At 60.3% G+C, this 49934-nt stretch carries 44 protein-coding genes, 1 other RNA gene and 1 pseudogene; 15 read left to right on the plus strand and 31 right to left on the minus strand.

The annotated features are described in order from the left end of the window. Positions 1 to 709: 709 nt before the first annotated feature. The 7 genes and pseudogenes from M0814_RS27830 (at position 710) to M0814_RS27860 (ending at position 10632) form a co-directional block, all read left to right on the plus strand. Positions 710 to 1870, plus strand: a complete 1161-nt coding sequence (locus tag M0814_RS27830) for an efflux RND transporter periplasmic adaptor subunit (RefSeq protein ID WP_103485649.1) — start codon at positions 710 to 712, stop codon at positions 1868 to 1870. Beyond that, on the plus strand, positions 1867 to 4968 hold the full coding sequence (locus M0814_RS27835) for a multidrug efflux RND transporter permease subunit (protein ID WP_103485648.1): 3102 nt from the start codon (positions 1867 to 1869) through the stop codon (positions 4966 to 4968). Before M0814_RS27830 ends, M0814_RS27835 begins: the two co-directional genes overlap by 4 nt. A 9-nt stretch (positions 4969 to 4977) precedes the next feature. Continuing rightward, complete coding sequence (locus M0814_RS27840) at positions 4978 to 5655, plus strand: heavy metal response regulator transcription factor (RefSeq protein WP_003228008.1); 678 nt, start codon at positions 4978 to 4980, stop codon at positions 5653 to 5655. Next, on the plus strand, positions 5645 to 7009 hold the full coding sequence (locus tag M0814_RS27845; protein ID WP_103485647.1) for a heavy metal sensor histidine kinase: 1365 nt from the start codon (positions 5645 to 5647) through the stop codon (positions 7007 to 7009). The genes M0814_RS27840 and M0814_RS27845 overlap by 11 nt, the downstream gene beginning before the upstream one ends. Positions 7010 to 7192: 183 nt before the next feature. Then, positions 7193 to 7414, plus strand: a complete 222-nt coding sequence (locus tag M0814_RS27850) for a hypothetical protein (protein ID WP_003228010.1) — start codon at positions 7193 to 7195, stop codon at positions 7412 to 7414. Positions 7415 to 7610: 196 nt separating this feature from the next. Continuing rightward, the gene (locus M0814_RS27855) at positions 7611 to 8927 is read left to right on the plus strand and encodes an OprD family porin (RefSeq protein ID WP_103485646.1); all 1317 of its coding nucleotides are present in this window, start codon (positions 7611 to 7613) and stop codon (positions 8925 to 8927) included. 195 nt (positions 8928 to 9122) lie between these two features. Beyond that, a pseudogene (locus M0814_RS27860) lies at positions 9123 to 10632 on the plus strand (sensor domain-containing diguanylate cyclase). Between the two features lie 175 nt (positions 10633 to 10807). On the opposite strand, the gene lpxC reads toward M0814_RS27860, so the two are convergent. The 18 genes from lpxC to rsmI all read right to left on the minus strand — a co-directional run bounded on the left by lpxC (position 10808) and on the right by rsmI (position 30360). Continuing rightward, a complete protein-coding gene (gene lpxC, locus M0814_RS27865; RefSeq protein ID WP_007961638.1) occupies positions 10808 to 11719 on the minus strand; it encodes a UDP-3-O-acyl-N-acetylglucosamine deacetylase in 912 nt (303 codons plus the stop codon). 112 nt (positions 11720 to 11831) lie between these two features. Then, positions 11832 to 13028 (minus strand): cell division protein FtsZ, encoded by a 1197-nt coding sequence (gene ftsZ, locus M0814_RS27870; protein ID WP_003228013.1) that lies wholly within the window; start codon positions 13026 to 13028, stop codon positions 11832 to 11834. A gap of 68 nt (positions 13029 to 13096) precedes the next feature. Continuing rightward, complete coding sequence (gene ftsA, locus M0814_RS27875) at positions 13097 to 14356, minus strand: cell division protein FtsA (RefSeq protein WP_003228014.1); 1260 nt, start codon at positions 14354 to 14356, stop codon at positions 13097 to 13099. Positions 14357 to 14371: 15 nt separating this feature from the next. Continuing rightward, on the minus strand, positions 14372 to 15238 hold the full coding sequence (locus M0814_RS27880) for a cell division protein FtsQ/DivIB (protein WP_003228015.1): 867 nt from the start codon (positions 15236 to 15238) through the stop codon (positions 14372 to 14374). A gap of 4 nt (positions 15239 to 15242) precedes the next feature. Further along, positions 15243 to 16217 carry a D-alanine--D-alanine ligase gene (locus M0814_RS27885; protein ID WP_103485645.1) on the minus strand — a complete coding sequence of 325 codons (975 nt, stop codon included), beginning with the start codon at positions 16215 to 16217 and terminating at the stop codon, positions 15243 to 15245. Then, positions 16214 to 17674 (minus strand): UDP-N-acetylmuramate--L-alanine ligase, encoded by a 1461-nt coding sequence (murC, locus tag M0814_RS27890; RefSeq protein WP_103485644.1) that lies wholly within the window; start codon positions 17672 to 17674, stop codon positions 16214 to 16216. Before murC ends, M0814_RS27885 begins: the two co-directional genes overlap by 4 nt. Further along, a complete protein-coding gene (murG, locus tag M0814_RS27895; RefSeq protein WP_003228017.1) occupies positions 17667 to 18737 on the minus strand; it encodes an undecaprenyldiphospho-muramoylpentapeptide beta-N-acetylglucosaminyltransferase in 1071 nt (356 codons plus the stop codon). The genes murC and murG overlap by 8 nt, the downstream gene beginning before the upstream one ends. Next, the gene (gene ftsW, locus M0814_RS27900) at positions 18727 to 19938 is read right to left on the minus strand and encodes a putative lipid II flippase FtsW (RefSeq protein ID WP_171061850.1); all 1212 of its coding nucleotides are present in this window, start codon (positions 19936 to 19938) and stop codon (positions 18727 to 18729) included. The genes murG and ftsW overlap by 11 nt, the downstream gene beginning before the upstream one ends. 2 nt (positions 19939 to 19940) lie before the next feature. After that, on the minus strand, positions 19941 to 21287 hold the full coding sequence (gene murD / locus M0814_RS27905; protein WP_103485643.1) for a UDP-N-acetylmuramoyl-L-alanine--D-glutamate ligase: 1347 nt from the start codon (positions 21285 to 21287) through the stop codon (positions 19941 to 19943). A 5-nt stretch (positions 21288 to 21292) separates the two neighbouring features. After that, positions 21293 to 22375 carry a phospho-N-acetylmuramoyl-pentapeptide-transferase gene (mraY, locus tag M0814_RS27910; RefSeq protein ID WP_003228019.1) on the minus strand — a complete coding sequence of 361 codons (1083 nt, stop codon included), beginning with the start codon at positions 22373 to 22375 and terminating at the stop codon, positions 21293 to 21295. Then, positions 22375 to 23742 carry a UDP-N-acetylmuramoyl-tripeptide--D-alanyl-D-alanine ligase gene (gene murF, locus M0814_RS27915; RefSeq protein ID WP_103485642.1) on the minus strand — a complete coding sequence of 456 codons (1368 nt, stop codon included), beginning with the start codon at positions 23740 to 23742 and terminating at the stop codon, positions 22375 to 22377. Before murF ends, mraY begins: the two co-directional genes overlap by 1 nt. After that, positions 23735 to 25198: a UDP-N-acetylmuramoyl-L-alanyl-D-glutamate--2,6-diaminopimelate ligase gene (locus M0814_RS27920; protein ID WP_103485641.1), complete on the minus strand. Its 1464-nt coding sequence runs from the start codon at positions 25196 to 25198 to the stop codon at positions 23735 to 23737. The genes murF and M0814_RS27920 overlap by 8 nt, the downstream gene beginning before the upstream one ends. Next, entirely contained in the window at positions 25198 to 26937 is a 1740-nt protein-coding gene (locus tag M0814_RS27925) for a penicillin-binding protein 2 (RefSeq protein ID WP_177434774.1), read from the minus strand. Before M0814_RS27925 ends, M0814_RS27920 begins: the two co-directional genes overlap by 1 nt. Next, on the minus strand, positions 26937 to 27230 hold the full coding sequence (ftsL, locus tag M0814_RS27930; protein WP_003228022.1) for a cell division protein FtsL: 294 nt from the start codon (positions 27228 to 27230) through the stop codon (positions 26937 to 26939). The genes M0814_RS27925 and ftsL overlap by 1 nt, the downstream gene beginning before the upstream one ends. Beyond that, the gene (gene rsmH, locus M0814_RS27935; protein WP_086803559.1) at positions 27227 to 28168 is read right to left on the minus strand and encodes a 16S rRNA (cytosine(1402)-N(4))-methyltransferase RsmH; all 942 of its coding nucleotides are present in this window, start codon (positions 28166 to 28168) and stop codon (positions 27227 to 27229) included. Before rsmH ends, ftsL begins: the two co-directional genes overlap by 4 nt. Before the next feature lie 2 nt (positions 28169 to 28170). Continuing rightward, positions 28171 to 28626, minus strand: coding sequence for a division/cell wall cluster transcriptional repressor MraZ (mraZ, locus tag M0814_RS27940; protein WP_003228026.1), 456 nt, complete (start codon positions 28624 to 28626; stop codon positions 28171 to 28173). Positions 28627 to 29027: 401 nt separating this feature from the next. Continuing rightward, an RNA gene (rnpB, locus tag M0814_RS27945) (RNase P RNA component class A) lies at positions 29028 to 29381 on the minus strand. A 73-nt stretch (positions 29382 to 29454) separates the two neighbouring features. Further along, complete coding sequence (rsmI, locus tag M0814_RS27950; RefSeq protein WP_103485639.1) at positions 29455 to 30360, minus strand: 16S rRNA (cytidine(1402)-2'-O)-methyltransferase; 906 nt, start codon at positions 30358 to 30360, stop codon at positions 29455 to 29457. A gap of 177 nt (positions 30361 to 30537) precedes the next feature. Here rsmI and M0814_RS27955 point away from each other — a divergent pair, with 177 nt between their 5' ends. From M0814_RS27955 to M0814_RS27970, 4 genes are all read left to right on the plus strand, one after another. Next, entirely contained in the window at positions 30538 to 32349 is a 1812-nt protein-coding gene (locus tag M0814_RS27955; protein ID WP_003228032.1) for a penicillin-binding protein activator, read from the plus strand. Beyond that, positions 32349 to 32711, plus strand: coding sequence for a YraN family protein (locus M0814_RS27960; RefSeq protein ID WP_003228044.1), 363 nt, complete (start codon positions 32349 to 32351; stop codon positions 32709 to 32711). Before M0814_RS27955 ends, M0814_RS27960 begins: the two co-directional genes overlap by 1 nt. Before the next feature lie 104 nt (positions 32712 to 32815). After that, positions 32816 to 33409, plus strand: a complete 594-nt coding sequence (locus tag M0814_RS27965; protein ID WP_003228045.1) for a phosphoheptose isomerase — start codon at positions 32816 to 32818, stop codon at positions 33407 to 33409. Next, complete coding sequence (locus tag M0814_RS27970; protein ID WP_103485638.1) at positions 33406 to 33984, plus strand: BON domain-containing protein; 579 nt, start codon at positions 33406 to 33408, stop codon at positions 33982 to 33984. Before M0814_RS27965 ends, M0814_RS27970 begins: the two co-directional genes overlap by 4 nt. A gap of 134 nt (positions 33985 to 34118) precedes the next feature. Here the strand turns inward: M0814_RS27970 and M0814_RS27975 are convergent, their stop codons facing one another. The 7 genes from M0814_RS27975 to rplM all read right to left on the minus strand — a co-directional run bounded on the left by M0814_RS27975 (position 34119) and on the right by rplM (position 39002). Then, positions 34119 to 34532, minus strand: a complete 414-nt coding sequence (locus tag M0814_RS27975) for a ClpXP protease specificity-enhancing factor (RefSeq protein ID WP_003228047.1) — start codon at positions 34530 to 34532, stop codon at positions 34119 to 34121. Between the two features lie 16 nt (positions 34533 to 34548). Further along, on the minus strand, positions 34549 to 35166 hold the full coding sequence (locus tag M0814_RS27980; protein WP_003228048.1) for a glutathione S-transferase N-terminal domain-containing protein: 618 nt from the start codon (positions 35164 to 35166) through the stop codon (positions 34549 to 34551). A gap of 146 nt (positions 35167 to 35312) precedes the next feature. Next, entirely contained in the window at positions 35313 to 36092 is a 780-nt protein-coding gene (locus M0814_RS27985; protein WP_003228049.1) for a cytochrome c1, read from the minus strand. Continuing rightward, a complete protein-coding gene (locus M0814_RS27990; protein ID WP_003228050.1) occupies positions 36092 to 37303 on the minus strand; it encodes a cytochrome bc complex cytochrome b subunit in 1212 nt (403 codons plus the stop codon). The genes M0814_RS27985 and M0814_RS27990 overlap by 1 nt, the downstream gene beginning before the upstream one ends. Further along, complete coding sequence (gene petA / locus M0814_RS27995) at positions 37303 to 37896, minus strand: ubiquinol-cytochrome c reductase iron-sulfur subunit (RefSeq protein WP_003228055.1); 594 nt, start codon at positions 37894 to 37896, stop codon at positions 37303 to 37305. Before petA ends, M0814_RS27990 begins: the two co-directional genes overlap by 1 nt. A gap of 270 nt (positions 37897 to 38166) precedes the next feature. Then, a complete protein-coding gene (rpsI, locus tag M0814_RS28000; protein ID WP_003228056.1) occupies positions 38167 to 38559 on the minus strand; it encodes a 30S ribosomal protein S9 in 393 nt (130 codons plus the stop codon). A 14-nt stretch (positions 38560 to 38573) separates the two neighbouring features. Then, positions 38574 to 39002: a 50S ribosomal protein L13 gene (gene rplM / locus M0814_RS28005; RefSeq protein WP_003228062.1), complete on the minus strand. Its 429-nt coding sequence runs from the start codon at positions 39000 to 39002 to the stop codon at positions 38574 to 38576. Positions 39003 to 39246: 244 nt separating this feature from the next. Here rplM and M0814_RS28010 point away from each other — a divergent pair, with 244 nt between their 5' ends. Further along, the gene (locus M0814_RS28010; RefSeq protein WP_103485637.1) at positions 39247 to 40287 is read left to right on the plus strand and encodes an NADP(H)-dependent aldo-keto reductase; all 1041 of its coding nucleotides are present in this window, start codon (positions 39247 to 39249) and stop codon (positions 40285 to 40287) included. Positions 40288 to 40391: 104 nt separating this feature from the next. Here the strand turns inward: M0814_RS28010 and M0814_RS28015 are convergent, their stop codons facing one another. Then, positions 40392 to 41528, minus strand: coding sequence for an acyl-CoA dehydrogenase family protein (locus tag M0814_RS28015; protein ID WP_003228064.1), 1137 nt, complete (start codon positions 41526 to 41528; stop codon positions 40392 to 40394). 250 nt (positions 41529 to 41778) lie between these two features. Between M0814_RS28015 and M0814_RS28020 the strand changes: the two genes are divergently transcribed. Continuing rightward, a complete protein-coding gene (locus tag M0814_RS28020) occupies positions 41779 to 42675 on the plus strand; it encodes a GlxA family transcriptional regulator (protein ID WP_177434775.1) in 897 nt (298 codons plus the stop codon). Between the two features lie 176 nt (positions 42676 to 42851). Here M0814_RS28020 and zapE read toward each other — a convergent pair whose 3' ends face one another. The 3 genes from zapE to M0814_RS28035 form a co-directional block, all read right to left on the minus strand. Continuing rightward, a complete protein-coding gene (gene zapE / locus M0814_RS28025) occupies positions 42852 to 43946 on the minus strand; it encodes a cell division protein ZapE (RefSeq protein ID WP_041074841.1) in 1095 nt (364 codons plus the stop codon). 90 nt (positions 43947 to 44036) lie between these two features. After that, the gene (locus M0814_RS28030; RefSeq protein ID WP_103485635.1) at positions 44037 to 45392 is read right to left on the minus strand and encodes a tryptophan--tRNA ligase; all 1356 of its coding nucleotides are present in this window, start codon (positions 45390 to 45392) and stop codon (positions 44037 to 44039) included. Between the two features lie 24 nt (positions 45393 to 45416). Next, positions 45417 to 46046, minus strand: coding sequence for an alpha/beta fold hydrolase (locus M0814_RS28035; RefSeq protein ID WP_103485650.1), 630 nt, complete (start codon positions 46044 to 46046; stop codon positions 45417 to 45419). A 144-nt stretch (positions 46047 to 46190) separates the two neighbouring features. On the opposite strand from M0814_RS28035, the gene M0814_RS28040 reads away from it, so the two are divergent. Further along, entirely contained in the window at positions 46191 to 46625 is a 435-nt protein-coding gene (locus tag M0814_RS28040; RefSeq protein ID WP_003228072.1) for a DUF1043 family protein, read from the plus strand. A 253-nt stretch (positions 46626 to 46878) separates the two neighbouring features. On the opposite strand, the gene M0814_RS28045 is transcribed toward M0814_RS28040, so the two are convergent. Together M0814_RS28045 and M0814_RS28050 are read right to left on the minus strand one after the other, a co-directional pair. Then, positions 46879 to 47610, minus strand: coding sequence for an OmpA family lipoprotein (locus tag M0814_RS28045; RefSeq protein ID WP_003228074.1), 732 nt, complete (start codon positions 47608 to 47610; stop codon positions 46879 to 46881). 114 nt (positions 47611 to 47724) lie between these two features. Continuing rightward, positions 47725 to 48366, minus strand: a complete 642-nt coding sequence (locus M0814_RS28050; RefSeq protein WP_177434776.1) for an MBL fold metallo-hydrolase — start codon at positions 48364 to 48366, stop codon at positions 47725 to 47727. Between the two features lie 220 nt (positions 48367 to 48586). On the opposite strand from M0814_RS28050, the gene M0814_RS28055 reads away from it, so the two are divergent. Next, positions 48587 to 49934, plus strand: a 1348-nt coding sequence (locus M0814_RS28055; protein ID WP_247868558.1) for a M10 family metallopeptidase, incomplete at its 3' end; no start/stop codon positions are given.

Consider the following 49934-nt stretch of genomic DNA (forward strand, 5'->3'; position numbering starts at 1 on the left):
GTTGGAATGGGTGTGGTCAGGTGGAGAGTGGTCGGCTGTCAGGCCGCCTTCGCGAGCAAGCCCACTCCCACAGTTGGAATGGGTATGGTCAGGTGGAGAGTGGGCGGCTGTCAGGCCGCCTTCGCGAGCAAGCCCGCTCCCACAGTGGAATTGGGTGAGTCAGATAGAGATTGGTCGGCTCGCAGGTCGCCATCGCGAGCAGGCTGGCTCCCACAAAAGCGCCAAAGCCGAGCACACGCTCTTCACCACTCAAATGGCCGAGTGTCAGCTCGCCGAAAGCTCTTGATCTTGCCGTGCCGGCCCCGTCGGCAGGCTGAGTGGAGGGATTGATCCGGGGGTGGGAGCGCAGCGACCGTTTGGCGCAGCCAAACACAGCGAGAGGAGGTGCAGCGAAGCAAACCGGAGGCGCTGCGCCCGGATCAATCCCGGAGCGAAGGAACCCGAGCCTAAGCGAGGGCCGAACGTTGGGGCAAAGCCTTTTGCTTACTTTTCGGCGTCTGGAAAAGTGAGCCGCTGTAAGAGCGGAACCATAAGAAGCCGTTACCGCAGCAACGGATATGTACACCATCACCCACAACATGGTCGGCCCAGAGGCCGCCAAGCCAAACGAAACTGACAGCGCTGACAGCTAGCCGTCACTCTCCTGACCCCCAAACAAGCTTATAAATACCCAACCTGCCCAAACTCAACCCCTTGGCGCCCCAATCGCATGCGAATCCAGAAACGAACCGCCCTGCTCGCCACCCCGCTGATCATCGTCGCCGCTCTGGGCCTGTGGTACGCCACCAAACCGGCCCAGACCAAACTCGCCACCCCCACCGCCATCCCGGTCCGGGTCGTGGCAGTCAGCGAAAAGGACGTCCCCCGCTACGTCAGCGGCATCGGTTCGGTTCTCTCATTGCACAGCGTCGTGGTACGCCCGCAGATCGACGGCATTCTGACAAAGATCCTCGTCAAAGAAGGCCAACTGGTCAAAGCAGGCGACCTGCTCGCCACCATCGACGACCGCTCGATCCGCGCCAGTCTTGATCAGGCCCGCGCACAACTGGGCGAAAGCCAGGCCCAACTGGAAGTCGCCCTGGTCAACCTCAAGCGCTACAAACTGCTCAGCGTCGACGACGGCGTCTCCAAGCAGACCTACGATCAGCAACAGGCGCTGGTCAACCAGTTGAAGGCCACCGCCCAAGGCAACCAGGCCTCGATTGACGCCGCGCAGGTACAACTTTCCTACACCCAGATCCGCTCCCCGGTCACCGGCCGCGTCGGCATTCGCACAGTCGATGAAGGCAACTTCCTGCGCATGACCGACACCCAGGGCCTGTTCACCGTCACCCAGATCGACCCGATCGCCGTCGAGTTCTCGCTGCCGCAACAAATGCTGCCGACCCTGCAAGGTCTGATCAACGACCCGCAGCACGCGCAGGTCAAGGCCTACATCGGCGCCGACACTGACGGCGAAACCGGCAACCTGCTCGGCGAAGGTCATCTGACCCTGATCGACAACCAGATCAACGCCAACACCGGCACCATCCGCGCCAAGGCCGAATTCGACAACGCCAGCCAGAAGCTCTGGCCGGGCCTGCTGGTGACGGTAAAAATTCAGACGGCACTGGATAAGAATGCGCTGGTGGTGCCGCCTACCGTCGTACAACGCGGCCTCGACCAACACTTCGTTTACCGCGTGAACGGCGACAAGGTCGAAGCCGTACAAGTGCAGATGGTTTACCAGGGCAGCGGCCAGGACATCATCAAAGGCGTGAAGGCGGGTGATCAATTAGTCAGTGACGGCCAGTCGCGGCTCAAACCCGGTTCGACCGTACAGGTGATGACCGAGCCGCCGCAGGTGGTCGAAGCGGAGCCCAAGCCATGAAGGAGCACAAAGGCGTCTCCACATGGTGTATCGACCACCCGGTCGCGACCATTCTGCTGACCTTCGCCCTGGTGCTGCTCGGGGTGATTGCCTTCCCGCGCCTGCCGATTGCGCCACTGCCGGAAGCGGAGTTTCCGACGATCCAGGTTTCCGCGCAGTTGCCCGGCGCCAGCCCTGACACCATGGCGTCCTCCGTGGCCACGCCGCTTGAAGTGCAATTCAGCGCCATCCCCGGCATGACCCAGATGACCTCCAGCAGTGCGCTCGGCTCAAGCCTGTTGACCCTGCAATTCACCCTCGACAAAAGCATCGACACCGCCGCCCAGGAAGTACAAGCGGCGATCAACACCGCCGCCGGCAAACTGCCCAAGGACATGCCGACGCTGCCGACCTGGAAGAAGGTCAACCCGGCCGACAGCCCGGTGCTGATCCTCAGTGTCAGCTCCACACAAATGCCCGGCACCGAACTCAGCGACCTGGTGGAAACCCTGCTCTCGCGTCAGATCAGTCAGATCGACGGTGTAGGCCAGATCAACATCACCGGTCAGCAACGTCCGGCGATCCGCGTGCAAGCCTCGGCCGACAAACTGGCTGCCATCGGCCTGACTCTGGCCGACATTCGCCTGGCGATCCAGCAGACCAGCCTGAACCTCGCCAAAGGTGCGTTGTATGGCGAATCGAGTATCTCCACGCTGTCGACCAACGACCAGTTGTTCCATCCCGAGGACTACAGTCAGCTGATCGTTTCCTACAAGGACGGCGCCCCGGTTCACCTGAGAGATGTCGCCAAAGTCGTCAACGGTTCGGAAGATGCCTACGTGCAAGCCTGGGCCGGTGATCAACCCGGGGTGAACCTGGTGATCTCGCGCCAACCGGGTGCGAACATCGTCGAAACCGTCGACCGTATTCAAGCGGCGCTGCCGGGCCTGGAAGCCATGCTGCCGGCCTCGGTGCAGGTCAAAGTGCTGATCGACCGCACCCAGACCATTCGCGCGTCGCTGCATGAAGTGGAAATCACCCTGTTGATCGCCATTCTGCTGGTGGTGGCGGTGATGGCGCTGTTCCTGCGCCAACTGTCGGCGACGCTGATTGTCTCGGCGGTGCTCGGCGTGTCACTGGTGGCCAGTTTCGCCCTGATGTACATCCTCGGTTTCAGCCTGAACAACCTGACGCTGGTGGCGATTGTGGTGGCCGTGGGGTTTGTGGTCGACGATGCGATTGTGGTGGTGGAGAACATCCACCGGCACCTGGAAGCCGGCGACGGCATGCGTGAGGCGGCGGTCAAGGGCGCCGGCGAGATCGGCTTCACCGTGGTCTCGATCAGCTTCTCGCTGGTGGCGGCGTTCATTCCGCTGCTGTTCATGGGCGGTGTGGTCGGGCGGCTGTTCAAGGAATTCGCCCTGACCGCGACTTCGACCATTCTTATTTCGGTGGTGGTATCGCTGACGCTGGCGCCAACCCTGGCCGCGCTGTTCATGCGCAAACCGGTGCATCACGCCCATGACAAACCGGGCTTCAGTGAACGTCTGCTGGCGTGGTACGAGAAAGGCCTGCGCCGCGCCCTCGCCCATCAGAAACTGATGATTGGCGTGTTCTGCCTGTCCCTCGGGTTGGCAATTGCCGGTTACATCTTTATTCCCAAGGGCTTCTTCCCGATCCAGGACACCGGGTTCGTGCTCGGCACCACCGAAGCCGCTGCGGATATTTCCTACGGCGACATGGTGAAAAAACACCTGGCGATGGCCGAAATCGTCGCCGCCGACCCGGCAGTCGAAGCGTTTTCCCACTCGGTGGGCGTGTCCGGCAGCAACCAGACCATCGCCAACGGCCGCTTCTGGATCGCCCTGAAAAAACGCGGCGACCGCGACGTCTCGGCCAGCCAGTTCATCGACCGTATCCGTCCGAAACTGATGAAAGTCCCGGGCATCGTCCTGTACCTGCGCGCCGGCCAGGACATCAACCTCAGCTCCGGCCCAAGCCGCGCCCAGTACCAGTACGTGCTCAAGAGCAATGACGGCGCGACCCTGGCCACCTGGACCCAGCGCCTGACCGAGAAGCTGCGCAGCATCCCGGCGTTCCGCGACATTTCCAACGACCTGCAACTGGGCGGCAGCATCACCCACATCAGCATCGACCGCAGCGCCGCCGCGCGTTTCGGCCTGACCGCGAGTGATGTCGACGAGGCGCTGTACGATGCGTTCGGCCAGCGCCAGATCAATGAATTCCAGACCCAGGTCAACCAGTACAACGTCATTCTGGAGCTCGATACCCAACAGCGCGGCAAGGCCGAAAGCCTCAACTATTTCTACCTGCGCTCGCCGCTGAGCGGGGAAATGGTGCCGCTGTCGGCGCTGGCGAAATTCGACGCACCGACCATCGGCCCGCTGTCGATTGCCCATGACGGCATGTTCCCCGCCGCCAACCTGTCGTTCAACCTGGCCCCCGGCGTGGCCTTGGGCGACGCGGTGATCCTGCTCAACCAGGCCAAGGCCGAGATCGGCATGCCGACCGCCATCAGCGGCAACTTCCAGGGCGCAGCGCAGGCATTCCAGAGTTCGCTCGCCAGTCAGCCGTGGCTGATTCTTGCGGCGCTGGTGGCGGTGTACATCATTCTCGGCGTGCTTTATGAGAGCTTCGTGCATCCGCTGACGATCATCTCGACCCTGCCGGCGGCCGGTCTCGGTGCAGTGATCATGCTGTGGATCTGCGGTCAGGACTTTTCGATCATGGCGTTGATCGGGCTGGTGCTGCTGATCGGTATCGTCAAAAAGAACGGCATTCTGATGATCGACTTCGCCCTGGAAGCCCAGCGCAATCGCGGACTGGCGCCGCAGGAGGCGATTTTCGAAGCGTGCCTGACGCGGTTCCGGCCGATCATCATGACCACCCTCGCCGCCCTGCTCGGCGCCCTGCCGCTGATGCTCGGTTACGGCACCGGCGCCGAACTGCGCCAGCCGCTGGGGATCGCGGTGGTGGGCGGCTTGCTGGTCAGCCAGATGCTGACGCTGTTTACCACGCCGGTCATATACTTGTGGCTTGAGCGGCTGTTCCACAGGCCCAAACCAATGCCCACGACGGCACTGGCGACTACAGACTGAGGCAGGGTCATGCGCGTTCTGATTATCGAAGACGAGGAAAAAACCGCGGATTATCTGCACCGCGGTCTGACGGAACAGGGTTACACCGTGGATCTGGCCCGCGACGGCGTCGAGGGCCTGCACCTGGCGCTGGAAAGCGACTACGCGGTGATCGTCCTCGACGTGATGTTGCCGGGCCTGGACGGCTTCGGCGTGCTGCGCGCCTTACGTGCGCGCAAGCAGACCCCGGTGATCATGCTCACCGCCCGCGAACGCGTCGAAGACCGGATCAGGGGCCTGCGTGACGGCGCCGACGATTACCTTGGCAAGCCGTTTTCCTTTCTGGAGCTGGTAGCGCGTTTGCAGGCGCTGACCCGGCGCAGCGGTGGCCATGAACCGGTGCAAGTGAGCATCGCCGACCTGTGGATTGATCTGATCAGCCGCAAGGCCACCCGCGCCGGCACCCGACTGGATCTGACGGCAAAAGAGTTCTCGCTGCTCAGCGTTCTGGCGCGCCGACAAGGTGAAATCCTCTCGAAAACCGCGATTGCCGAGATGGTCTGGGACATCAATTTCGACAGCGACGCGAACGTCGTCGAAGTCGCGATCAAGCGTCTGCGGGCCAAGCTCGACGGGCCGTTCGACGAGAAACTGCTGCACACCATTCGTGGCATGGGTTACGTGCTGGAGAGCCGTGGTGTCCAGTAACTCGATCGCCCTGCGCCTCAGTGGGATGTTCACGCTGGTGGCGCTACTGGTGTTTCTGTTGATCGGCGGCGCGCTGTATCAGCAGGTCGACAAGGGCCTGGGCCTGCTGCCGGAAGCCGAGCTGGATGCGCGTTACAGCGTGCTCGAATCCACCGTCGGTCGTTACGGCACGCCCGATCATTGGGTGAAGATCAACAACAAACTCAAGCTGCTGGGCGAGGAAGACAAGCGCATCAGTTTCTGGATCAGCAGCGGTGATCCGCAGTATGAGTTTGGCAACCTGACCCCGCAGATTCGCGAGTTCGCCAACGGCCCATTGGGCATGCGCGACCTGCAATTGCCCGACCAGCCCTATCCGCTGAAAGTGCTGGTCAGCCAGTTTCCGGCCAAGGACCAACGCCCGCCGCTGCGCTTCATGATCGGCATCGACACCGATACGTTTCACCAGACGCAACATCAGTTGCTGATTGCCCTGATCGGTCTGGCGATTATCGGCGTGGCGCTGGCCTCGGCGCTCGGGTACTGGGTGGCACGGATTGGCCTGCAACCGCTGATCAAACTGTCCCACGAGGCGCAGCGTCTGGCGCCGCCATTGCGTTCGGGCCGCTTGCGTCTGTCGCCGCTGCCGCCGGAGCTTGAGCAGTTTGTCGAGTCGTTCAACTCGACCCTTGAGCGGGTCGAACAGGCGTACTCACGGCTGGAATCGTTCAACGCCGACGTGGCCCATGAGCTGCGTTCGCCGCTGACCAACCTGATCGGTCAGACCCAGGTCGCGCTGACGCGCGGACGCTCCGCCGAACACTATTTCGAGGTGCTGCAATCCAACCTCGAAGAGCTGGAACGCCTGCGTTCGATCATCAACGACATGCTGTTCCTTGCCAGCGCCGACCAGGGCAGCAAGGCGACCAAACTGACCGAGACCTCGCTGGCGGATGAAGTTGCAACCACGCTGGATTACCTGGATTTCATCCTCGAAGACGCGCAAGTGCAGGTGCATGTGAGTGGTGACGCACAGGTGCGAATCGAGATCGCGCATCTGCGTCGGGCGCTGATCAATCTGCTGAGTAATGCGGTGCAGCATACCGAACCGGGCAAGGTGATCGAGGTGCGGATCGAAGTCGAGGAACATCAGGTCAGCATCGGCGTGGCCAACCCCGGATCGCCGATTGCCAGCGAGCACTTGCCGCGTCTGTTCGAGCGCTTCTATCGGGTCGATGCCTCGCGCAGCAACAGCGGCAACAACCATGGATTGGGGCTGGCGATCGTCAAGGCGATTGCGCTGATGCACGGTGGCGATGTGTTTGTACGTAGTGATCGGGGGATGAATACGTTCGGCATCCACCTCCCGGTTTAACTGAAAAGCAAACCCCTGTGGCGAGGGAGCTTGCTCCCTCGCCACAAGGAATGGCGTTCACCCGTGATTGATCTTTGCTTGTACTGCAACAGTCATTTATGAAAATCAGGCTGTTTCCCAACGTCCGGCAACCTTATCTTTGCCCGCACCAAACAGCACTTGCCAAGCAAGAAGGTTTTCCAGATGTCCAACAGTATGGGTATTGCCAGCGCTTTCGTTTTGTCCTCATTGATCCTGTCGCCCATGGCGATGGCTGAAGAATCGCAGGCGTTCATCGCGCAGAATGCCGCGCGCGCTCACGCCTTCGAGCAGTCTCAGGCAGAAGTGATGGTCAAGTCGCAGGACGCCTCGCAAGCCCCTCAGGCCGCCACTTCCCAGGCTCAAGCAGCCGAGAAAGACAGCTGAGTCGCGCACCGCGAAAAATTTCCCTCGACGCGGTTGTTTGGCTCTTCCCGTTCAACCGTCGTCCTTCCAGGCCGCTGCCTTTCAGCGGCCTTTTTTCGTTGTGGTCTGAAAGCCGTTTGGTTCGTCTGTAAAAACAAGAAACATCCCGCACCTCAAGACATTGAAGTGTCAGTTGACCCAAGGAGCTCCATCGCAAGTGCGTTACCCAGTCCGCGTCACCCCGCTGTTCATTGCAATTGCCGCAACGATTGCCCCCGCCGCCCATGCCGACGAAGCCGCCAAGGAAGGTTTCGTCGAAGGCTCGAGCCTCAACCTCAACGCTCGCAACTACTACATGAATCGCAACCGTCTGCAGCAGACGGACGACAACATCGAGTGGGGCCAGGGTTTTCTCGGGATCTTCCAGTCGGGTTACACCGAAGGCACGGTCGGCTTCGGCATCGACGCCCACGCCATGCTCGGGTTGAAGCTCGACGGCGGTGGCGGCACCGATGGCTCGAGCATCCTGCCGGTCAGCGATGGCAACGGCAAAGCGCCGGGCTCGTTCTCGACCGCGGGCGGCACGTTGAAAATGCGTGCGTTCGATACCGAGTTGAAGGCCGGCGACCTGTTCCTCACCAACCCGGTGATTGCCGGCGGCGAGTCGCGCATGCTGCCGCAGACCTTCCGCGGTGTCAGCTTGACCAACCACAGTTTCGACGGCTGGATGTTCGAAGGTGGCCAAGCCAGTTTCACCAAGCCGTACAACCAGAGTGGCCACCAGCGCATCGGTACCTCCTACGGCAAACTCGCCGAAGGTGACGCAAGCCAGCACCTGAACTGGGCCGGCGTGTCCTGGAGCGGCGTCGAAGGCTTGACCAGCAATCTGTACGCTGCCGAGTTGAAGGACATCTGGAACCAGTACTACTACGAGCTGGATTACACCTGGCAGTTGAACGATCTGGTCAGCCTCAACCCGGGCCTGCACTTCTATCACACGCAGGACACCGGCGACGCGCTGCTGGGCAACATCGACAACAACACCTACAGCCTGCATTTCACCGTCGGCATCGGCAGCCACAGCATTACTGCCGCGTATCAGCGCGTGAACGGCAACACGCCGTTCGACTACATCAGCCAGGGCGACAGCGTTTACCTCGACAACTCGCAGCAATACTCGGACTTCAACGGCCCGAACGAACGTTCGTGGAAGCTCAAGTACGCCTATGACTTCGCCGGGCTGGGGATGCCGGGTCTGACTTCAGCGGTCTCCTATTCGCGCGGCACCGTGGACTTGACCAAGGTCGATCCGCACAGCAAAGGCTATGCTTCGTGGTACAGCGCCGACGGTCGCAACGCCCAGCATTGGGAGCGCGACATCGATCTGAAATACGTGGTGCAGAGCGGTCAGGCGAAAAATCTCGCGGTACGCCTGCAATGGGCGACCAACCGGGGTGGTAATGGTTACGGCGCGATTGATACCGACACCGATGAATACCGTGTGATTGTCGACTACCCGATCAACGTCTTCTAAGATCACCCCTGCGCCACGGTCTTGAATTGAGAGATATACCCTGTGGGAGCGGGCTTGCTCGCGAATGCGCTGCATCAGTCGACAACAATGTTGAATGACACGGCGCATTCGCGAGCAAGCCCGCTCCCACAATGGAATACCGTCACTGACTTGATGCAACTACGCTAATAAGATCCTCTCAACCGACAGCCCATCATGATCGCGAGCCGTACCCCACCTGTGGCGGGCAAGACCGGACGCCCCGAATTGCTGCTGATCTGCGGCAGTTCGCTGACTGTGATCGCGATTCTGTGCATCGTCACTTTTCTGCTGATTCGTGAGCACGCCAACGCTCAGGAGTCGGCCACCCGCAGCGCCACCACCATCGCCCAGTTGATCGACGCCGATGTCCTGCGCACGGTCGAGTTGTATGACCTGACCCTGCAAGGCCTGATCGCCGCCGCCCAGCGCGATGACTTGCGCGACGTCACCCCGCAGATCCGCCATCTGGCGCTGTTCGACCGCTCGACCACCGCGCGCTTCAAGGGCGACATCCTGCTGCTCGACAAGCATGGCGATGTGGTCGCCGACTCATCGCGGGTCGAACCCAAGCCGGGCAACTTCGCCGACCGCGATTACTTCCTCGCCCATGCCTTCAACCGCGACATGGGCATGTTCATCAGCCGCCCGTTCAAGACCCGTTGCGATTGCGACGAAGCCAATCAATGGCGCATCAGTTTCAGTCGGCGGATCTCCTCGGACACCGGTGAGTTCGCTGGTGTGGCGGTGGCGTCGATGAAGCTCGACTACTTCGATCAGTTGTTCAACAGCCTCGACATCGGCAAAGGCAGCACGCTGAACATCATCAACAGCGACGGCGTGCTGCTGGCGCAGAAGCCGTATCTGCAAAGCGACTCCATCGGCAAAAGCTTTGGCAACCGGCCCAACGTGGTGCGGATTCTCGGCGACAAGGATGGCAGTGGCAGTTTCACCAGCACCTCGAGCATGGACCATCAGCAACGGCTCTACACCTATTCGCGGGTCGGCAATCTGCCGTTGACGGTGATGGTTGCGCTCTCCAGTGATGAAGTGTTCGGCACCTGGCGCCGCACGGCGCTGTTGATCAGTGGCGCCACCGGCGTGCTGTGTGTCGGGCTGCTATGGCTGACCTGGCTACTGGCCCGTGAGCTGCGCTTGCGCCAGCGCGCCGAACGCGAACTGGCGCAACTGGCCGCCACCGATGCGCTGACCGGCGTGGCCAACCGGCGGATGCTCGATCAGGCGCTACGCCACGAATGGTTCCGCGCCCAGCGTTCGGGCAAACCGTTGTCGGTGATGATGATTGATGCCGACCACTTCAAGGCGTTCAACGACCGCCATGGGCATCAGGCCGGTGATCAGGCGCTGCGTGAATTGGCCAAGGTGATCACGGCGAACGTGCGACGACCGGGCGATCTGGTCGCCCGTTACGGCGGCGAAGAGTTCTCGGTGATCCTCGCCGAAACCGACAGCAGCGGTGCGCGACAGATTGCCGAACATATCCGCCAGGCGGTCGAGCAGATGCCGAGGGGTCGAGGGTGCAGGCGTGGCGATGACCGTCAGTATCGGCATCAGCACCTGGACAACTGCGGTCGAGATGTCGCTGGAGCAACTGCTGTTTGCGGCGGACAAGGCGTTGTATCAGGCCAAGGAAGGTGGGCGGAACCGGGTGGTGGTGGCTGGCTGATTTTTGCGGCGATTGAACTGGCGTCTTCGCGAGCAAGCTCACTCCTACAGGGGAATGCATTTCAAATGTGGGAGCGAGCCTGCTCGCGAATAGGCCAGAACAGACAACATCAAATTCAGGGCATAAAAAAAGGCCATCCGAGGATGGCCTTCAAAAAACTAGAGAGGTTTTTTACTTACACCGCCGCAACCGGGCGCATGTAAGAGATCGGTGCAGTGCTGGCGTCTTCGAACGTCACGACTTCCCACGCATCTGTCTGCTCAATCAACTTGCGCAGCAGCTGGTTGTTCAGTGCATGACCGGACTTGAAGCCTTTGAACTCACCAATCAGGCTGTTACCCAGCAGGTACAGGTCGCCAATCGCATCGAGGATCTTGTGCTTCACGAATTCGTCTTCGTAGCGAAGGCCGTCTTCGTTCAGTACACCATCGGAATCAACCACGATCGCGTTTTCAACGCTGCCGCCGAGTGCGAGGTTGTGCTTGCGCAGGTACTCGATGTCACTCATGAAACCGAAAGTACGGGCGCGGCTGACTTCTTTTACGAACGAAGTGCTGGAAAAATCCACGCTTGCACTTTGGGTGCGGTCCCGGAAAACCGGGTGATCGAAATCGATCTCGAAGCTCACCTTGAACCCTTCGAAAGGGACGAAAGTGGCGCGCTTGTCGCCGTCTTCCACTGTCACTTCACGCAGGATGCGGATGAATTTCTTGGCGGCGTCCTGCTCTTCCAGGCCAGCCGATTGAATCAGGAATACGAACGGTCCAGCGCTGCCATCCATGATCGGGACTTCGGACGCGGAGAGCTCGACGTAGGCGTTATCGATGCCCAGGCCAGCCATGGCCGAGAGCAAGTGCTCTACCGTGTCCACTTTGACGTCGCCGTTGATCAGCGTCGTCGACATAGTGGTTTCACCAACGTTTTCCGCGCGGGCAGGGATCTGCACCACAGGGTCGAGGTCAGCGCGACAAAACACAATGCCAGTGTCGACAGGCGCAGGCTTGAGGGTCAGGTAGACCTTCTCCCCGGAGTGCAGGCCTACACCTGTGGCACGGATAATATTTTTCAGTGTGCGTTGTTTAATCATGGCTTGGGCCGCTTCAGCGCAAATTGCGAACTGGTATCAACAAAGGCTGGCGATAATAGCAGACCGAGCCTTTGCTGAACACCAATCACCGTCATAGCCCTGATACATTCCATCAATCGGCCTGACGACGCAGGAATGCCGGGATGTCCAGGTAATCCAGATCGTCCTGCGGGTTCATCTTCGCGGCAGTCGCAGCACCGGCCTGAGCCTGGTTGCGCATGACGGTCGGACGGTCCAGGTCACGGTAGTTCACCGCCGGAGCTTCCTGACGCGCAGGAGCCGGTTGTTGAACCTGAGCGGAAGCCATGGAAGTGTGAACGGTGTTGTCGATGACCTTCACAGGCTTCTCGATTTTCGCGCCCAGACCGGTGGCAACCACGGTGACGTGCAGTTCGTCGCGCATGTCCGGATCGATAACGGTACCGACCTTGACCATCGCGTGCTCGGAAGCGAAGGCTTCGATGATGCTACCCACGTCGGAGTACTCACCCAGGGACAGGTCAGGACCGGCGGTGATGTTCACCAGAATGCCGCGTGCGCCTTGCAGGTTCACGTCTTCCAGCAGCGGGTTGCGGATGGCCGCTTCGGTCGCTTCACGTGCACGGTTCGGACCGCTGGCGCAGCCAGTGCCCATCATCGCCATGCCCATTTCGCTCATCACGGTACGCACGTCGGCGAAGTCGACGTTGATCATGCCCGGACGTTTGATGATGTCGGAGATACCGCGAACGGCACCGGCCAGTACGTCGTCAGCCTTGGCGAAAGCCGACAGCAGGCTGGCGTCTTTACCGAGGATGGTCAGCAGCTTCTCGTTAGGGATGGTGATCAACGAGTCGACGCTTTCGGAGAGCATGCGGATGCCTTCGTCGGCGATCTGCATACGCTTGCGGCCTTCGAACGGGAACGGACGGGTCACGACCGCAACGGTCAGGATGCCCATTTCCTTGGCCACTTCGGCGATGATCGGCGCAGCACCGGTACCGGTACCACCGCCCATGCCGGTGGTGATGAACACCATGTTGGTACCAGCCAGCACTTCAGCGATGCGCTCGCGATCTTCCAGCGCAGCCTGACGGCCGACTTCCGGGTTGGCGCCGGCGCCCAGGCCTTTGGTCACACCGGTGCCCAGTTGCAGGATGGTACGCGCGCCGATGTTTTTCAGCGCTTGAGCATCGGTGTTGGCGCAGATGAATTCAACGCCTTCGATGTTGCTCTTGACCATGTGGTTGACAGCGTTGCCGCCGCCACCGCCGACACCGATAACTTTGATTACCGGGCTTGCGGGGATGTTGTCTACGAGTTCGAACATTTTCCCTCTCCTTACATTCTCTAGTTTTTTCGCCTACTGCATTTTTGTTGCGGTGTTGCGGTAAAGCTTTAGAAGTTGCCTTGAACCCACTTCTTCAATCGGTCCAGCAGCGGCGCCTGTGGCTCATCGTTGCTGTAGCTGTCGCGGCTGCCGATGCCCGAGAACGAGATCCCGTCGGACTGCTTCTGCAGGCCGTACATCAACAAGCCAACGCCAGTGGAATAAATCGGGTTGCGCACCACGTCATCCAGGCCTTTCACGCCGTGCGGCACGCCCAGACGAACCGGCATGTGGAAGATTTCTTCGGCCAGCTCGGTGGCGCCTTCCATCTTCGAAGTACCGCCGGTCAGCACGATGCCCGCCGGGATCAGGTCTTCGTAGCCGCTGCGACGCAGCTCGGCCTGGATCAGGGTGAACAGTTCGTCGTAACGCGGCTCGACCACTTCGGCCAGGGCCTGACGCGACAGCTCGCGCGGTGGACGGTCGCCAACGCTCGGCACCTTGATGGTTTCACCGGCACCGGCCAGTTTGGCCAGGGCGCAGGCGTAGCGAATCTTGATCTCTTCGGCGTACTGGGTCGGGGTGCGCAACGCCATGGCGATGTCGTTGGTCACCTGATCACCGGCAATCGGGATCACCGCGGTGTGGCGGATCGCGCCTTCGGTGAAGATCGCGATGTCGGTGGTGCCGCCGCCGATGTCGACCAGGCACACGCCCAGCTCTTTTTCGTCGTCGGTCAGCACCGAGTAGGCCGAGGCCAGTTGCTCGAGAATGATGTCGTCGATTTCCAGACCGCAGCGACGCACACATTTTTCAATGTTCTGTGCAGCATTGACGGCGCAGGTGACCACGTGAACCTTGGCTTCCAGACGGACGCCGGACATGCCCAGAGGCTCGCGGACGCCTTCCTGGTTATCGATCACGTAATCCTGCGGCAGGGTGTGCAGCACGCGCTGGTCAGCCGGGATCGCCACGGCCTGTGCGGCGTCGAGTACGCGCTCCAGGTCAGCCGAGCTCACTTCGCGATCACGAATCGCCACGATGCCGTGGGAATTCAGGCTGCGGATGTGATTGCCGGCCACGCCGACGAACGCCGAGTGAATGCGGCAGCCCGCCATCAGTTGGGCCTCTTCGATCGCGCGCTGGATCGATTGCACGGTCGACTCGATGTTCACCACCACGCCCTTCTTCAGGCCGCGGGACGGGTGAGTACCGATACCGACGATTTCCAGCGTGCCGTCGTCCGCGACCTCGCCTACCAGCGCCACCACCTTGGAGGTGCCGATATCCAGACCGACGATCATTTTGCCGCTTTGCACGTTTGCCATGGGTCCTGCCTCTTCTTAATTCTTTGCGACAGCGGGTTTGTCTGTCGTCGGCGCTGCAGGTTCCCGCCAGCCAACAGCGAGGCCGTTGGCGTAGCGCAGATCGATGCGCGCAATGTTCGTAATCTGGTCTTTAAGCGTCTTGTCATAGATGGCAATAAAGCGGCGCATCTTTTCCACCAGGTTGCCGCGTCCCAGCAGCAACTCGATGCCGGGGCCGGAACTGCCGGCACCGGTGGTCAGGAACCAGCTGCCACGTTCACGCAATTCCAGGCGCGCGATCGAGAAGCCCAGCGGCCGGAGCATCTGGCTCAGCACCTGATACTGCTGCATCACTTGCTGCTGGGCCCGTTGTGGACCGAACAGCTGTGGCAGGTGTTCGTAGTTCGCCAGTTCCTTTGGCGTAAATGCCTGGCCCTGGTTGTTGAGCAGCGACTCGTCGCCCCAACGGGCCACCGGCAGTTGCTCTTCGAGGCGGATCACCACTTGATCCGGCCACACCCGGCGTACTTCGGCGTGGGCGATCCATGGCATCTGTTCAAGCTCGGTGCGCATCCCGGCCAAGTCGATGGTGAAAAAGCTCGACGCCACGTACGGGGCGATTCGCTGCTGCACCGCCTGCTGGCTGATGTAGCTCAGGTCACCCTGCACGGCGATCTTGGTGATCGGCCGGTCGGCGTAAGGCAGCAAGCGCTGCGCACCTTCATAGGTACCAAACCCGAGCACCACCAGCAGCACCGGCCAGAACAGGCTTTTCAGAAAGCCGAAATTGGCTTTCGGCAGGCGCGCGGACATCGGCTCTTTGGCCACCATTCGGCTGGCACCCCGCGGCACCGGCTTGCGGCCGGGTGCGGGTGGCTGATGTCTGAGCTGAGCGCCTTGCATGGTCTTAACCTCGCGCCTCTGTATGACCGGAGCCTTCAACACTGGCGGCCAGAATGGCCAGAACCAGTTGCTGGAAGTCCAGACCGGCAGCACGGGCCGCCATCGGCACCAGGCTGTGATCGGTCATGCCCGGTGCGGTATTCACTTCCAGGAACCAGAACTGCCCGTCGGCGTCCTGCATCACGTCCGCCCTGGCCCAACCGGCAATACCCAGCGCCTCACAGGCCTTGGCCGTGAGATCCATGAGTTCCTGTTCCTTGGCGGCATCCAGCCCGCACGGAATGCGGTACTGGGTATCGTTGGCGATGTATTTGGCGTCGTAGTCGTAGAACGTGTGCGGTGTGCCCAGGGCGATAGGAGGCAACACCTGGTCACGCAGGGTGGCGATGGTGAACTCCGGACCTTGAATCCATTGCTCAACCAAGACTTGCGAATCGTAGGTACTGGCCGCTTTCCATGCGTCGATCAACTCGGACGCAGAACTCACTTTGGCCATCCCGATACTTGAACCTTCATGCGCCGGTTTGACGATCAAAGGGAAGCCCAGTTCCGTCGCCGCGGAAATACAATCGGCTTCGCTGCACAGCACGGCGTGACGCGGCGTCGGAATCCCGAGGCTGTGCCAGACCTGCTTGGTGCGCAGCTTGTCCATCGCCAGTGCCGAGGCAAGGATGCCGCTGCCAGTGTACGGAATGCCGGCGCATTCGAGCAGGCCCTGCATCGAGCCGTCTTCACCGCCACGACCGTGAAGGATGATGAACGCGCGGTCGATCTTTTCGTTCAGCAGACGCTGCAGAAAATCCTCGCCGACGTCGATCCCGAACGCGTCCACGCCAGCGCTTTGCAGCGCGTCGAGCACGGCGTTACCGGATTTCAGCGAAACCTCACGCTCGGCACTCATGCCACCGAACAGCACGGCGACACGGCCGAAGTCTTTCGGCGCGATGGTGGAGAATAGGTTGGCGTAGGCAGCAGTCATTTCAACTTCCCCTCGACCGACGCAGCCACGGCGCCGGCGAACAACTCACTTTTCAACAGTTTTGGTGCGAGACCGCCGATATCACCGGCGCCCTGGCACAGCAGAATGTCGCCGGCACGCAGCAGCGGCTTGACCAGCGGCGCGAGGTCGACACCGCGTTCGATGTAGATCGGGTCGAGCTGACCGCGCTGACGGATGCTGTTGCACAGTTTGCGGCTGTCCGCGCCCGGAATCGGCTCTTCGCCGGCCGGATAGACTTCCATCAGCAGCAGCACGTTGGCGTCGGCCAGTACATTGACGAAATCGTCGTACAGGTCACGGGTGCGGCTGTAGCGATGCGGCTGGTAGACCATCACCAGACGGCGGTCCGGCCAGCCACCGCGCACGGCTTTGATCACCGCAGCGACTTCGGTCGGGTGGTGACCGTAGTCGTCGACCAGCATCACATTGCCGCCGTCCACCGGCAGTTCGCCGTAGACCTGGAAGCGTCGGCCGACCCCCTGGAACCCGGACAGGCCCTGAACGATGGCTTCGTCGCTGACGCCTTCGTCGCTGGCGATGCAGATGGTCGCCAACGAGTTGAGCACGTTGTGGTTGCCCGGCATGTTCACGGACACGTCCAGCGGCTCGCGATCCGGGCGCAGCACGGTGAAGAAAGTCTGCATGCCTTGCTGGCGCACATTGATCGCGCGCACGTCGGCGTCTTCGCTGAAGCCGTAGGTCACGGTCGGACGTTTGACCAGCGGCAGAATTTCACGCACCACCGGATCGTCCAGGCACATTACCGCCAAACCATAGAACGGCAGGTTGTGCAGGAACTCGACGAAGGTTTTCTTCAGCTTGTTGAAGTCACCGTCGTAGGTCGCCATGTGGTCGGCGTCGATGTTGGTGACCACGGCCACCAGCGGTTGCAGGTGCAGGAAACTGGCGTCGCTTTCGTCGGCTTCGGCGATCAGGTAGCGGCTGGTGCCGAGCTGGGCATTGGTGCCCGCGGCATTCAGACGGCCACCGATAACGAAAGTCGGGTCCAGGCCACCGGCGGCGAACACCGAAGCGATCAGGCTGGTGGTGGTGGTTTTGCCGTGGGTCCCGGCGACGGCGATGCCGTGGCGATAGCGCATCAGCTCGGCGAGCATTTCGGCACGTGGCACCACTGGGATACGGCGCTCAAGAGCGGTCGCCACTTCCGGGTTGGAGGTGTTGACAGCACTCGACACCACCAGCACGTCAGCGATAGCGGCGTTCTCGGCACGGTGGCCGATATAGATGTGCGCACCGAACGATTCCAGACGCTCGGTCACTGGCGAAGCTTTCAGGTCGGAACCGGACACTTCATAGCCCAGGTTCAACAACACTTCGGCAATCCCGCACATGCCCACGCCGCCGATACCGACGAAGTGGATGCGACGGATGCGGCGCATTTCCGGTTGTGGCATGGCTTTCTGATTCTCAACCATGGGCCACCTCCAGGCAGGTATCGACCACGCTACGGGTGGCATCGGGTTTGGCCAGACGGCGGGCCGCTTGGGCCATTTCTTCGAGTCGTTGCGGTTGCATCAAGACCTCTGTCAGGCGCGCGGCAAGGTCCGCGGCACCAGTCGTTCTTTGCGGCATCACGAAGGCTGCGCCTTCACGGGCCAAATAATCGGCGTTGCGGGTCTGGTGATCGTCGATCGCGTGGGGCAAAGGCACCAGCATCGAGGGCAGACCAACGGCAGCCAGCTCACTGATGGTCAGCGCGCCAGCGCGACACACCACCAGGTCAGCCCAGCCATAGGCCTGGGCCATGTCTTTGATAAAGGGCTGCACCTGCGCATCCACGCCGGCGGCGCGGTAGCGCTCTGCAGTCACTTCATCGTGGTTTTTGCCGGCCTGATGAAACACTTCCGGACGCAAATCGGCAGGGACTTGCGCCAGGGCTTCAGGCAGCAACTTGTTCAACGGTTCTGCACCCAGGCTTCCGCCGAGGATCAGCAAACGCGCTTTGCGCCCGGCCAGAGCCGGTCGCGATGTTTCGAGGAACAGCTCGCTGCGCACCGGGTTTCCGGTGGTACGGCGGGTGTCCGACAGAGTAAAGGTGTCGGGGAACGCTTCACACACCCGGGCGGCGAACGGCACCAGCAACCGATTGGCGGTGCCGGCCACGGCGTTCTGCTCGTGAACGATCACCGGCACACCGGCCAGTTTCGCGGCAATCCCGCCCGGGCCGGTCACATAACCACCGAAGCCGACCACGCAGACTGGACGCAGCTGGCGAATCACCGCCCGCGCCTGCCACACCGACTTGAGCAGCATGAACGGTGCCTTGAGCAGCGACAGCTTGCCCTTGCCACGCAATCCGGTGGCGTTGATGCGATGCAGTTCAAGACCTGCAGCCGGCACCAGTTCGTTTTCGATTCCGCGGGGCGTGCCGAGCCAGTGCACGGTGTAGCCGCGCGCCTGGAATTCACGGGCACAGGACAGCGCCGGGAACACGTGGCCGCCGGTGCCGCCGGCCATGATCAATACGTTAGCGCCCATGGTTCGGCTCCTCGGCGAAGTCGCTCTCATGGAACTCCATCTCTTCACTGCCCAGGTGGGTCCGACTCTCCCACTCGATCCTCAGCAACAAGCCGAGGCAGGCACAGCAGATCACCAGGGAACTGCCGCCATAGCTGAGGAACGGCAGGGTCAGCCCCTTGGTCGGCAGCAGACCGACGTTCACCCCGATGTTGATCAGGAACTGACCGATCCACAGGAACGACAGACCGTAGGCCACATAAGCGGCGAAGAACTGCTTGGCTTTCTCGGCCCACAGACCGATGTACATGCCGCGAATACACACGAACACGAACAGCGCCACGGTGCACAGCGAACCCACCGCACCCAGCTCTTCGGCAAGTACGGAGAACACGAAGTCGGTATGCGCTTCAGGCAGGTAGAACTGTTTCTGCACGCTGTTGCCCAGGCCAACGCCCAGCCACTCACCGCGACCGAAGGCAATCAACGCCTGCGACAACTGATACCCGGCGCCGAACTGGTCGGCCCACGGGTCGGCGAAGTTGGTCAGACGCGCCATCCGGTAAGGCTGCATCTGAATCAGCAAGACCACGGCCCCGACTGCGAGTACCACCATCAGCGAGAAGCGGAACAGCCCGACCCCGCCGAGGAACAGCATCGCTGCCGCAGCGCCCATCATTACCACGGTGGCACCGAAGTCCGGCTCCATCAGCAACAGCCCCGCCATCGGCAGCAGCACGATGAACGGCTTGAAGAAGCCCATCCAGCTCTCGCGCACTTCTTTCTGACGACGTACCAGATAACCGGCGAGGTAGATCACCACAAACACCTTGGCGATCTCGGACGGCTGAACGTTAAAGAAGCTGAAACCGATCCAGCGCATCGACCCGTTCACTTCACGGCCGATCCCGGGGACGATCACCATCACCAGCAGACCGAAGGCGCCGATCAGCATCATCCAGCCCAGACGCTGCCAGGTGGCGATCGGAATCATCATGGTAATGATGCAGGCACCCAGGCCCAGCGCCACATAGATCAGGTGGCGAATCATGTAGTACAGCGCGCTGCCCGACTGCGCCGCCGCCACTTCGGTGGAGGCCGAGGCAATCATGATCAAGCCCAGGCCCAGCAGCGCCAGGCAACCGGCGAGCATCGGGAAGTCGAGGTCGATGCCACGACCGGTGATGATCGGCGACGGGTACGGCTTGATGATATTGCGCAGGCTCATGCCAGATCCTCCACGGCGCGGACGAACTGGTGACCACGGTCTTCGTAATTCTTGAACATGTCGAAACTGGCGCAGGCGGGCGACAGCAGCACCACGTCACCCGGCTGGGCGACCGCGCGGGATTGCGCAACGGCGTCGACCAGCGAGGTCGCGCGAATCAGCGGCACGGCGTCACCGATAGCTGCGCCGATCTTGTCGGAGTCGCGGCCCATCAGGATCACGGCGCGGCAGTTGGCCGCCACTGGATCGCGCAGATCCTTGAACTCGGCACCCTTGCCGTCGCCACCGGCGATCAGCACGACTTTGCCGTCGATGTCCGCGCCCAGGCCTTCGATGGCGGCCAGTGCGGCGCCGACGTTGGTCGCCTTGGAATCGTTGTAGTAACCCACACCGTCGAGATCACGCACCCACTGGCAGCGGTGTTCGAGACCGGCGAAATTGCGCAGGGCATCGAGCATGGCGTCGAACGGCAGGCCGACCGCATGCCCCAGCGCCAGCGCCGCGAGGGCGTTGGCCTGGTTATGCGCGCCGCGCACTTTCAGTTCGCGCACCGGCATCAGGTTCTGGAATTCGAAGGCGAGGTATTTCTCGCCGTCTTCTTCGCGCAGGCCAAAGGCCTTGAAATCCGGTTTGTTCAGGCCGAAGGTCCAGCACGGCTGGCCCTCGCCGATCAGCGGACGGCTGAGTGCGTCCTGACGGTTGACCACAAACTGCTTCGCGCCACGGAAGATCCGGTGCTTGGCCAGGTGATACGCCGGCAGGCCGCTGTAGCGGTCCATGTGGTCTTCGCTGATGTTCAGCACGGTGGCCACTTCAGCGTTGAGCTGGTCGGTGGTTTCCAGTTGGAAGCTCGACAGCTCCATCACGTACAGCTCGACGTCGTCGCTGAGCAACTCCAGCGCTGGCGTACCGAGGTTGCCGCCCACCGCCACGCGTTTGCCGGCCGCAGCCGCCATCTCGCCGACCAGGGTGGTGACGGTGCTTTTCGCGTTGGAACCGGTGATGGCCACGATCGGCGCCCGCGCGTTACGCGCGAACAGCTCGATGTCGCCGGCCATTTTCACACCGCGGGCGGCAGCGGCTTGCAGGGCCGGGGTCGCCAGCGCCAGGCCGGGGCTCACGTAGAGCTCGTCGGCACGGCACAGGAATTCGACGTCCAGCTCGCCACAACGCACTTCCACGTGCGGATAGTCACGCTTGAGCGTGGCCAGTTCCGGTGGATTGTCCCGCGTATCGGCGACGGCAAACGACACACCCCGGTTCGCCAGGAAGCGAACCAGGGACATGCCGCTCTTGCCGAGGCCGACAACGATGCGGAAGTGGTCAGAAGCGATCAGAGACACTCGTTCTACCTCAGCTTCAGGGTGGCAAGGCCGATCAGCACGAGAATCACGGTGATGATCCAGAAACGGACGATCACGCGTGGCTCGGGCCAGCCCTTGAGTTCAAAGTGGTGATGAATCGGTGCCATGCGGAACACTCGGCGACCGGTCATCTTGAAAGAAGCAACCTGGATCACCACCGACAGGGTTTCCATCACGAACACGCCGCCCATGATGAACAGGACGATTTCCTGACGGACGATGACCGCGATGGTGCCCAGTGCCGCGCCGAGCGCCAGCGCACCGACGTCGCCCATGAACACTTGCGCCGGGTAGGTGTTGAACCAGAGGAATCCGAGGCCGGCACCGATCAGCGCGCCGCAGAACACGATCAGTTCGCCCGCGCCCGGCACGTAAGGAATCAGCAGGTATTCGGCGAATTTCACGTTACCCGACAGGTAGCAGAAGATCCCCAGACCGCCGCCGACCATCACGGTTGGCATGATCGCCAGACCGTCGAGGCCGTCAGTCAGGTTGACCGCGTTGCTTGAGCCGACGATCACGAAGTAGGTCAGCACGATGAACCCGGCGCCCAGCGGAATGCTGTAGTCCTTGAGCATCGGCAGGATCAGCGTGGTTTCCACCGGCGTCGCAGCAGTCATATAAAGGAAGATCGCCGCGCCCAGACCGAACACCGACTGCCAGAAATACTTCCAGCGGCTTGGCAAGCCACGGGAGTTCTTCTCGATCACTTTGCGGTAATCGTCGACCCAGCCGATGGCGCCGAACAGCAGGGTCACCAGCAGCACGACCCACACGTAACGGTTGCTCAGGTCAGCCCACAGCAGGGTGCTGACACCGATGGAGGACAGAATCAGTGCGCCGCCCATGGTCGGCGTACCCGATTTGGACAGGTGCGATTGCGGGCCGTCATTGCGCACGGACTGGCCGATCTGACGGTTCTGCAGGGTGCGGATCATCCACGGGCCATAGCACAGCGACAAAACCAGCGCGGTCAGCACACCGAGGATCCCGCGCAGGGTCAGGTACTGGAAGACCGCGAAGCCTTTGTAGAACTGTTGCAGATACTCCGCTAGCAGCAGCAGCATTAATGTTTCTCCAGACTGGACCCGCACAGAGCCGCAACGATGTTTTCCATCGCTGCACTGCGCGAACCCTTGATCAAAATGGTGGTGTTTGTGTCCTGCTCGGCATCGAGGGCCTGGATCAGTTCGGCTTGCGTGCCGAAGTGATGCGCCTCTTTGCCGAATGCGTTCACGGCGTGGACCATGTTCGGTCCGACCGCGTAAAGCGCGGAAACCTTGCCCCGGGCATATTCGCCCACGTCGCGGTGCCCCTGCTCCGCCCAATCGCCCAACTCGCCGATATCTCCGAGCACCAGGACGGTGCGGCCGGAAAAGCCGGCGAGTATATCAACGGCAGCGCACATGGAGGTGGGGTTTGCGTTGTAAGTGTCATCGATCACGCGCATGCCGTTCTTCGCCAGTTGCGCGACGGTGCGACCCTTGACCGGTTGTACCGCGCCAAGCCCGGTGGCGATGCCGAACAGCGACACGCCCAGAGCGTGCGCGGCAGCAGCGGCGGCCATGGCGTTGGCGACGTTATGGGTGCCGAGCAGGTTCAGTTGAACGTGCTCCACACCTTCAGGTGTATGCAGGTTGAAGGCCGGGCAACCCCGGGCATCGGTGCTCAGGTCGCTGGCGTAGAAATCTGCCTGAGGATTGCTCAGGGAGAAGGTCAGCACCTTGCGTGCGCCGGCGCGGAGCTTCCAGATGCCAAAGGCCTTGTCATCGAGATTGAGCACGGCGACGCCATCCGCCGCCAGACCGTCGATGATCTCGCCTTTGGCTTCGACGATTTTTTCCGGCCCGCCGAACTCGCCAACGTGGGCGGTGCCGGCGTTGTTGAGGATCGCCACGTGCGGCTTGGTCAGCCCGACGGTGTAGGCGATTTCGCCCAGACGCGAAGCGCCCAGTTCGATCACGGCGGCGGTGTGTTCCGGCGCCAGTTCGAGCAGGGTCAGCGGTGCACCGAGATCGTTGTTCAGATTGCCGCGAGTCGCCAGCACCGGACCGCGAGTACGCAGGATGCTCGCGAGCATTTCCTTGACCGTGGTCTTGCCGCTGGAGCCGGTGATGGCCGCCACTGGCTGAGTGAACGCGGCACGGTTCAACGCACCCAACTGGCCGAGGGCCTGGCGGGTGTCCTTGACCAGCAGTTGCGGCAGGGTGCTGTCGGGCACTTCACGCTCGACCAGCGCCGCGACCGCGCCTTTGCCGGCGACGTCGTTCAGATAGTCGTGACCATCGAAGCGCGGGCCAGTCAGGGCAATAAACAGTTGGCCAGCGGTGATCGCCCGGCTATCGATGCTGACGCCATCAAAACTGGCGTCGGTGCTGATCAGACGTGCGTCGAGGACGTTGGTCAGTTCGCTCAACTTCAGGGCCTTAAGCATGAGCCACCTCCCATGCGGTGAGGGCATGATCGGCTTCGACCAGATCGGAGAAAGCGTGACGCTCGCCGTTGATTTCCTGATAGTCCTCATGGCCTTTGCCCGCCAGGACGATCACGTCATCCGCCGAGGCAGCGGCGATCAGTTGGGCGATCGCCTGACCACGACCGGCAACAAAAGTGACTTTATCCACCGCGGTGAAGCCGGCGCGGATGTCGTCGAAAATCTGCGCCGGATCTTCCGTGCGCGGGTTGTCATCGGTGACCAGCACGCGGTCGGCCAGACGTTCGACCACTTCGGCCATCAGCGGACGCTTGCCACGATCACGATCACCACCGCAGCCGAACAGGCATAGCAACTGGCCTTTGACGTGTGGGCGCAACGCGGTCAGAACTTTTTCCAGCGCATCCGGGGTGTGGGCGTAATCGACCACCACCAGCGGCTGAGTGCCGCCACCCAGACGCTGCATGCGTCCGGCCGGGCCTTCGAGCTTCGGCAGCACCTTGAGAATTTCGTCGAGGGCGTAATCCAGACCGAGCAAGGCGCCGACCGCCGCCAGTACGTTGCTCAGGTTGAAACGACCGAGCAGCGTGCTACGCAGGTGATGCTCGCCCTGCGGCGTGACCAGCGTGGCGCGCACGCCGTGGTCATCGAACTGCGCTTCACGGCAGAACAGGTAGGCGCTGTTGTCGAGCAGGCTGTAAGTGATCAGGCGCGAATCGCGCTTATCGGCGGCCAGTTGCCGGCCGAAATCGTCGTCGAGGTTGACCACGCGGCACTTCAGGTCATTCCAGGCGAACAGCTTGGCCTTGGCCTCGGCGTACGCCTCCATGGTGCCGTGATAATCCAGGTGATCGCGGGACAAGTTGGTCATCACCGCAACGTCGAACGCCAATGCGGTAACGCGGCCCTGGTCCAGACCGTGTGACGAGACTTCCATGGCCACGGCTTTGGCCCCGGCCTTTTTCAGGTCGCCCAAGGTCGCTTGCACGGCAATCGGATTCGGCGTGGTGTGCAGGCCGCTTTCCAGCGCGCCATAAAAGCCGGAACCCAGCGTACCGACGATGCCGCAGTGCTGGCCGAGCAGATCCAGAGCCTGCGCAACCAGTTGGGTCACGCTGGTTTTGCCGTTGGTGCCAGTGACCCCGACCAGGTTCAGGTGATGGCTTGGGTCACCATAAAAGCGCCCGGCGATATCGGACAGCTGCGAAGCCAGGCCTTTGACCGGGATCAGCGGCACTTCGGTGATCGGCAGCACGGTGGCGCCTTCCACTTCATAGGCAACCGCCGCCGCGCCGCGCTGCAAGGCATCGGCGATGTGCGCACGGCCATCGAATTTACCGCCCGGCACGGCGAGGAACAGGTCACCGGCGCGTACGTTGCGACTGTCCAGCGCCAACTCACGGATCAGTAGATCGTGGCCGGCGTGGGGGAATATCTTGTTCAGACTAAGAGACATCAGCCGCGCCCTCCATTGGCTTTCAGCGGAACGACCGGGGTGGCGTTGGCCTGTTGGGTGGTCGGCAGGTTGTCCGGGGTCACGTTCATCAGACGCAGAGTGCCGGACATCACACGGCTGAACACCGGCGCCGAAACCAGACCACCGAAGTAACCGGCCTTGGACGGTTCATCGATCACTACCACGATGGCGTAACGCGGATCGCTCATCGGCCCGAAACCGGCGAACAGCGAGCGGTAGGAGTTTTCGGCGTAGCCCTTGGTGCCCACCGAAGTCTTACGCGCAGTACCCGATTTGCCGGCCACGTGATACGCCGGCACCTGCGCACGGAACACGCCGCGCGGTGCTTCGATCACTTGCTGCAACATGCCCTGCATGGTTTTTGCGACCGCTTCCGGCAGGACCTGAGTGGTCTGCGGCGGCTTGTCGGTTTTGATCAGAGTCAATGGTGCGAGACGACCGTTGTTGGCCAGCGCCGAGAACGCGTGCACCAGCTGGATCGCGGTCACGGAAATACCGTAGCCATACGACAGCGTCGCGGTTTCAGCCTTGCGCCAGTCACGGTAGTTCGGCAGGTTGCCGACGCGCTCGCCCGGGAAGCCGAGACCGGTGTCCTGGCCGAGGCCGACTTTCTGCGCGAGACGGTAAATGGTCTCACCGCCGATATCGAACGCGACCTTACTCATGCCGACGTTACTGGAATTGATCAGGATGCCGGTCATGTCGAGTACCGGACCTTCGGTCTTCGAAACGTCCTTGATGGTGTACTTGCCGATCTGCAGCGAGCCCGGGTACACCTCGACGGTGTCGGTCGGTTTCCAGCGGCCGGATTCGATCGCCGCGCTCATCGAGATCGCTTTCATGGTCGAACCCGGTTCGAACACGTCGATCATCGCGCGGTTACGCATCATCGCCGGCTGCAGGTTGCGACGGTTGTTCGGGTTGTAGGTCGGCTGGTTGACCATGGCGAGAATCTCGCCGGTCTTCACGTCCATGATCACCAGACTGCCGGCCTTGGCGCCGTTCTCGATGATCGCGTTGCGCAGCTCGCGGTTGGCCAGGTATTGCAGACGCAGGTCAATCGACAACGCCAAGGGCTTGCCGGCCTTGGCGTTCTTGGTGACCTGGACATCCTTGATCAGCCGACCACGCCGATCCTTGATGACCTGCCGTTTGCCCGGCACCCCGGCCAGCCACTCGTCGTAGGCCAGCTCGACGCCTTCGCGCCCGTGATCGTCAATGTCGGTGAAGCCGACCATGTGTGCGGTGACTTCACCGGCCGGATAGAAGCGGCGGAACTCTTCGATGCCGTAGACGCCCGGCACTTTCAGGTCAAGCACGGCCTGGCCCTGCTCGGGGGTCAACCCGCGCACCAGGTAAATGAATTCTTTGTTGGCCTGGGCTTCAAGACGCTCGGCCAAGGCTTTCGGATCCTGCCCCAGCGCAGCGGCGAGTGCTGGCCACTTTTCTTTGGCCAGTTGCATTTCCTTGGCGTTGGCCCACAGCGTGGTCACCGGCGTACTGACGGCCAGGGGCTCGCCGTTACGGTCAGTAATCAGACCACGGTGTGCAGGAATCGGGATATGACGAACACTGCGCGCGTCGCCCTGCCCCTTGAGGAAGTCTCGGTCGATCACTTGCAGGTCGATGATGCGCCAGCAGATCGCGGCCACCATGACACCGAGCAGACCAACGACCAGACGGAAGCGCCACGGGAAGAGTGCCCCTTCGAGTTTCATCATGGCGCCACCATCTTCACGTCAGCCGCGCCAGGGATGTGCATTTTCAGTTGTTCGGTGGCCAGCACTTCGATGCGGCTGTGCGCGGTCCAGGTGCTCTGTTCGAGAATCAGGCGCCCCCACTCGGCCTGCGCCTTGTCGCGCACGCTGAGTTCGTTATAAAGGGTGTTGAGCAACTGGCGGTTCCAGTGCGCGCTGTAAGACACGCCGATGGCCGACACGAGCACGCCGATAAACAGCAGCAACATGATAAAGCTGCCGCCAGGCAGGGGCTTGGCGAAAAGCTTGCTCACCGCAACTTCTCCGCGACACGCATCACAGCGCTACGGGAACGTGGGTTGGCTTTGAGTTCGGCGTCGGAGGCCGTCTGCGCTTTGCCATGTATTTTGATTTTCGGTTCGAACGCCACGTGGCGCACGGGCAGGTTGCGCGGCAGGTTGTCGGCTTCGCCTTTCACCAATTTGCGCATGAACAGCTTGACGATGCGATCTTCCAGCGAGTGGAAGCTGATGACCACCAGACGGCCGCCAACCTCCAGAGCCTCCAGAGCGGCTTCGAGGCCGGCCTCCAGATCGCCCAGTTCGTTGTTGACGTGAATACGCAGGCCCTGAAATGCACGGGTCGCCGGGTTCTTGCCCTTCTCCCACGCCGGGTTGGCGACTTTGAGGACCTCGGCCAGATCAGCGGTGCGCTCGAACGGCTTGATGTCGCGGCGCTCGGCCACGGCACGGGCCATGCGGCCGGAGAAACGCTCTTCGCCGTATTCCTTGAACACCCGGGCGATTTCTTCCACCGGCGCGGTGTTGACGAATTCGGCGGCACTGATGCCACGGGACGGGTCCATGCGCATGTCCAGTGGGCCGTCATTGAGGAAACTGAAGCCGCGCTCGGCGTCATCCAGCTGCGGCGAAGACACGCCGAGATCGAGCAGGATACCGCTGACCTTGCCGCTCAGACCTTGCTCGGCAACCACTGAACCCAGCTCGGCAAAGCTGCGCTGCACAACGACAAAGCGGCCGTCTTCGGCCGCTAGCGTTTGCCCGGTGGCAATCGCTTGAGGATCCTTGTCGAATCCGATGAGCCGACCGTCCGTCCCAAGCTGGCTGAGGATCAACCGACTGTGCCCGCCGCGACCGAACGTACCGTCCAGATAGCAGCCATCAGGACGTACGGCGAGAGCCTCGACGGCTTCGTCAAGCAGTACGGTGATGTGGTTAAAGCCGCTATCAATAGTCACAGGATCAAATCACGCAGTTCGTCAGGCATGGCGCCCGGTTGTTGAATAGCAGCAAGGTCAGCGGCAGACACCGCGTTCCATGCATCCTCGTCCCACAATTGGAACTTGTTCAGTTGGCCCACCAGCATCGCTTTCTTATCAAGCTTTGCGTATTCGCGCAGACGCGGTGGAACCAGAAAACGACCACTGCCGTCGAGTTCGAGGTCGACGGCATTACCAATCAATAAACGCTGCAGGCGACGGTTCTCTTCGCGAAGCGAAGGGAGTGCGCGCAACTTGGTTTCAATAATTTCCCACTCGTCGAGCGGGTAGACACACAGGCACGGATCAACGGCATCAATGGTCACGATCAATTGACCGGAACTACGCGAAACGAGCTCGTCACGGTACCGGCTCGGCATGGCGAGACGGCCCTTTGCATCGAGACTGATAGCGTTAGCTCCGCGAAACACGTCAGCGTTTCTCCAATTTTTATCGTTTTGAGCTCAAAAAACCCACTTCATGCCACTTTCCGCCACTTGCGCACACTATAGGAATGCGCCCACCACACCGTCAAGGCGCGGATTAAAGGAAAACCCTTACAGAACGGAGATTTAGGAGCTTAAAAGGAGGGGTAACGACAATTTGGCAGATACTTTCGACCAATAACTTGATGCAGCACTGAAAGCTGCGCTCGGAAGTTAAAGTAATTTGTTAAGAGTAAGATTTTTTCGGTATTACAAAAGCGCTTCTGCTGTTGATTGAAGCAAGGTGGGAAATGGCTATTACCGCATTTGCCGCTGCCGGACTTTAGCGCAGGCCTGCCGATAATAACCAGCCCTGATGCCATTGATTCAAGCAGGGAAAGAAAAAGGTGGAGAGTCGATCTGTAAGCCGGGTTCTGTCTTGAACAGTCATTCGTCTACGATGGCCATCACTGGACATCTTTAGCAACCTACCCGGTCCCAGCGCGGGCCACGCCTTGGGACCCTATTTGGTCTTGCTCCAAGTGGGGTTTACCTAGCCACGAACTGTTGCCAGACGTGCGGTGCGCTCTTACCGCACCTTTTCACCCTTACCGGCGCCGAAGCGCTTAGGCGGTTATTTTCTGTGGCACTTTCCGTAGGCTCACGCCTCCCAGGCATTACCTGGCACTTCGCCCTATGGAGCCCGGACTTTCCTCCCCCCCCTAATTTTCATAGAGGGCAGCGACTGTCCGATCGACTCTCCGCCGCGAAGGTTAACGGCAGAGCGCCTGAAGAACAAGCGCTAATAGCCGTGAAACCTGTCTGCGCGACGGCTTACTCGCCCTTCTGCTGATCCAGTGCGACCTGATAGAGCACGTTTTTGCGCTCACCGGTGATTCGTGCGGCCAGGGCGGCGGCACGCTTGAGCGGCATCTCTTCGAGCAGCAGATTGAGGACGCGCATCGCTTCGCTGCTGACGGCGTCTTCGGACTCCGGTGCAGACCAGCCTGCGACCAGCACCACACACTCGCCCCGCTGCTGATTGCTGTCGGCCTCGACAAACGCACGCAGCTCAGCCAGCGGCAACCCCTTAAGCGTTTCGAACGTCTTGGTGATTTCCCGGGCCAGCAATGCCTGACGCTCGCCACCGAACACGGCTTCCATGTCCTGCAGGCATTCGAGAATACGGTGCGGGGCCTCGTAGAAAATCAGCGTGCGCGGCTCTTCCTTGACCGCTTCCAGACGCGCCTTGCGCCCCACCGACTTGGCCGGCAGGAAACCTTCGAAGATGAACCGGTCGGAGGGCAGACCCGCCGCTGACAACGCCGCGATCAACGCACAAGCACCCGGCACCGGCACCACATTGATCCCCGCTGCCCGCGCCTGACGCACCAGGTGATAACCCGGATCGGAGATCAGCGGCGTCCCGGCATCGGAAATCAGCGCGACGTTATCGCCCGCCAGCAAACGGGTAATAAAGCGGCTACCTTCATCACGTTCGTTGTGTTCGTGGCACGCGGCCAACGGCGTCGAAATGCCGAAGTGCTGCATCAACCGCGCCGAGTGCCGCGTATCCTCGGCGGCAATCAGCGCCACTTCGCGGAGGATTTTCAGGGCCCGGGCGCTGATGTCGTCCAGGTTGCCGATGGGCGTCGCCACCACATAAAGCGAGCCAGCAGCGGAATTCAAAGGACCTGGAGCAGTCAAAGCGCACACCTCATGATCGGTAAAAGCCGGCATTGTAGCGCGTCACGAGGCTTGCGATGCGTTCCGGCCGAAGCCGGTTTTGCGCGTCTTTGTGCCGCACAGCAACATTTGCTCCAGCTAAATTGACGGTTTCACACCAGTAACATCGCGCCCCGGCCAGCGCTTGGGTACAATTCCACGCTAATTTGATCGAGTATCAGGAACACTTACATGATCGCTTGCCTGCGGCTGTTCACTGCCCTCTGCCTCGCTGCCTTGCTGGCGGCCTGCGCCAGCTCCCCTTCCTCCAGCCTTGGCGAACTTCCACGGACCCCGGATGCCAGCATCGAGCAACTGCTCGAACAGGCTACCCAGGCCAAGACACCGGAAAAAGCCGCCCTGTTGCGCTTGAGCGCGGCAGACCTGGCTTACCGCCAGGGTAATGCCGGCCAGTCCGCGCAGATCCTGCAACAAGTGCCGATGGAGCAACTCAAGCCAGGCCAGCAGATCTTCGCCAGCACCCTGTCCGCTGAACTGGCGATGACTCGCAATCAGCCGAAAGCCGCGCTGACTGCCCTGAGCCATCCGAGCCTGCAGCATCTGAGCGAAATGCCGGAAGACCAGCAAGTGCGCACCGGCACCGTGCATGCCCGCGCGCTGGAAGCCGATGGCCAGACCCTGGCGGCCGCGCGCGAGCGCATCTTCATCGCACCAATGCTCAAAGGCGAAGCCGCGAGCAAGAACCACGAAGCGATCTGGACCCTGATCGCTTCGCTGCCAACCGATCAACTGCAACCCAATACCTCCGACGACCTCGGTGGCTGGATGGGCCTGGCCCTGGCAGTGAAAACTGCCGGCACCCTGGAGCAGCAGCAAGCCGCGATCGATACCTGGCGCGCACAAAACCCGAAACACCCGGCTGCTATCAACCTGCCGCTGCCCCTGACCAAACTCAAGGAGCTGGCCAGCCAGCCCCTGAGCAAAATCGCCCTGCTGCTGCCGCAAGACGGCCCACTGGCCTCGGTCGGCAAGGCCCTGCGTGAAGGTTTCATGGCGGCGCACTATCAAGCGCAACAGGCCGGCCAGAAGCCGCCCGCCATCGAGTTCTACGACAGCTCCAAGCTGACCTCGATGGACGAGTTCTACCGCAAGGCCCAGGCTGATGGCGTGCAACTGGTGGTCGGTCCGCTGGAGAAACCACTGGTCAAACAACTGAGCACTCGTCCGCAACTGCCGATCACCACCCTCGCATTGAACTACAGCGAAGGTGATCAAGGTCCGGCGCAACTGTTCCAGTTCGGTCTGGCGGCTGAAGACGAAGCCCGCGAAGTTTCGCGTCGTGCCCGCGCCGACGGCCTGCACCGTGCGGCAATCATGGTGCCGAAAGGCGAATGGGGCGACCGCGTACTGCGTGCGTTCAGCCAGGACTGGCAAGCCAACGGCGGCAGCATCGTCGCCACCGAGCGTGTCGATCAGCCAGTGCAACTGGCCCAGCAGATCGCCGACATGTTCCAGCTGCGTCAAAGTGAGGCCCGCGCCAAGAGCCTGCAGAATGCTGCCGGCACCAACGTAGCCGCACAGCCTTCGCGTCGTCAGGACATCGAGTTCATTTTCCTCGCCGCCACCCCGCAACAGGCGCAGCAGATCAAGCCGACCCTGAATTTCCAGTACGCGGGTGACGTTCCGGTATACGCGACTTCCCACGTCTACAGCGCCAGCGGCGATGTGAACCAGTACAACGACATGAACGGCGTGCGCTTCTGCGAAACCCCATGGCTGCTCGAAGCCAACGACCCGCTGCGCCAGCAAGTCACCGCGCAATGGCCACAAGCGGCCGGCAGCCTCGGCCGCCTGTACGCCATGGGCGTCGATGCCTACCGTCTGGCACCGCGCCTGGGTCAGTTGAAGGCGCTGCCGGACAGCCGCATCGAAGGTCAGTCGGGCAGCTTGGGCATGACCCAGACCCAACGTGTAGTGCGGCAGTTGCCATGGGCGCAGTTCGTCAACGGTCAGGTTCAACGCCTGCCGGACACCCCGCGCTGATGCCCGACAGCTCGCACCTGCAAAGCGGTAAAGATGCCGAGCGCCAAGCGCTCGAGCATCTGCAACACCACGGTCTGCGCCTGCTGGCGCAGAACTGGTCATGCAAACGGGGCGAGCTTGATCTGGTCATGCTTGATGGCGATACAGTAGTATTCGTCGAAGTCCGCTACAGAAAAAACACTCAATGGGGTGGCGCGCTCGCTAGCATCGATGAGCGCAAACGGCAAAAACTGATTTTCGCCGCACAGTATTTTCTTCAGCGTGAGTCACGCTGGGCCGATTCCCCTTGCCGCTTCGACGTGGTGGCCATCGACAGGCACCCGGATCAATTGAACTGGCTGCAGAATGCGTTCGATGGTTGATTCTCTGCACACCACCCCGGACACTTTCACCGACAATTTTTGCTCTTTGCTTTGCGGGCTGCACATTCACGTGCCGAACAGCCGCGCCACTTAAGGTCACACAGATGGACATGCAATCCCGAATTCGCCAGCTTTTCCAGGCCAGTATCGACACCAAGCAACAGGCGATGGACGTACTTGCACCGCACATCGAGCAAGCCAGCCAGATCATGGTCAACGCCCTGCTCAACGAAGGCAAAATGCTTTCGTGCGGCAACGGTGGCTCTGCCGGCGACGCCCAGCACTTCTCCTCGGAGCTGCTCAACCGCTTCGAGCGCGAACGCCCGAGCTTGCCGGCCATCGCCCTGACCACCGACAGCTCGACGATCACCTCGATCGCCAACGACTACAGCTACAACGAAGTGTTCTCCAAGCAGATCCGCGCACTGGGTCAACCAGGCGACGTATTGCTGGCGATTTCGACCAGCGGTAACTCGGCGAACATTATTCAGGCGATCCAGGCCGCACATGATCGCGAAATGATTGTCGTAGCATTGACCGGACGCGATGGCGGCGGCATGGCGTCATTGCTATTGCCCGAGGACGTCGAGATTCGCGTACCGGCCAACGTCACTGCACGTATTCAGGAAGTCCACTTGCTGGCGATCCATTGCCTTTGCGATCTGATCGACAGCCAACTGTTCGGGAGTGAAGAATGACCCCTAATCGCCTTGGCCTTCTGGCCTTGACCCTGTGCCTCGGCATCAGCGGCTGCACCTCGGTGGTGAATGCCAGCCGTGAAGCGCCGATTGAAGACGACCGCGGCACCCGAACCTTCGGCAGCAAAATCGACGACTCGCTGATCGAGACCAAAGTCGGCGTCAACGTGGCCAAGGCCGACCCAGGCCTGGACAAGGACTCGCATATCGTCGTCACCAGCTTCAACGGCGTGGTGCTGCTCGCCGGCCAGACGCCGCGCGAAGACCTCAAGGCCAAGGCCGAACAGGCCGCCGCCAACGTCCAGCGCGTGAAGACGGTGCACAACGAGCTGCAAGTGATTGCGCCGTCGAGCTTCCTCGCCCGCCAGAACGATGCCTGGCTGACCACCAAGATCAAGACCCAGATGCTGACCGATGCCAGCATTCCCGGCTCGCGCATCAAGGTCGTGACCGAGAATGGCATCGTCTATCTGCTGGGCCTGCTGACCAAGCAGGAAGCGCAACAGGCGACCAACCTGGTGCAGAGCGTTTCCGGTGTGCAGAAAATCGTGAAGCTGTTCGAATACATCGACTGAGGTGCACTTCTGTAGGAGCTGTCGAGAGAAACGAGGCTGCGATCTTTTGATCGTCAAAAACAAGATCAAAAGTTCGCAGCCTTCGGCAGCTCCTACGTAATAAAAAAGGCGACCCTTTCGGATCGCCTTTTTTATTACTTCACCACTTTCAAACTTGGCCGACCGCTTGGGCGCGGCGGCTCGCTGTCCGGTGGCGGCAAGTCGTCATCGGGTTCGATATCGTCTTCGTCATCCATCGGCGACTCGAGATCGAAGACCATGCCCTGCCCGTTCTCCCGGGCATAGATGCCCAGAATCGCGCTGATCGGCACATACAGACTGTGCGGAACGCCACCGAAGCGACCCTCGAAGGTCACCACGTCGTTGTCCATGTGCAAGTGACGCACGGCGCTGGGCGAAATGTTCAGGACGATCTGCCCGTCACTGGCAAAACCCTGCGGCACCTGCACCGCCGGGTATTCGGAATTGACCAGCATGTGCGGGGTGCAATCGTTATCCACAATCCACTCGTAGAGCGCGCGGACCAGATAAGGTCGACTGGAGTTCATAGCGGCTCCTTAAGCCTTAGCGCATATCGCGTTCGACGCCAGACAGACTCGCCTGGAAAGCCTCACGCGCAAACTGGCGCTCCATATAATCAAGCAGCGGCTTGGCCGGCCGCGGCAGTTCAATACCCAGAATCGGCAAACGCCAGAGTATTGGCAATAGGCAGCAATCCACCAGACTTTGTTCCTCACTGAGGAAAAACGGCTTGTCGGCAAACAGCGGCGACACGCCCGTCAGGCTTTCACGCAATTCCTTGCGCGCCACGACACGCGCGGCCTCCTTGGTTTTCGGATCAAGAATCAGATCCACAAGACCACACCAGTCACGCTGAATACGGTGAATCAGCAGACGGCTGTTGGCACGCGCCACCGGATAAACCGGCATCAGTGGCGGATGCGGGTAACGCTCATCCAGATATTCCATCACCACGGTCGACTCCCACAACGCCAGGTCGCGATCGACCAGCGTCGGGAGACTGCCGTAAGGGTTCACCTCAATCAGTTTAGGCGGCTGGCGACCAGCTTCCACGTAAATGATTTCGGCGCTGACACCCTTCTCTGCAAGCACGATGCGCACTCGGTGGGAATAGTGGTCGGCGGGGTCGGAGTAACAGGCCAACCGATTGGTCACGCCCATGGCGATCCTCCTCGCTTGTTGAAATTATCGGAACCGGAAAAACGCGCGCGCCCAGAGGGCGCCTCACGCACTGCCTGGCGAACCAGGCGTTGCGTTTTCAGAGGCACCCTTGGGCGCGCGCGATTAACAGCAATGCTTGAAGCGTATCAGTGCACGTCTTTCCAGTATTCACGCTTGAGCAGATAGGCGAACACAAAGAAGAACGCCAGGTACAGCAAGACGTAAGTACCGATGCGCTGATGTTGCAGCTTAACCGGGTTAGCCGAGTAAGCCAGGAAGGTTACCAGATTCTTGACCTTCTCATCGAACTGCTCTTCATTCAGAGCACCGGTTTTCGGCACGATGGTCAACTGATCGCACGCTTCATGCGTCAGCGGCGTACCGGTCAGCGGATCGTATTGCTTCTTGCCATCCTCGACGATCTGCACTTGCTTGCAGCCCACGACCTGGCGACCTTGCAGGCCGACCAGCACGTTAGGCATGCCGACGTTCGGGAAGACCTTGTTGTTCACGCCCCATGGGCGCGCAGGATCTTCGTAGAACGAGCGCAGATAACCGTAGAGCCAGTCGGTGCCACGCACGCGCGCCACCAGGGTCAGGTCCGGCGGTGCTGCACCGAACCAGGTCTTGGCGTCAGCCGGTTGCATACCGATGTTCATGTGGTCACCGATCTTGGCACCGGTGAAGACGAGTTTTTCCAGCATCATGTCATGCGGGATCCCCAGGTCATCGGCAACGCGCTCGTAACGCTGGAACTTGGCACTGTGGCAACCCATGCAGTAGTTGGCAAAGGTACGCGCACCATCCTGCAGGGCAGCCTTGTCGGAAACGTCGATGTCGACTTTTTCCAGATCCGGACCATGTTCGGCAGCAAAAGACAGCACAGGCAGAGCAGCAAAAATCAGAGCAAAAAATAACTTTTTCATCAGCCAGTCACCCTTTCCGGAACCGGTTTGGTCTTCTCGAGCCTGGTGTAGAAAGGCATCAGAATGAAGTAAGCGAAGTACAGAAAGGTGCAGACCTGCGAGATCAGCGTGCGCTCAGGCGTCGGAGCCAGAACACCGAGAATGCCGAGGATCACGAACGCGACGCAGAACACCAACAGCCAGACTTTGCTCATCCAGCCCTTGTAGCGCATCGATTTCACCGGACTGCGATCAAGCCACGGCAGCACGAACAGCAAGGCAATCGACGCCCCCATGGCGATAACGCCCATGAGCTTGTCCGGGATTGCCCGCAAGATTGCGTAGAACGGTGTGAAGTACCAGACCGGTGCAATGTGCTCTGGAGTCTTGAACGGGTTGGCTTGCTCGAAGTTTGGCTTTTCGAGGAAGTAGCCGCCCATTTCCGGGAAGAAGAACACAATGAAGCAGAAGATGAACAGGAACACCACTACGCCGACGATGTCTTTCACGGTGTAGTAAGGGTGGAAGGCGATGCCGTCCAGCGGGATGCCGTTTTCGTCTTTGTGCTTCTTGATGTCGACGCCATCAGGGTTGTTCGAGCCGACTTCGTGCAGCGCCAGAATGTGCAGCACCACCAGACCGAGGATCACGATCGGCAGGGCCACGACGTGCAGGGCGAAGAAGCGGTTCAGGGTGATCCCGGAAATCAGGTAGTCACCACGAATCCACTGGGTCAGGTCGTTGCCGATGACGGGAATCGCACCGAACAGCGAGATGATCACCTGGGCACCCCAGTAGGACATCTGACCCCACGGCAGCAGATAACCCATGAAGGCTTCAGCCATCAGCGCCAGATAGATCAGCATGCCGAACACCCACACCAGTTCACGGGGTTTCTGGTACGAACCGTAGAGCAGGCCACGGAACATGTGCAGATAGACCACGATGAAAAACGCCGAAGCGCCGGTGGAGTGCAGCAGGCGCAAGATCGAGCCGTACTCGACGTCGCGCATGATGTATTCGACGGAAGCGAACGCCTCTTCTGCCGACGGCGTATAGCTCATCGTCAGCCAGACACCGGTGACGATCTGGTTGACCAGCACCAGCAGCGCCAGCGAGCCGAAGAAATAGAAGAAGTTGAAGTTTTTTGGCGCGTAATACTTGCTGAGATGGTCTTCCCACATTTTGGTCGCAGGGAAGCGCGCATCAACCCAATCCATGAACTTGCTCATCACGCTTTCTCCGTATCGACGCCAATGACAATCAGGTCATCGGTCTCATAGGAATGCGGGGGAACTGGCAGGTTCAAAGGCGCGGGTTGCGACTTGTAGACGCGGCCAGCCAGATCGTAGTGGGAACCGTGGCAAGGGCAGAAATAGCCACCGACCCAGTCTTTACCCAGATCCGCAGGTGCCACTTCGGGACGGAAAGTTGGTGAGCAACCCAGGTGAGTGCAGATACCGATCAGCAGCAGAATTTCCGGCTTGATCGAACGCACTTCGGGGTCGACATAGGTAGGTTGCGTGGAGTTTTTGGAAGTCGGATCGGAGAGCTGGCCCTCGATCTTCTTGAGATTCCCCAGGATTTCCGCAGTACGGCGGACAATGAACACCGGCTGGCCGCGCCACTCGGCAATCATCTGCTGTCCTGGCTCAATCTTGCTGACATTCACTTTCACCGGTGCACCGGCGGCTTTCGCCTTGGCACTGGGAAACCATGACCCCACGAACGGGACCGCAGCCCCCACCGCTCCTGCAGCACCCACCACGGACGTGGCTGCTACCAAGAAGCGACGCCGGCCTGCATTCACGCCGTCATTGCTCATTCAGTCCTCTCCCATCAGCTTTTGTGGCCTGTTAAATCAGGCATCTACTAAATAAATCAATGTTACTTATAAAAATTTTGCCGAGATGGTAATGAAAAGCCCCAATTCTGACAAGGGAATTACCCGGAGCTCCCACCCTCAAGCCTTGTAGTATAGGGGGTCTACGAATGTGGCAAGTTGTCACAGCGCAATTCTTTAATAAATCGCAGGCATAAAAAAACGCCCGGTTCCGTGAGGAATCGGGCGTTCTTTTTTGAACGTGGAAACGAATTAACGCTTCGAGTACTGCGGACGCTTACGCGCTTTACGCAGACCAACTTTCTTACGTTCAACTTCACGGGCGTCGCGAGTAACGAAGCCAGCTTTGCGCAGAGCGCTACGCAGGGTTTCGTCGTAGTCCATCAGAGCGCGAGTGATGCCGTGGCGGATTGCGCCAGCCTGACCACTTACACCACCGCCGATCACGGTGACGTAGATGTCGAATTTCTCGACAGTCTCGGTCAGCTCCAGCGGCTGACGAACTACCATGCGGGCAGTTTCGCGGCCGAAGAAGTTATCCAGCGAACGGTTGTTGATGGAGATGTTACCAGTACCCGGACGCAGGAAAACGCGTGCGGTTGCGGTCTTGCGACGGCCAGTGCCGTAATTTTGAGTCGCCGACATAATGAACTATTCCGTTAAATCTTCAGTTCTTGGGGCTGCTGAGCAGTATGAGGGTGTGCAGCGCCCGCATAGACTTTCAGCTTACGGTACATGTCGCGACCCAGTGGGTTTTTAGGCAGCATGCCTTTAACCGCGGTCTCGATCACGCGCTCAGGGGCTTTGGCGATCAGCTTTTCAAAGTTGATCGACTTGATGCCGCCCGGGAAACCGGAGTGGGAGTAGTACATTTTGTCAGTGGTTTTAGCGCCGGTAACACGGATCTGCTCGGCGTTGATTACGACGATGTAGTCGCCAGTGTCAACGTGAGGAGTGTATTCAGGCTTGTGCTTGCCACGCAGACGGCTCGCGATTTCGGTGGCCAGACGACCCAGGGTCTGACCAGCAGCGTCGACGACAAACCAGTCGCGCTTTACTGTTTCCGGTTTAGCAGTAAAAGTTTTCATTCTTTATAGCCTCAGGGGCCGCCTGTAAATAAGACGGCGGATCTTACTGAATAGTGCGTACTTTGACAAGTCAAAGGCAGCCGGATACAGACGCTTTCGGGGGCTCGGGTCGGCGCGTCCGTTCAACGGCAAGATTCTTCGGCGGCGGCGCATCACTTCCACTGCAGAAAGAGGTCGGCAATTATGCAGATTGCGAAAAATTTTTCAACCTGCTTTTATGATTGTTTTGCCCAAGGAGCACCCGATGGACTATCGCCAGCTAGGCCGGACCGACCTGAACGTGAGTGCAATCTGCCTCGGCACCATGACCTGGGGCGAGCAAAACACTGAAGCTGAAGCCTTCGCCCAGATCGAACGGGCCAAGGAAGCCGGGATCAATTTCATCGACACCGCCGAGATGTACCCGGTGCCGCCGAAAGCCGACACCTACGCCACCACCGAACGCTACATCGGCAATTACTTCAAAAGTCGCGGCGACCGCGCCGACTGGATTCTCGCCAGCAAGATCGCCGGCCCTGGCAACACCATCGACTACATCCGCGACAAGAACCTGCGCCACAATCGCCAGCACATCACTGCCGCAGTGGATGCCAGCCTCGAGCGCCTGCAGACCGATTACATCGACCTCTACCAACTGCACTGGCCGGAGCGCAGCACCAATTTCTTCGGCCAGTTGGGTTACAAGCACAAGATCGAAGCCAACCTGACGCCGCTCGAAGACACCCTCGAAGCCCTCGACGAACAAGTGAAGGCCGGCAAGATCCGTCACATCGGCCTGTCCAACGAGACGCCGTGGGGCACCATGCGTTTCCTCGCCCTGGCCGAAGCCCGTGGCTGGCCGCGCGCGGTGTCGATCCAGAACCCGTACAACCTGCTCAACCGCAGCTTCGAAATCGGCCTGGCGGAAATCGCCATTCGCGAACAGTGCGGCCTGCTCGCGTACTCGCCGCTGGCGTTCGGCTTCCTGTCCGGCAAGTACGAAGGTGGCGCTCGTCCGCCGAAAGGCCGCCTGAGCCTCTACAGCCGCTTCAGCCGCTACTTCAACCCGCAGTCGGAAGCTGCTTGCAGCCGTTACGTGGCACTGGCCCGGGACCATGGTCTGGACCCGGCGCAAATGGCCTTGGCGTTCGTCACCCAGCAACCGTTCGTCACCAGCAACATCATTGGTGCGACCACGCTGGAGCAACTGGACAGCAACATTGCCAGTTTTGATCTGAAACTTTCCGATGAAGTGCTGGCCGGGATTGAGGCGATTCACAAGGATCATCCGAATCCGGCGCCTTGATCGACCGCTAAAAGCTTCGCGAGCAAGCTCGCTCCCACAAAGATCACTCCGTACCTGTGGGAGCGGGCTTGCTCGCGAAAGGGCCTGTCAATTCACTGCAAAGCTCACAATGACCGCGCAATGATCTCCTTCATGATTTCATTGGTGCCGGCATAGATCCGCTGCACGCGCGCATCCGCCCATGCCCGCGCCACCGGGTATTCCCACATGAAGCCGTAGCCGCCATGCAACTGCACGCACTCGTCGAGCACCTTGCATTGCAGGTCGGTGCCCCAGTATTTGGCCATCGCTGCTGTCGGCACGTCGAGCTTGCCCTGCAGATGCAATTCCAGGCACTTGTCGACAAATACTCGACCGATCTGAATTTCAGTGGCCATTTCCGCCAGTTTGAAGCGGGTGTTCTGGAAGTCGGCAATTGCCTTGCCGAACGCCTTGCGATCACGGGTGTAATCCAGCGTCCATTTCAGCGCGGCTTCGGCTGAGGCCAGGCCACCAATCGCCACCGTAAGACGTTCCTGCGGCAATTCCTGCATCAGGTAGGCAAACCCTGCCCCGGCCTGACCCAGCAGGTTTTCTTTCGGTACGCGCACGTCCTGGAAGAACAATTCCGACGTGTCCTGAGCCTTCATTCCGACCTTCTCCAGGCGCTTGCCCTTCTCGAAGCCCGGCGTATTCGCTTCCACCACAAACAGGCTGGTGCCCTTGGCGCCGGCCTTCGGATCGGTCTTGGCGACGACGATCACCAGGTCAGCGAGGAAGCCGTTGGTGATAAAAGTTTTCGAGCCATTGATCACGTATTCGTCGCCATCCAGAACCGCCGTGGTCTTGACTCCTTGCAAGTCGGAACCAGCGCCGGGCTCGGTCATCGCAATTGCGCTGACCATCTCGCCCGAGACCAGTTTCGGCAGGTACTTGTGCTTCAGCGCTTCACTGCCGTAATGCAGGATGTACGGCGCAACGATGTCCGAATGCAGCGAGAAACCGATACCGGTCAGGCCGAGACGACCGACCTCTTCGATCACCACCGCGCTGTACAGAAAGTCCGCGCCCAGGCCGCCATACTCCTCCGGCAGATGCGAGCAGAGCATCCCCGCCTCCCCTGCCTTGTTCCACAGTTTGCGGTCGATGTGGCCTTGTTTCTCCCACTGCGCATGGAACGGCACGGCCTCTTTTTCGAGGAAGGTTCGTACGCTGTCGCGGAACAATTCGTGCTCGGAGCTGAACAAGGTTCTGGGGATCATGCGGCACCTTTCATTCTTGTTGGAGGGATATGACCTTCAGAGACTAAGCCTCACCTCCGATACAGGACACTGGACACATCCGACAAAAAATAAGACGATCCAGCCGTCTGGTGACCACTTTCCCTTATAAAAACAAAACAAAAGTTGAATTATGTCCAAGCAAGTCTCCACGCCCTTGCGGCGCGTCAGCATCCTGGCAATCGACCGGGTTTTCGCCTCCACCCTCATGCAGGCCAAGGATTTCTTCCATCTGGCCAGCCTGCGTTACGGCAAACAACTGGGCCACGGCCTGACTCCGGCGTTCGAAACCCGCCTGGTCAGCCCCGACGGTAAACCGGTGAACAGTTTCAGTGACGTGATGATGCCGGTGGACGGCGCCCTGGAAAACGCCGACGTGATTATCCTCCCGGCGTTCTGGGACGATTTCGATACGCTTTGCGGCCGTTATCCACAGATCCTGCCATGGCTGCGCGAGCAGCACGCCCGCGGCGCCGTATTGTGCGGCGAAGCCACCGGGGTGTTCTGGCTGGCCGAGGCCGGTCTGCTCAATGGCAAGGAAGCGACCACTTACTGGCGCTTCTTCAATGCCTTTGCCGAGCGCTTCCCCAAGGTGTACCTCAATCAGGACAAGCACCTGACCGACGCCGACAACCTGTATTGCGCCGGCGGCACCACCTCGGCCTGCGACCTCTATATTTACCTGATCGAACGCTTCTGTGGCGCCAACGTCGCCCAAGCCGTGGCCCGCGACATTCTGTATGAAGTGCAGCGCAGTTACTCGCCGGGACGTATCGGTTTCGGCGGCCAGAAGCTGCACCAGGACGTGATCATCCTGCAGATCCAGCACTGGCTCGAAGAGCATTTCGCCGACAAGTTCCGCTTCGAAGACGTGGCCCGCGAGCACGGCATGAGCATCCGCAACTTCATGCGCCGCTTCCAGACCGCCACCGGCGACAAACCGCTGCACTACCTGCAACGCCTGCGCATCGAGACCGCCAAGGGCTTGCTGTCCGGCAGCCGCAAGAGCATCAAGACCATCAGTTATGAGGTCGGCTACGACGATGCGAGCTTCTTTGCGCGGCTGTTCCGCCAGCACACCGAGCTGTCGCCGAACCAGTATCGGCAGCAGTTTCAGCAGGCTGCATAACTCCCTGCCCACGCACAAAACCACTGTGGGAGCGGGCTTGCTCGCGAAAGCGTACTTTCAGTTGGCATCTATTTAGCTGACACACCGCATTCGCGAGCAAGCCCGCTCCCACAGGGGTACTGCGTCGCATAAAAAAAGGCCTGCAATTGCAGGCCCTTTTTCTTTGCCGAAGCTGTTTAAGGCTTGTGCGCCCGCGACAGGAATTCGTGCGATTGCATCTCCAGCAGACGGCTGAGCGTACGCTGGAATTCGAACGTCAGGCGCCCGCCGGTGTACAGGTCTTTCAACTCGACTTCGGCAGAAATGATCAGCTTGACGTTACGGTCGTAGAACTCGTCGACCATGTTGATGAAGCGACGGGCGATGTCGTCGGTGGTGACGCTCATCTGCTCGACGCCGCTGAGCAGCACGGCATGGAAGATCTTGCCCAGCTCGATGTAATCGTTCTGGCTGCGCGGGCCGTCGCACAGTTCGCGGAAGTCGAACCAGGCCACGTCGTCGCAAGTGCGCAGGGCACGGATTTCGCGGTTCTCGATGATCAGCACATCGTTTTCCACCGCAGCCGTGCATTCCGGCGTGAGGGCCTTGAAGCTCTTGCGCAGGCTTTCATGCGCGGCTTCGTCCAGCGGATAGTGGAACAGCTCCGCTTGTTCGAGGTGGCGCAGACGATAGTCGACACCGCTGTCGACGTTGACGATTTCGGTGTTCTGCTTGATCAGTGCAATGGCCGGGAGGAACCGCGCGCGCTGCAGACCGTCCTTGTACAAGCCGTCCGGGACGATGTTCGAGGTCGCGACCAGGGTCACGCCGTTCTTGAACAGCTCTTCCATCAGCGTGCCGAGGATCATCGCGTCGGTGATGTCGGAGACGAAGAATTCATCGAAGCAGATCACTCGCGACTCGGTGGCGAAGCGCTTGGCGATGATGGTCAGCGGGTTTTTCTCGCCGCCGAGGGTTTTCATCTCTTCGTGCACACGCTTCATGAAGCGGTGGAAGTGAGTGCGGGTCTTTTCCTTGAACGGCAGCGCTTCAAAGAAGGTGTCGACCAGGTAAGTCTTGCCGCGGCCCACGCCACCCCAGAAGTACAGACCCTTGACCGGTGTCTGATCCTTTTTGCCAAACAGCTTGCCCAGCAAACCCGGCTTGTTCTGCTCGGCCGCGATCAGATCGTCGTACAGGCGCTGCAGATGACGCACGGCAGTTTCCTGCGCGGCGTCATGGAAGAAGTCCGGGCGTTTCAGATCAGCTTGGTATCGTTCTAGGGGCGTCATAATTCGTTAGCAAGGCAACAAAAACGGGCCGTCACTGTAGCGACGGCCCGTGGGAATGGCAATCGGCCCTTGGTCGGGCCGCGCCGCGGATTAGTCCTGAACCGGGGTCAGCGCAACGCGCAGAGCCTCGACGGCCGCGTCCCGCGCAGCAACATCAGCGAACGTCGGGCTGTCGCCAACGCACTCGCCTTCCAGCCACACGCTGAAGCTCAGATCTTGATTACGAATGTCCAGCGCCTGACCGGCTTGCAGTTGCTTGGTCACCTGGCCGGCGGTTTTGCCGTCGGCGAAGTTGCGCGACAGCAGCAGTTGCTCGCCATCGGCCGCCAGCAGACGGAAACGGAAGCTGCCGTCATCTTCACGGAAGCTGACGAAACGTGCGGCTTTCGCGGCTTTCTTCTTGGTGGTCGCAGCAACTTGCACCTGATTGACGAACGAACGCAGACCGACCGCTTCACGCAGCTCGTTGAGGAACGGCGTCGCCACCGCACGGGCCTTTTTCGCACCGTGTTGCAGAATGTCTTCCAGATCCGCCGGGCGCTCGATCAACTGGTGGTAACGCTCGCGAGACTCGCCCAGCTCGTTATCCAGCAACTGGAACAGACGGTTCTTCGCCTCGCCCCAGCCCAGACCACCGAGCAGTTCGCTACGGAATTCTTCAGCCTGCGCAGGCGTGGCGAAGGCTTGGAACAGGGTGAACAGGTGCGAGTTGTCCGGATCTTTCGCCTCGCCCGGCGCCTTGGAGTCGGTGACGATCCGCGAGATCGCGTCCTTCATCTCTTTGGCGCTGGAGAACAGCGGAATGGTGTTGTCGTAGCTCTTCGACATCTTGCGCCCATCGAGGCCTGGCAGGGTTGCCACGCTTTCCTCGATCAGTGCTTCGGGCATGGTGAAGAACTCCTTGCCCTGGCCAAACAGATGGTTGAAGCGCTGACCGATATCACGGGCCATTTCCACGTGCTGGATCTGGTCGCGACCGACCGGCACCTTGTGCGCGTTGAACATCAGGATGTCCGCCGCCATCAGCACCGGGTAGCTGTAGAGGCCCATGGTGATCCCGGCATCCGGGTCTTCACCGGTTTCGACGTTCTTGTCCACCGAGGCCTTGTAGGCGTGCGCACGGTTGAGCAGGCCCTTGGCCGCGACGCAGGTCAGCAGCCAGGTCAGCTCAGGGATTTCCGGGATGTCGGACTGGCGATAGAAGGTCACACGATCGACATCCAGGCCACCGGCCAGCCAGGTCGCGGCGATTTCCAGACGCGAGCGCTGGATGCGCAGCGGGTCATCGCATTTGATCAGGGCGTGGTAGTCGGCCAGGAAGTAGAACGAATCGGCATTGCTGTCGCGGCTGGCGAGGATCGCCGGGCGAATGGCGCCGGCGTAGTTGCCCAGGTGCGGCGTGCCGGTGGTGGTGATGCCGGTGAGGATACGGGTTCGGTTCGTCATGGGTAATCGCTTGTCAGACTGCAATCAATTCGAGAGACGCGGCAGGATCAGATCCTTGAGATCGGTCAGCTTGCCATGAAAAAAGTGTCCGCATTCTGCCACTTTCAGCAGCTCATGGGGGCGCTGGAGTTTTGCCGACCAGTCGTAGACCAGTTGCGGGTCGATCACTTCGTCGGTTTCCGGCTGGATCACGGTCAGCTCGCCGCGCTGTGGCAGTTGATCCTGATCGCCCAGACGCATCACCGCTGGCGCGACCATGAACAGCTGCTTGAGCTGCACGCCTTGAGCTTCGAGACGACCGCCGAGACTTGCTGCAACAAATCCGCCGAAGGAGAAACCGAACAGGGTCAGCGGCAGATCCGGGTGTTTTTCCCGCAGCCAGGCGGCGGCGGCCTGAGCATCGTCGACTTCACCGCTGCCCATATCGTGCGTACCTTCGCTGGCGCCAACGCCGCGATAGTTGAAGCGCAAGGTAATCAGACCGGCGTCGCGCGCGGTGCGCTGCAGGGTCGAGACGACCTTGTTGAGCATGGTGCCGCCCTGCACCGGGTTGGGATGGCAGATCAGCGCGATGCCGTTTGGCTGCTCGTTATCCAGGTACAGCGCTTCGATTTGGCCGACTGGGCCAGCAATCACTACAGGGGTTTCACGCATCAGCAAGGAAGGAACTCCGTGACCTCGAATCGGGTCGACTCGTCTAGCAAATTGTCTGTGCCAATCTATTGCGAGTGAATCGCGGTATACAGCGCAGGTTCGAGCCGTTAACGTAAAGCAAAGCCGTTTATAGAGGAAGGACTCGTGGAACACTCGCTCTTAGTTTGGTTGTTACCGACTCTTGCCCTGGTTGTGGGTGTCGCCATTGGATTCCTGATCGCTCGCGTCGCACCGAATGCCGCGCCGAGCCGCACGCAGCGTCAACTGGATGATATCCAGGAGCGTTTCGACAGCTATCAAAACGAGGTGGTCACCCACTTCAACAGCACCGCGACGCTGGTCAAGAAGCTGACCCAGAGCTATCAGGAAGTGCAGGATCATCTCGCCGAGGGCGCCAACCGCCTGGCCCTGGACGAGCAGACCCGTCAACGCCTGATCGCCGCTTTGCACGCCGATGCCGCCCAGGCACCGCGCGAACGCCTGACGCCGCCGCGCGATCAGGAGCCGCCACGCGACTACGCGCCGAAAACCCCGAACTCGCCGGGCATGCTCGATGAGCACTATGGTTTGAAGAAATAATCGGGTTTCGCGCCCAACAAATAGCCCCCGGACAATTCGGTTTTCCGGGGGCTTTTTTGTATCTGATGATTTGATGGTGACTGGCCCGGCCCCTTCGCGAGCAAGCCCGCTCCCACAGGGTTATGTGTTGCACACAACATTGGTTATCAACGCCGATCACTGTGGGAGCGGGCTTGCTCGCGAAGGGGCCGGCACAGGCCACACAAAAAAATGCCCGATCACAGGACCGGGCATTTCTTCACTCAAGCCTCACTTACGGATACTGCTGCACTGTGCCCGGCTGCGGTTGCTGCTGACCACCATACTGCTGACCAGGAATCGCTTTCAGGTTGACCTCGACGCGGCGGTTCTGCGCACGGCCATTGACGTCGCCGTTGCTGGCAATCGGGTTATCCGGGCCGGCACCACGGGCGCTCAGGTTGGCACCGCTGACACCTTGCGAGGTCAGGTAGGTCGCCACGCTCTGCGCACGACGCTGGGACAGGTCCATGTTGTGCTGGCGGCTGCCGGTGCTGTCGGTGTAGCCGACGATTTCGATCTGGTTCTGGTTGAACTCTTTCAGCGAGTTCGCCAGGTTGTTCAGCGGCTGGTAGAAGCTTGGGGCGATGTTCGCCGAATCGGTGGCGAAGGTGATGTTGCCCGGCATGATCAGCTTGATCTGATCGCCCTGACGCTGCACTTCAACCCCGGTGTTGGCCATGCTGGCGCGCAATTTTTTCTCTTGCTGGTCGGCGTAATAGCCGTAGCCGGCAGCCGAAGCACCGACGACAGCTGCACCGATCAACGCACCCTTGCCACGGTTGTTGTGGTCGATGGCAGCACCGGCCAACGCACCGGCCAAAGCGCCGAGGCCGCCGTATTTGGCGGTCTTGCTCACACCGCCGCCATCGGCCTGGCCCTGATTGTCATACGGGTTGGGCGAGGCGCAGCCGGCCAACATGGCCACAGCGGTAGCAACAATAATCAAACGAGGCGTGGTGAACATGAAGAGCTCCTGGTTTTCGCATTCTGTGTGGCAGCGGCCCTAGGCAATAGACCTGTGCGGGCGTTGGATCATGACAATGCACAAAAATTCCGCGGCACACTCGTGACAAAATGTTTAGGCGCGCACGAACGGGTTTTCCCGCATTTCATCCCCAAGACGCGTGTCCGGACCATGCCCGGCAACCACTGTCGCGTCTTCGTCGAGCGTGTACAGCCGCTGCTTGATTGATCGCACGATGGTCGCCTGATCGCCGCCCCACAAATCCGTGCGTCCTACGCCACGACGAAACAACGTGTCGCCGGCAATCAACAGCTTAGCCTCGGAAAACCAAAAGCTCATGGAACCGGGTGTATGTCCCGGCGTATGCAACGCGACACCGCAGCCACAGGCCAGTTCTTCATCGTCGCTCAACCAGCGATCCGGCGATGGCACCGGCGTGTACGGCACACCGAACATCTGGCATTGCATTTCGAGGTTGTCCCACAGGAACTGGTCTTCCTTGTGCAGATGCAAAGTCGCGCCGGTTTTTTCTTTCATCTGTCCGGAGGCGAGGAAATGATCGAGATGCGCGTGGGTGTGGATGATGCTGACCACTTTCAGACCATGGGCATCGAGGCGCGCCATGATCAGGTCAGGATTGCCACCCGGGTCGACGACGATGGCTTTTTTAGTGATCGGGTCGCCGATGATCGTGCAGTTGCACTGGAGCGGGCCGACGGGGAAGGTTTCGCGTATCAAGGCAGATGTCACAGCAATCATTGATAAAGTCCCGAATCGATGAACTGACGCTGAAACTTACGCAGCGCGAGTCTTAAGAATTCTACTTCAACTGCCGATACAGATCGCCGGGTCAGTTATCTGACGCCACTAATCAGAAATAGTGGCCACATGATGTCAATCTGAAAGTTCTCGTGCAAAATCGCATTTTTTGTAGCGGTCGCAATACGGAAAGGCCGCAGAGCATTCAGGAACCAAAATGCCTACTCCAAACGGATATTCCTATACTACGTTCACCACGCTGACTGGAAACAAAGCACTCGACAGCCTTTTGGCTGGCGACTACTGGACAGGGACGCTGTTTCACAAAAGCGGCACCCCGACCCTGCTGACCTATAGTTTCGTTACCACCAACTCCTACTTCGCTCGCGACTACAGCCCTAACAATGAGTACCTGAACGGGTTTACCCTGTCCACGGCTCAAGAAAATGCGGTTACCAGCGCTCTGAGCATGTGGAGTTCCGTTGCCAATCTCCAGTTCACCCGTGTGCAGGAATCCATCTCCAGCGTAGGTGACCTTCGTTTTGGTGGCTACCTGGGCATGGATTCAAAATACGCGGCGTGGGCGTACTTCCCGGATGAAACCCCGGTTGCAGGCGATGTCTGGATAGGACCGCAGACCAATAGCCCATCCCCGGTCAAAGGCTCCTATGACTATCTGACTTTTGTCCATGAGATCGGTCATGCTCTGGGCCTCAAGCACCCTTTTGAAGCCAGCAGCGATAACAGCACCATCCTCACCCCGGCTCTGGACGACGTCCGGTATACGGTGATGAGCTACAACGACTCGTATTCATATCAGCCTACCACCCCTATGCTGCTGGACATTCTGGCCATTCAGAAACTGTACGGTGCCAATACCCAATATCAGTCAGGCAACAACTTTTACAACTGGGCTCCAGACCAATCGGTTTTCGAAACCATCTGGGACACCGGCGGTGTCGATGCAATCGATGGCAGCAACCAGCTTCAGGCCGTACGTATCAACCTCAACGAAGGCGCATTCAGTCAGATCGGCAAGGCATTTCTGCAAACCGATACCATGACTTCGTTCAACGAAGGGTTGGCCATTGCCTATGGCACCAAAATCGAAAACGCCTACGGTTCGGCGTTCGATGACACCCTGATCGGCAATGACCTTAGTAACCTGCTTGATGGCATGGCGGGGGCCGACACCATGAGCGGCGGCGCCGGCAACGACATTTATGTGGTCGACAACATTGGCGACGTGGTGATCGAGAACGGCACCTCGGCAACCGAAATCGATTCGGTGTACTCGTCGATCAGCTACACCCTGACCAACAATGTCGAGAATCTGACTCTGCAGGGCAGTGCCGACCTCAATGGCACGGGCAACGCGCTTAATAACCAGATCTTCGGCAATTCGGGCAATAACATCCTTGATGGCGGCGCGGGCGCAGACATTCTGGTGGGTGGCGCCGGCAACGATACCTACATCGTCGACAACGCCGGTGATGTCATCTTCGAAACCAGCACGCTGGCGAGCGAGATCGACAGCGTCCAGGCCTCGGTTTCCTATGTGCTGA

It is taken from the genome of Pseudomonas sp. MWU12-2020, from assembly GCF_023100605.1.
Classification (GTDB): domain Bacteria; phylum Pseudomonadota; class Gammaproteobacteria; order Pseudomonadales; family Pseudomonadaceae; genus Aquipseudomonas; species Aquipseudomonas fluorescens_H.

Coding starts and splice junctions, on each gene's coding strand:
- M0814_RS27830 (WP_103485649.1), top strand. CDS start 710: ATGCGAATCCAGAAACGAACCGCCCTGCTCGCCACCCCGCTGATCATC.
- M0814_RS27835 (WP_103485648.1), top strand. CDS start 1,867: ATGAAGGAGCACAAAGGCGTCTCCACATGGTGTATCGACCACCCGGTC.
- M0814_RS27840 (WP_003228008.1), top strand. CDS start 4,978: ATGCGCGTTCTGATTATCGAAGACGAGGAAAAAACCGCGGATTATCTG.
- M0814_RS27850 (WP_003228010.1), top strand. CDS start 7,193: ATGTCCAACAGTATGGGTATTGCCAGCGCTTTCGTTTTGTCCTCATTG.
- lpxC (WP_007961638.1), bottom strand. CDS start 11,719: ATGATTAAACAACGCACACTGAAAAATATTATCCGTGCCACAGGTGTA.
- ftsZ (WP_003228013.1), bottom strand. CDS start 13,028: ATGTTCGAACTCGTAGACAACATCCCCGCAAGCCCGGTAATCAAAGTT.
- ftsA (WP_003228014.1), bottom strand. CDS start 14,356: ATGGCAAACGTGCAAAGCGGCAAAATGATCGTCGGTCTGGATATCGGC.
- M0814_RS27880 (WP_003228015.1), bottom strand. CDS start 15,238: ATGCAAGGCGCTCAGCTCAGACATCAGCCACCCGCACCCGGCCGCAAG.
- M0814_RS27885 (WP_103485645.1), bottom strand. CDS start 16,217: ATGACTGCTGCCTACGCCAACCTATTCTCCACCATCGCGCCGAAAGAC.
- murC (WP_103485644.1), bottom strand. CDS start 17,674: ATGGTTGAGAATCAGAAAGCCATGCCACAACCGGAAATGCGCCGCATC.
- murG (WP_003228017.1), bottom strand. CDS start 18,737: ATGGGCGCTAACGTATTGATCATGGCCGGCGGCACCGGCGGCCACGTG.
- mraY (WP_003228019.1), bottom strand. CDS start 22,375: ATGCTGCTGCTGCTAGCGGAGTATCTGCAACAGTTCTACAAAGGCTTC.
- murF (WP_103485642.1), bottom strand. CDS start 23,742: ATGCTTAAGGCCCTGAAGTTGAGCGAACTGACCAACGTCCTCGACGCA.
- M0814_RS27920 (WP_103485641.1), bottom strand. CDS start 25,198: ATGTCTCTTAGTCTGAACAAGATATTCCCCCACGCCGGCCACGATCTA.
- M0814_RS27925 (WP_177434774.1), bottom strand. CDS start 26,937: ATGAAACTCGAAGGGGCACTCTTCCCGTGGCGCTTCCGTCTGGTCGTT.
- rsmI (WP_103485639.1), bottom strand. CDS start 30,360: ATGCCGGCTTTTACCGATCATGAGGTGTGCGCTTTGACTGCTCCAGGT.
- M0814_RS27955 (WP_003228032.1), top strand. CDS start 30,538: ATGATCGCTTGCCTGCGGCTGTTCACTGCCCTCTGCCTCGCTGCCTTG.
- M0814_RS27960 (WP_003228044.1), top strand. CDS start 32,349: ATGCCCGACAGCTCGCACCTGCAAAGCGGTAAAGATGCCGAGCGCCAA.
- M0814_RS27965 (WP_003228045.1), top strand. CDS start 32,816: ATGGACATGCAATCCCGAATTCGCCAGCTTTTCCAGGCCAGTATCGAC.
- M0814_RS27970 (WP_103485638.1), top strand. CDS start 33,406: ATGACCCCTAATCGCCTTGGCCTTCTGGCCTTGACCCTGTGCCTCGGC.
- M0814_RS27975 (WP_003228047.1), bottom strand. CDS start 34,532: ATGAACTCCAGTCGACCTTATCTGGTCCGCGCGCTCTACGAGTGGATT.
- M0814_RS27980 (WP_003228048.1), bottom strand. CDS start 35,166: ATGGGCGTGACCAATCGGTTGGCCTGTTACTCCGACCCCGCCGACCAC.
- M0814_RS27985 (WP_003228049.1), bottom strand. CDS start 36,092: ATGAAAAAGTTATTTTTTGCTCTGATTTTTGCTGCTCTGCCTGTGCTG.
- M0814_RS27990 (WP_003228050.1), bottom strand. CDS start 37,303: ATGAGCAAGTTCATGGATTGGGTTGATGCGCGCTTCCCTGCGACCAAA.
- petA (WP_003228055.1), bottom strand. CDS start 37,896: ATGAGCAATGACGGCGTGAATGCAGGCCGGCGTCGCTTCTTGGTAGCA.
- rpsI (WP_003228056.1), bottom strand. CDS start 38,559: ATGTCGGCGACTCAAAATTACGGCACTGGCCGTCGCAAGACCGCAACC.
- rplM (WP_003228062.1), bottom strand. CDS start 39,002: ATGAAAACTTTTACTGCTAAACCGGAAACAGTAAAGCGCGACTGGTTT.
- M0814_RS28010 (WP_103485637.1), top strand. CDS start 39,247: ATGGACTATCGCCAGCTAGGCCGGACCGACCTGAACGTGAGTGCAATC.
- M0814_RS28015 (WP_003228064.1), bottom strand. CDS start 41,528: ATGATCCCCAGAACCTTGTTCAGCTCCGAGCACGAATTGTTCCGCGAC.
- zapE (WP_041074841.1), bottom strand. CDS start 43,946: ATGACGCCCCTAGAACGATACCAAGCTGATCTGAAACGCCCGGACTTC.
- M0814_RS28030 (WP_103485635.1), bottom strand. CDS start 45,392: ATGACGAACCGAACCCGTATCCTCACCGGCATCACCACCACCGGCACG.
- M0814_RS28035 (WP_103485650.1), bottom strand. CDS start 46,046: ATGCGTGAAACCCCTGTAGTGATTGCTGGCCCAGTCGGCCAAATCGAA.
- M0814_RS28045 (WP_003228074.1), bottom strand. CDS start 47,610: ATGTTCACCACGCCTCGTTTGATTATTGTTGCTACCGCTGTGGCCATG.